The following is a 57,500-nucleotide window of genomic DNA, read 5'->3' on the forward strand; positions in this document are numbered from 1 at the left end:
GAGGGCGATTCGGTCGCCGGAGCCCGCACCGCTCCCGGGAGCCACGCGGTCGTCCCCTCGGCGCGGGTCGTCGTGCTCGTGCGCTCGGTCGCCTCGCGGGTCGTCGCCGACCCGGCGCAGGGTGTTCGGCGCCTGGGCGAGGTGTTGGGTTTCGTGGAGCGGACGGAGGTGCCGCGGGGGGTGCTCGTGACGGTGTGACGGGTTCGTGGGGAGTGGCGCGGCGGGTAGGGGTGGGCTCGTGGCGACTGGCGGGTGTGGGCCGGTTCGCGGGCTCCCCAGGTGCCGCTCGCGGCGATGTCGTACCCCCTCGCTAGATTGGGTGCATGGACACCATGGCACCTTCGAAAGGCCGGTCACAGCCGGTTTCTTCGGGGTGGGGCGTGCCGTGGCCCAGCGATGAAGACCTGTCCGCCGACGCCGCCACGGCGTGGGCGATCGACGTGGGTTTGGTCGACCCCCACCCGTTCGGTGACGGTGTGACCGACGCCGCCGACGAGGATGGCGCGTGGCTCCTCACCCCCACTCCCGCGCACCTTCTCGGCGAGCTCGAGTACCACGTGCGCGAACGCCACCGGGCCACGGCCGCGGAGTACCGCCTCCTGAGACTGCTGCTCCACGAGGCGGTGGCCGATCCCGAGCCGTGGGTGGGTCCCGACCCGACCCTCGACATCGCGTGGACCGACCCTAGGCGGCGCACCGTGGCGGCGGTGCGCCGCGACCGGCGTGACATGGCCGAACGGGCGGTGATCGCCGAGATCGCGACGCGCCTGCGGCTGTCGGAGCAGACGGTGCGCACGCGAGCCGCCCATGCCGAGACGTTGCGGAGCCGTTGCCCCGAGGTCTGGAACGCCTTCGTCGACGGCACGATCTCGGAGCGTCACGCCGTCGAGTCGGCGCGGCTGGCGACGTCTCTTCCCGACGAGCCCGAGTCATCGCCGGCCGACGAGCCCGAGTCACTGCCGACCGGACCGACCGGGGCCGATGGCCCGGCGTCTGGTTCTGACGGGTCGACCCTGCTCCCCGACGCGCTTCTGGACGACACGGCAATGCTCGCCGACGAACCGGCACTGGCTTCGGGCGAGCAGGCTCCGGCCTCTGGCGACCCGGCTCCGGCCTCCAGCGAGCATGAATCCTGGCGGGCGTTCGACGAGGGTGCCCTCGACCGCGCTCTCCGGCTTCCGCCCGCGCGGTTCTCCGTCTCGGCGCGCGCTCTCCGCGAGCGCGTGCACCGCGAGTCCCTTCAGGCGCGGCACCGTCGGGCGGCTCGCGACCGCGGCGTCTGGCTCGCGGCCGAACTCGACGGCATGGCCACACTGACCGCTCTGCTCCCCGCGGATCGTGCGCACGATGCCCTCGCGCACGTCGATCGCGCGGCCCGTCACCTGCGGGTGGCCCCCGATGAGGAACGAACGCTCGCGCAGCTGCGCGCCGATGCTTTCGCGGATTTGCTCACGCGGTCCACGGGCGGGGCCGGGTCCCGCGCGGGGACCGGTTCGATCCATCGCGCCGAGGAACGCCCGGCGAGTGCGGGTGATCGTACCGGCGACGATGCCTTCTTCGCCGCGCCGACCGTCGCTGCACCAACCGTCGCCGAATTGACTGCGCCGACCACCGTACCGACGGCGCCGACCGCCGTACCGATCGCCCCCGCGCCCACTGCCATCGCGCCGATCGCCGCAGTGCCGACCACGGCAATACCGTCTGCCGCCGCGCCGACTGCCGCCCCGCCGCCCGACGCCTCACCGCCGACGCCCTCCGCGCCCCCGGATCGTCGCGCGTCGATCGTCATCACGGTCCCCGCACTCACGCTTCTCGGGGCGGGCGACGAGCCCGCCCGTCTTGACGGGTACGGCCCGATCGACCTCGACACGGCTCGGCGTCTCGCCGGCGAGGCCACCTCGTGGGTGCGGATCCTCACGCATCCGGTGACGGGCGTGCCCCTCGCCCTCGATCGTTCGACCTACCGTGTGCCGACCGCGTTGCGTCGATGGTTGGGCGTGACCTCGCCGACCTGCGTCTTCCCGGGATGCGGACGACCCGCACGCGAGTGCGACCTGGATCACCTGGCCGCGTGGAGCGCCGGCGGTGTCACCGATGACGACAACCTCGCACCCGAGTGCCGACATCATCACCGCATCCGTCACGAGACCCGGTGGAATCCCTCGCGCGACCCCGACACCGGCGACCTGCGCTGGACGTCGCCGCTCGGCGCCCAGATCGCCGAGGATCCGCCGCCGTTCTAGCCGAGTCGAAGCGGGCACGCCGCCGCCGAGGTCGACGAGGCAACGCCGGGGCAGGATCGAAGCCGCCGGCCCTCCCGTCGTGGTTGGCCTGTGACATGATTCTCCGCGTGAGCGGCGTGGACGATCTGCCCACCTGGGCCGATCTCCCGTGGTTCTCGGAAGACTGGGAGGGCTCCGCCTTGCCGGTGGGGGCGGAGGATCTCGACGAGCTGGAGCAACTCGTCGGATGCGCGTTGCCACGGGCATTCCGCGCGTTCTATCTGCGGCACAACGGCGGGTGGCCCCTCGCTGAGTCCGGTATGTTGCACGGCTTCACGGCGGTCAAGCACGGAGCGCTTCCGATCGAACGGCTGTGGGCGGACCTTCGCCAAGGCGGCGGCGACGCGTTCGACGAGTGGATGCCGTTCGCACACGATCCCGGGGGCAACCTGTTCTTGCTTCACGTCGGCCGCGAATCCACGGGAGCCGTGCGGGTCTACCTCGGCGGCGAAGACCGGTGGATGCCAGCTGCGGACTCTTTCGAACAGCTGCTGCGTGTGGTGCCTCGGGACGGCTGACGAACACCCGAGAACGCCCTTGCCCACGCGCCCGGGCCGTTCACGACCCGGTGTCTCGGCCCCGCAGTCTCGCTCCTGAGTCTCGGCCCCGCAGTCTCGGCCCCGGAATCTCGGCCCCCGCGTCTCCGCAGCGACGGCTCACCCCGCCCGCCGAGCCCGCAGCGTGGAAGCACCCCTCCGCAGCGACGGCTCACCCCGCCCGCCGAGCCCGCCGCGCCGGCCCACCCGGCCCGCAGCGCCGCCTCACCCCTCCGCCGCGACCCCCACCTTCGCCTTCGCCCACGACCGTCCGCGCGTGTCCTTCAAGATGTCGTACTCGACGTCGACGTGCGGCTCGATCGCGCTGTATTTGTCGTTCGGGGCGCCGATGACGAGCTGGAATCCGAGGCCGCGCCACGCGCCGATCGCGCGCTTGGTGAAGTGCGCGTCGGCCTTGATCAGCGCCTCGTCGAGGAACACCGGGGCGTAGCGGGGGCGCTCGGCTCCGGCATCCCCGAGCTGGTACCGCAGCGCCGCTCCGACGATGAACGCGATGAGCTCCTGCGACTCCCCGCCGGATTTCTCACCGATGTGGTCGTAGAGGGCGACGTGCTCGCCGGTGTCGGCGCGGAAGCGCTCGGCGCTCACCCGCACGTGGTTGCGCACGTCGACGAGGTCGGCGAAGTCGGGCGCTGTCGAGCGGATGCGGTTGATGAGGCGCGCCATGCGGGTGTACACCGCTTCGCGTTCCTCGTCGGACGAGGCCGCGTCGATGGCCGCACGCACGTCGCGCAGCTCGCGACGGAAACGGCGACGCACCTCGGACTGCCCCTCGCGCGGCACGATCTGCAGGCGGTGCTCGTCGTCGTAGAACGGCAGGTCCTGCATGATGTCGTTGATCGGCGCGATCCGCTCCCGGATCTCACGCAGCGCCCGCGTCAGCGCCGAGTCGAGGCTCGTCAGGTCGTTGCCCGACAGGCGCAGCAGACTGTCGCGCCACTCCGCTTCGAGCTCGTGCAGGCCGCTCGCTTCGAGGTCGGCGAGGATCCGCTCGAAGTCGCCGAGCGACTCGTCGGGGTCGGCGAGCAGGTTCGGACTCGGCCACCGGTCGGTGAACGCGATGAGCGTGCGCCGCAGGCTCTCGCGCTGGTCGCCCCACGTCTCCTGCGCCGACCGCTGCTCCTCGAGCAACCGTCGGGAGGCGGATTCGAGGGCGGCGTCGAAGCTCGCGAGAAGCTGCGACGGCGTCGCGTCCGACGCTCCCGGAGCCACGAACAGAGCGTCGAGGTAGTCGATCTCGTCGGGCGAGAGGGCGGTCTCGGAATCCTCCGCGCGTTCGATGAGCATCTGCGCCGCGTCGACGTCGTCGGTGATCTCGGCCCAGCGCGCGGCCATCGCCTGCTGTTCGGTCTTGGCCCCCCCGATCTCCTCGCGCAGGCGGCCGGCCCGGGCACGGGTGCCCGAGATCTGCTCCTGCAGCTCGGCGATACGGGGATTGCCGGCGGTGATCTCGGCGATCGTCTCGTTCCAGCGGTCCAGATCGCGCTGAACGGATGCCACGTCCACCTGGTCCCATGACAGGTCGGCGATCTTCTCGAGGGCGCTGCGCCGCTCGTCGAACGCGTCGAGGGCAGCGGCCGCCTCGTCGACCGTGGTTTTGGCGGCCGTGAGGGCGCGGCGCGCGGCGACGATCTGCTCGCCGAGCTCGGTCAACCGCACGCGCGACGAGAACCCGAGCACGCTCTGACGGATCGACCCCCCGTGCGCGCCGCGTGCACCCTGGCTCGTCTGCCCCGAGATGGTGAGCGCCAGGCGGTGCCGCGACAACTCCGACGCGGCATCCACGCAGACGAACGCGAACTGCTGCTCGAGCCGGTCCTGCAGCCACCCGGTGAAGGGCGAGGTGCGGAATTCCAGACGCCCGGGAAGGGTCGCCGGATCCAGCCCGCCGCGTTCGGGGAGCCCGGTCGACACGCCCTCGAACCGCAGGCGCTCCGACAGCCGGACGCCGTCGATCGCCGCGCGGAACGATGTCAGGTGCGCGGCATCCACGAGAAGGGTCGTCGCGAACCCCCCGAGCGCGAGGGTGAAGGCCCCGCGCCACGGCTCGTACTCGGTGCGCACGTCCACGAGCTCGGCGACGAAGGGCAGCTCGGCGGCGGTCAGACCGGCGGCCTCGGCCAGGGTCTCGCGTGCCTCGTGCAGACGGGGCGGGATGTTGTCGTCTCGCGTCTGCGTGCGGCGGTGCTCGGCCTCGAGGGCGGCGAGCTGCTGGCGCAGGTCGGTGTGGGTGCTGCTGGCGGCGACGAACGCGTCGCGGACGGCCGTCTTGGCATCCGCGTCACCGAGGGTGCGGCGCGCGTCGTCCACGAGGGCGGCGAACTGCTTCTCGGTCGACACCTCGGTCTGCAGCACCGCGAGCGCCGTCTCGAAGCGCTCCCGGTCGCGCTGCATGCCGGCCAGGCGCCGCTCGAGCGTGCGGAGCTCGCGCTGGGCGGCGTCGAGGCGGTCGCCGCCGGCCGCGCGCAGCACGTCGCCGAGGCCTTCGCGCTCGGCTTCGGCGGCGTCGGCGAGGGCCTGGCGTTCGCGCACGAGCGCGTCGGTGGCGTGCGTGCGGTCGCGCAGCTCCGCCTCGACCGCGCCGAGCAGATCGACTCGGCGCTGCGCCCGCCAGAGCGAGGCGCGCGAGTCGGGGTCGGTGAAGCGTCCGAGCGCGTCGATCAGCTGCAGACGTTCGGCGGCCTCGTCGATGCGCGTTTTCATCGCACGGATGGGCTGCAGCGCCCGCACCTGCTGGCGCGCCTCGAGCATGCGCGTGCGCGTCGACTCGAGCCCGTCGAAGTGCGACACGACGGCGTCGGCGACGGTGAGGGTCTCGGGCTCCTCGAGCACCATGCGCTTGTAGAGGTCGTCGACGGTGGTGATCTGCTGCCCGGCCTGGATGCGCGCGAGCAGGCTCATCGCCTTCGTGCCCGCCCCCGCCGCACCGATGCCGAGAACGCCGTGCAGTCGGGCCGAGAACTCGCGGTCGGTGGCGAGGGTGTCGAGTCCCGTCGCCCGCACCGCCGCGTCGGACAGGTGCTGCTGCGCCGCCCGCTCCAGATCGCGCAGGTCGAACGCGCCGTGCACAGTGGCGCGCACCTTGACGGCGTCGTCGAGCGTGCGGGCGGCGGCGGGGATGTACCAGGCGCGTACCGCGGTGAAGCGGGCGCCGTCGTGGTCGGCCCACGTCATCGCGATCGCGGTCCACGTGTCGACGCCGTCGCCGCGCAGCACCCGGATCTTCGTGCCCTCATCGGTGCGCGACTCATCGAGCTTGCCGCGGCCGTACGAGAGGATGTTGCGCTGCTCCTGCCCGCGCGGGCGCCCCACCACCGCACCGTTGGAGGCGCCGTTGAACGGGGTGGTGTGCGGCATCATGAGCGCGACGTAGGCGTCCATCAGCGTCGACTTGCCCGAGCCCGAACCACCGCAGAGCAGCGTCGCGGTGGGGGCGAAGCGCACGCGATGCGTTCCGTCGTAGCCGCCCCAGTTGACGAGCTGCAGGTCTTCGGCCACCCACTGCTGTCCGCGCGAGGCGGCAGGAATGAGGCCGAACAGGGTCTCGAGCATGGTCATCGGGGGTCTCCCTCGAACGGTCCGGATGCCGCGACCTCGCGGTCACCGGCAGCCTCGGCATCCTGTGTGTGCTCGTCGAGGGCGGATGCCATGACGCCGCCCTCGCGTGGGCTCCCGGCATCCTGTGTCTGCTCGTCGAGAGCGGGTGCCACGCCGCCGCCCTCGCGTGAGCTGTCGGCATCCCGCGTCTGCTCCTCCAACCAGAGCTGCAGCTCGCGGAGCGTCTCGGCGCTGAGCACGACCTCGATGAGCGGCCCGATGCGGTACCGCCCCTCGGACTCCTCCTCGATGATGCCCTCGCGGTCCAGTCGCGCGATCGCGGTGCGCACGGCCCGCTGCTGACTGGCGCGCGTGCCGTCGCTCTCGGCGAAGTACGTCAGCACGGTCTGCTCGACCTCTTCGACGTCGACGCGCGCCGACGCGGTGCCGGCGGTGGTCTCGCGCTGGAACACCGTGCGCAGATATACGAGCACGAGCGTCTCGGCCCGTGAGTACGCCTCGTCCTTCAGCAGGATGGGCACGTCGATCTCGTCGCTGCGCACCTGCTCCTTGTACGCGACGCCCCGCGCGTGGTCGACGACGAGCCGCACGAACAGATCGTTCAGACGCGACTCGATCATCTGCTGGTGCTCGAGGAGCAGCTTCCACTCGGCGGGGGAGTTCTCGGCGCTCAGGAACCGGCGCTGCAGGATGCGCACGAGCACGCGCCGCACCTCGGAGTCCAGGATGCCGCGATCGCCCGGGAACAGCGCGTCGGGGTCGTTCTCCATCGCGACCGGGGCGATGAAGGCGGAGGACTCCGTGCCGCCGGGGGAGACCTCGGCATCCGGCGACGACGGCGTCGTCGAGGAAGCGGGGGCCTCGGCGCCCTCGCCCGAGGGCACGAACGTGTCCGCGTCAGTCATCGGCATCCTTTTCTCGCAGGCTGTTCGCTCTGACCGCTCCGAAGGCGAAGCGTCGCGTGGTGCCGTCGGGGCGTACGGCCTCGACGATCGAGACGTCGTCGGTCTCGGTGAGCCCCCCGCGATGCACGATCTCGAGCAGGCCGACCAGATCGACCGGGCGGCGGGTGTCGGCGGAGCCGCCCGAGAAGGCGGTCGCCAGATCGAAGCCGTCGCCGAGCGTGGCGACGTACGCCTCGAGCTCGGCGTAGTGCGGGCCGCCCCAGGCGCGGGTGTCGGCGTCGACGAACTCGGCCTCGACGTCTGCGGATGCCAACGGCGCCGGCGCCCCGGCCGGACGTACGTCGCTGAGCGACTGGCGCAGGTGCCCGATGTCGGCGAGCGGGAGCGTGCGCACGGGCTCGACGCGACCGGGGGTCTTGGTCTGGCTCCAGCGGTGCAGCCCCGCCATCACGCCGCGCAGCAGGTCGTCGACCTGGCGATCGCGGATGGGATCGTGCGTGCGCACCTGCGCGGTGATGACGTGCGAGGCCCGCCGCTGGGCGGTGAGCACCTCTTGCACGCCCGCTTCGACGCGTCGGGCGATGGCGTCGAGCTCGGCCCGCTGCTCGGGGGTCATCAGCCGCGAGAAGGGCTGGGTGAGCACGGCGTGCAGCTGGTCGGTGAGGTCGTCGATGTTCTCGGGATCGCCGATCAGACGCAGCGCGCCCTGGAAGGCTCGACCCTCGGGGGTGGCCTGCATCACCTGGCGCCCGCGCTCGAGATACTCGCGCAGCACCTCGCCGGTGGGGCGCACGTCGCGGCGGAGCTCGGCGACGACGTCGCGCTGCATCGCGGCGATCGACTCCGCCACGCGCGAGAAGTCCGCGGGCAACTCGCGAGCGAGGTGGATGACGTTCTCGGCCTCTTCGAGCAGGTGGTCGTCGTCGAGGGGCTCGACGATGCCCTCCTCCAGCGCGGCGATCTCGGCGTCGAGGGCCGCCCGCTCCTCGAGCAGTGCCTCGCGGCGTCGGGCGGGGTCGCTCTCGGCGTCGCGGGCGAGGCGCTCGACCGCGTCGAGAAGCGTGCGCACGCGCGAGCGGGAGACACGGGCGCGGCCGCCGCCGGCGCGACCGGCGATCTCGAGGGCGCCCACGGCGTGCGCCGAGAGGCGGTACACCTCGACGTCGTCCTCGATCTGCAGGCCGAGCCAGCCCACGCGCACCCAGCCGCGACAGATCTCGCGCGCCGACCCCGCGGGGATGCGGCGGTCGTCGTCGGTGTCGTAGCCCGCCGCGCGCAGCTCGTCGATGGCCTCGGCCACCTCGACGTGCGCGTCGGCGACGGTGACCGCCGCGCGGTCGGGGGTGAAGACCACCGAGAGCACGGCCACGACGAAGGGGGCGAAGCGCCCGTGCAGCAGGTCGAGCGTGGGGTTCTTGAACGCCGTCACCGAGCGCAGGTACGCGGCTTCGGTTCGGGTGCTGCTCACTGGCTCGAGTCTACCGGCGCCCCGCCCGCGCCGCCGGATCGGCGACATCGCGCGGCACGACGGGTGACGTTCCGGGTGAGCCCTGCCGTCTCCGGGCGCCCGCTGCGCGTCGGGAGCGCCAGCCGGATGCCGCGTCCTCGGGGCCGCTCACCCGCTCCGGCCCGCGCGGCCGCTCGCGGGACCCGCCCCTCACCCCGGGCATCGTCGCGAGAACGCCGTGTGCCACGGCGCCGGTCGCCCCGCGGCCGACGACGGGAAGGATGACCGGTGCGTCACAACCTCGACGGCCCCCGGGCTCCGATCGACCTGTCCGGTGCCGCCCCGAGTCGGCGCGCCGTGGTGGTGGCGGGCACGTGGGCGGTTCCCGCCCTCGCGCTCGTGGTCACGAGCCCGGCCTTCGCGGTGTCGGGGGTGACGTTGTCGTTCTCGTCCGGCTCCTACGCGGGAGTGCCCTGCGAAGACATCACCGACGCCGTCGTCCGCGCGGCCACGGGGGGCGTCCCCCAGGCGGGGGTGAGCGTGGTGCTCCAGCTCTCCGACGGCTACACCTTCGATGCGGCCGCCGTCACCGCCACCGTCGTCACCGACGCCGACGGCACGGCCCCGTGCGGGACCATCCACGTTCCGGGCAGCGGCGCGACCGGCACCCTGGCCGCCTCGGCGAATGGCGCGACGAGCGCCTCGGCCACCCTCACCGCGTTCAGCGGACGGCTGCTGACGACGCCGGGGACGCTGTCGGCGGTCTCACTCGTCCCCGCGGGGGCGGTGCCCCTCGCTCACGACCTCTTCCTGCACGACGCTGCGCTCTACCGCGCCGGTGTCGGCGTCGTGCACACCGGGGTGGCAGCCGCGGGCGCCCTCGCCGAGGCGCCCGCGAAGAACGGGGCCTTCCTGCTGCCCCTGCGCCTGGAGGGCGGTTCCGCGGCCGTCTACGACACGCAGGCCGGCACGGTCGTCCCTGCCATCGGCGTCCCCTTCGGGGCGACGCCGGTAGCGGCCGACCTGTTCCTGGCGGGCAGCACCGTCTACCGCGCCGGCGTCGCGATCGCCACCGATGTCGCCGCCTACGGCCAACTGCTCGAGCACGAGCAAGGCGCGGGCGGCACCGGACAGTTCGAGCTGCCCTACCGCGCCCTGGACGGGACGCCGCGACTGCTGCGCGTCCCCGCCGACCAGACGCGTACCGCCTTCGAGTTCGACGGCCCCTCGGGGCCACCGCGGGGCGCGACGCCGGTCGCCGGCGACCTCTTCATCGCCGACGGCGTGCTGTATCGCGTCAGCTGGAACGGCGACTGCCCCTACGGCGCCGGTGCCGTGGCCGCGGGGATCGCGTCGTGGGGGACCCTCACCCCGAACCCGTCGTACATCGGCGAGCGAGTGCTGCCCGTCGTCACCGCGGCGGGCGCGCCGGCTGTGTTCATGGTGTCGGGCAACACCGTGCGCGAAGCCACGGCCGTCCCGAACGGTGCGACCCCGATCGGTGCCGACCTGTTCCTGCTCGGCGAGAGCATCCACCGCGACGGCGACGGCGTGGTCGCCACCGGCGTGGCCGCGGTCGGGTACCCCGTGCCCGCGGCGTCGGGGTCGTCCCAGATCGTCATCCCCCTCGCATCCGTGGCGCCCTCATGCTGAGCCGTCCGCACGAAGGAGAACCCGTGACCCCCACTCCTCGCCCGCCCGGGCGTCGCCCGTCCGGTGCTCGTCGCTGGTGGGCGGTCGGCATCGTCGGGGCCCTGCTGACCACCGCCGGCGTGGTCGGTGTGTGGCCCTCCGCCCCCGCGACGCCGGAGGCCGCGGCCTCCCCGCCGCCGGCGCCCGCGGTCGCGGCGGCGACCCCGTCGTGGTCGGAGGCGATCGGCATCCCCGCGGACGCCACCGAAGAGGAGCGGCTGCGGATCGAGCTGTCGTACGACCTCGTCGCCGTGCCGACCGCGCGCTACGACCAGCTGCGCGCCCTGCCGGACGTCTCGGAGGTGAGCCCCGTCACGCGCGGCGACACGGTCTACGTCGCCGTGCCCGCCGCCGAGGTGCCGACGATCCTCGCGGTGATCCCCGAGGCCCGCTTCCTGCCCAACGAGATCGTCACGGCATCCGCGGATCAGACCCCCACCCCCTCGTGGGGTCTGGATGCCGTCGACAACACCGCCGCCCTCACCGACGACCACTACCTGTACGACTCCACGGGAGCCGGCGTCACGGCGTTCATCGTCGACAGCGGCGTGCAGTCCTCGCATCCCGACTTCGGGGGACGCGTCGACGCCGCCAACGGTCACAGCGAGGTCGACGACGGTCGGGGCACCGAGGACTGCAACGGTCACGGAACCCACGTGGCGGGCACGGTCGGCAGCACCACGTACGGCGTCGCCAAAGACGTGCGGATCGTGCCCGTGCGGGTGCTCGGCTGTGGTCGGGAGGGCTCGGGCCTCGCCCTGCTGTACGCGATGTTCTGGATCTACGACAACCACGACGGTGCGAACGCGGTCATCAACATGAGCCTCGGTCTGCCGCGCAACGCCTTCGTCGACGACGTCATCGACGACGGGATCGAGCTCGGTTTCGTGATCGTCGTCGCCGCCGGCAACGAGACGCAGGACGCGTGCAACGTCTCGCCCGCCGGCGCTCCCGATCTGCTGACCGTCGGAGCGATCGACTCGAGCCGCACCCTCGCGTGGTACAGCAACTACGGTCCGTGCGTCGACATCCTCGCCCCCGGCTCGGGAATCACCTCGACCTACCTCGACTCCTCGACCGCGGTGTTCGACGGGACGTCGATGGCCACGCCGCACGTCGCCGGCCTCGCGGCCCGTCTGCGTCAGCTGCACCCCGCCTGGGGCCCGGCCGAGGTGCAGGCCGCGCTGACGACGGCGGCGGCGACCGGCCACGTGGCCGATCTCCCGGCCGGGACGCCGAACCTGCTGGCCGCCCTCCCCGCTGTTCCCCGCATCACCGCGCTGACGGCCACCGCCGACCCCGCGGGTGTCGCGTTGGCCTGGACCACCAACGACATCGGCACGCCCACCGCCTTCTCGGTGACGGTGACCGACACCTCGACCGGTCGCGCCTATCCCGTGGTCGTCGCGGGTCTTCACGGATCGACCGTCTTCACCGAGGTGGCATCCGGTCGCACCTACAGCGTGAGCGTCACGGGCACGGTGCGGATGCCGGCGGAAGCGGCGTCGACGACCGAGACGGTCACCACCGAGTACACCGCGCCGTAGCGCCCCCTCACCACCGGGCGCGGGCGGGTGCCTCGGCATCCTGCCCCGCGAGGCGGCGAAGGCGCGCCAGCTCCGGAACAGGGTCGGTGTGGTCGTCGACGCGCAGATCGAGCACGGTGTCTGTGCGGGAGGCCACCAGCAGCGCGGCGCTCTGGCGGCCGCGCGCATCGCCCCCGGCCCCGTCGCCCGCGGCGAGCGTCTCCAGCAGCCGGTCCGCCAGATCGATTCCGGCCGTCGCCGTCCAGGTCTCGGCCATCGCCTCGAGCACCTCGCCGCCGACGAGCAGGTTGCCGACGAAGACGGCATCCGGCCCCACCCGGTGGCCCGCCCAGGCGGTGATGTCGGCGCCGGAGCGCGCCGCACCGTCGCCGGCCCAGCCGAGCACGGCGACCTGCCGCAGGCGCGACCCGTCGTCCCAGTCGGGGACGCGCGCGACAGCCGCGGCCGCGTCGGATCCCGCCCGCATCTCGTCGAGCAGCAGCGCACGCAAGGAGCGGTTGGTCCACGCCTGACTCGCCACGACGCCCACCGCCGGGGCGACCGCGAGCACCGAGGCGCCGACGGCGAGCGATCTGCTCGCGGTGGCGGCGCCGATCCGCCCGCGCAGAGGGTCGCGGCCGAGGACGGTGAAGGTCATGGATGCTCCCGAGGGGTCGGCGAGGGGCGCCCGGGGGGATGACGGCGCTTTGTGAAGATCGTGTTTCGGTGCCGGCCGGGGCTTGTGTCCGTCCCCATGCTTGCACATACTGATCGAAACATCATCTAAATGATGATTCGCTCACCCGATTGGCATCCACATGAACACGCGCATCACACTCGGCATCGCCGGCGCGCTCGCCGCGACCCTCGCCCTCGCCGGCTGCTCGGCCGGTCAGGGCGTGGACCTCGGCGACTCCGGCACCGCCTCCGGCCAGACCCTCGTCGCCGCGATCGGCGGTGAGCCCGACCAGCTCGACCCGCAGAAGACGACGTCGTACTTCGCGTTCGAGGTGCTCGAGAACGTCTACGACACCCTCGTCGCGCCCGACGCGGCGCTCGAGATGCAGCCCGCGCTCGCCGAGAGCTGGGAGACCAGCGACGACCAGCTCACGTGGACCTTCCACCTGCGAGACGGCGTCACGTTCCACGACGGTTCCGCCTTCACCAGCGAAGACGTCGTCTACTCCTACCGCCGCATCATCGACGAAGAGCTCTCGAACGCGTGGAAGTTCGCCACCGTCGCCGACGTCGCCGCCCCCGACGACGCCACCGTCGTCATCACCGTCACCCAGCCCACCCCGAACCTGCTGTCGAACCTCGGCGGCTTCAAGGGGATGGCGATCGTCGAGAAGGCCAACGTCGAATCGGGCGACATCACCACCGCGCCCGTCGGCACCGGCCCCTTCTCGCTCAGCGACTACACCGCCGGCGATCACATCACCCTCACCGCCAACCCCGACTACTGGGGTGGCGCACCGTCGCTGGGCGGCGTGGAGTACCGCTTCATCTCGGAACCGGCGACCGCCCTCGCCTCGCTCAAGGCCGGCGACATCGACTGGACCGACGTGGTGCCCGCCCAGCAGGTCGAGCAGCTCGGGAGCGACAGTGCGGTGACCCTCGGCCTCACCCCCTCCAGCGACTACTGGTACCTCGCGCTCAACGAGGCCAAGCAACCGTGGAGCGACGTGCGCGTCCGCCAGGCGATCGCGTACGCCATCGATCGGGATGCCATCGTGCAGGCCGTCAGCTACGGCACCGCCGAGAAGAACCAGCTCGCCATCCCGACGCAGAGCGTCTGGTACACCGAGTACGACCAGTACTCCACCGACGTCGACAGGGCGAAGCAGCTGCTCGCCGAGGCCGGGTACACCGGCGGGACGCTCGACCTGCTCGCCACGAGCGACTACCCCGAAACCGTGACCGCGGCCCAGATCATCGCCGCCAACCTCGAACCCCTCGGCATCCAGGTGCAGATCCGTCAGCCCGACTTCTCCACCTGGCTCGACGAGCAGAACTCCGGCAACTTCGACATGTTGATGATGGGGTGGCTCGGCAACATCGACCCCGACGACTTCTACTACTCGCAGCACCACACCGACGGTGCGAGCAACGCGCAGAAGTTCTCGGACCCCGACGTCGACCGCCTGCTCGACGCCGGTCGGGTCGAGACCGACGCCGACGCCCGCAAGAAGCTGTACGCGGACGCTGCGACGATCATCGCCGACAAGGCCAGCTACATCTACCTCTACAACCCCTCGGTGACCCAGGTGTGGTCGCCGGCCGTGACGGGGTACGAGACCCGGGCCGACCGCGCGATCCGCTTCGCCGGCACCAGCCTCGACAAGTGATCCCTGCCGTGGGGGCGCCGGGTCGGCGCCCCCACGGCTCGAACAGAGGAGGGACCCATGAGGATCGCCCCCGCACAGGTGCTCCGATTCATCGGCACGCGCGTGCTGTCGTCGGCCGTGGTGCTGCTCGGTGTGCTGATCGTCGTGTTCGCCCTGGTACACCTCGTCCCCGGTGACCCGGTGCGGCTGGCCCTCGGCACCCGGTACACCCCCGAGGCGTACGAGGCGCTGCGTACGGCGTCCGGTCTCGACCGCCCCCTGCCCGAGCAGTTCGTCTCGTACGTCCTGCACGCCGTCACCGGCGACTTCGGCGTCAGCTTCCGAAACGGTCAGCCGATCACCACGACCCTCCTCCAGCGACTGCCCGCCACGGTGTCCCTCGCCGTCGTCGGGCTCGTCGTCGCCCTGCTCATCTCGCTCCCCGCCGGGGTGTACTCCGCCCTCCGCGAGGGACGCGTGAGCGACGTCATCGTGCGGGTGAGCAGCCAGTTCGGCGTCTCGATCCCCGACTTCTGGCTCGGGATGCTGCTGATCTCCCTCTTCTCCGTGACCCTCGGATGGCTCCCCGCCAGCGGGTACGTCGCCCTGACCGACGACCCGGCGGGGTGGCTGCGACAGGTCGCGCTGCCCGGACTCACCGTGGGTCTCGTCGCGGGCGCCATCATGACGCGCTACATCCGCGCGGCGGTCATCGACGTGGCGTCGGCCGGATACGTGCGCACCGCGGTGTCGAAGGGGCTGCCGCGGCGCATCGTCGTGTCGCGGCACATCGTGCGCGGAGCACTGGTGCCGGTGCTGACGATCGCCGGCATCCAGCTCGCCACCATCCTCGGCGGCGTGATCGTCGTCGAGGTGGTCTTCGCCTGGCCGGGCCTCGGCCGCCTGGTCTACGACGCCGTCGCGGCGCGCGACTACCCCCTCATCCAGGGGGCCGTGCTGCTGGTGGCCGTCATGTTCATCGTCGTCAACCTGATCGTCGACGTGCTCTACGCCGTCGTCGACCCGAGGATCCGAGCCGCATGAGCGCCACCGACCCCGCCCTCGTCCCCGCCGCGCCCGCGACTCCCGCCCGCGTGGCGTCGTGGCGCCTGCTCGCCGCGAACCCCCTCACCGTGGCCGCCGCCGTCGTGCTCGCGATCATCGTGGTCGCCGCGCTCCTCGCCCCCTGGATCGCCCCCTACGGCGTGAACGAGATCGACGTCTCCCGAGCGCTCACCGCGCCGAGCCCGGCCCACTGGTTCGGCACCGACGAGCTCGGCCGCGACGTGTTCTCGCGCGTGCTGCGGGCGGCATCCACCTCGCTCACGATCGCCGTGATCGCCGTCGCCCTCGCCCTGGTGCTGGGCCTGCTGCTGGGCGTGGTCGCCGGTTACGCGGGCGGCGCGGTCGATGCGACCCTCATGCGCGTGGTCGACGTGATGTTCGCCTTCCCCGTCCTGCTGCTGGCGCTCGCCATCATCGCGATCTTCGAGCCGGGCATGCTCACCACGACCATCGCCATCGGCGTCGTCTACACGCCGATCTTCGCCCGCGTCGCCCGGGCCAGCACGCTGTCGCTACGGACCTCGCCGTTCGTGCAGGTCTCGCGCAGCATGGGCACGCCCGCCCCGATGATCCTCGTGCGCCACGTGCTGCCGAACATCGGCGGTCCCGTGGTGGTGCAGACCTCGCTCTCGCTCGCGTTCGCGATCCTCTCCGAGGCGGCGCTGTCTTTCCTCGGCCTCGGGATCCAGCCGCCCGCGCCGTCGTGGGGCGGGATGCTGTTCACCGCGCAGGGCTTCCTCGCCCAGGCGTGGTGGATGAGCGTGTTCCCGGGAGCGGCGATCTTCGTCACCGCCCTCGCGTTCAACCTGCTGGGCGATGGTCTGCGCGACGGACTCGACCCCCGCCAGCGCACCATCATCGAAGCGCGCCAGGGTCAGCGCCGGAGAGAGCGCGTCGCCGCCGCCCTCTCGCGCAGGTCGACTCCGACGCACCGTGACGGAAAGAGCACACGATGAACGTTCTCGAAGTGCGCGATCTGCGCGTCGCGATCGGCGAGACCGCGATCGTGCGGGGCCTGGACTTCTCGGTGGAGCGGGGTCAGACCCTCGGCATCGTGGGGGAGTCGGGTTCCGGCAAGTCGCTCACGGTGCTCGCCGCCACCGGGCTCATCGACGCCCCGGGGCGACGGGTGAGCGGCTCCAGCGTGCTGCGGACGAGCCCGGATGCCGCGGGCCTCGAACTCGTCGGAGCGTCGGAGGCCGCGCTCCGCTCGGTGCACGGCGGTTCGGTGGGCTTCGTCTTCCAGGACCCCTCCACCTCTCTCAACCCGTTCCTCACCGTGGGGCGGCAGATCGCGGAGTCCCTCGAGGTGCACCGGGGACTCTCCCGCCGGGCAGCGCACACCCGAGCCGTCGAGTTGCTCGAGGCCGTCGGCATCCCGGACCCCCAGGAGCGCGTCGAGGCCTACCCGCACCAGTTCTCGGGCGGGCAGAAGCAGCGCGTGATGATCGCGATCGCCCTGGCGTGCGATCCGGCCCTGCTCGTGGCCGATGAGCCGACGACCGCCCTCGACGTGACGACCCAGGCGCAGATCCTCGACCTCGTGCGCGAGCTGCAGCGCGACCGCGGGACCGCGGTGGTGTGGATCAGCCACGACCTCGGCGTCATCGGGCAGGTCGCCGACGACGTGCTCGTGCTCCGCGGCGGCGAGGCCGTCGAGCAGCGCGCGCTCGCCGAGGTGTACGCCGACCCGCACCACGCCTACACGAAGGAGCTGCTCGCGGCGCGTCCCCGGGTCGTGGCCGGAGCCGGTCCCGCGCCCGCGCCCGCGGCGGCCCCGCTGCTGCGCGTAGCGGGGTTGGACGTGCGCTTCGCCGTGCAGACGCCCGCGGGGCGCCGCACGGTGCACGCCGTCGACGACGTCTCGTTCACGGTGCGCCGCGGAACGACCCTGGCCCTGGTGGGGGAGTCGGGGTCGGGCAAGTCGACCATCGCGAACGCCCTCACGGGTCTGATCGCCCCGCACGCGGGCACCGCGACCCTCGCCGATGCGCAGGGACCGGAGGTGCGCGACGTGCTGCGCGCGCGGCGGCGCGAGCGTCGACGCGTGGCGATGGTCTTTCAGGACCCCTTCGCCTCGATCGACCCCCGCCGCACCGTCGCGGATGCGATCGCCGAACCGCTCCGCGTGCACCGGCTGGGCGGGGCGACGACCACCGCGCGCTCGGCCCGCGTCGCGGAGCTGCTCACGCTCGTCGACCTCGATCCGGCCTTCGCACGCCGCTACCCGCACGAGCTGTCGGGCGGCCAGCGTCAGCGGGTCTCGATCGCCCGCGCCCTGGCCCTCGAGCCCGAACTGATGATCCTCGACGAGGCCACGGCCTCGCTCGACGTCTCGGTGCAGGCGCGGGTCCTGCAGTTGCTCCGGCGCCTGCAGCTCGAGCAGGGGCTGACGTACCTGTTCATCGCCCACGACCTCGCGATCGTGCAGCAGATGAGCCATGACGTCGTCGTGCTGCGCGGCGGCAGGGTGGTCGAGGCAGCGCCCGCGGCCGAGTTGTTCGCCCATCCCCGCGAGGACTACACGCGCGCCCTGCTGGCTGCGGTGCCGCCCGACGGTCCGCGCGTACGGGCATGACGGCGATACGCTGACACGGTCATGACTCGAGCCACGGATGCCGACGAGCAGCGCGCCGTCGAGACCCTCGGGGCCGCGGTGCGCGATGCCCGCAAGCGCCTCGGCCTCAGCGTGCACGCCCTGTCCGAGAAGGCCGGGGTGAGCTTCGGGCTGGTCAGCCAGCTCGAGCGCGGCCTCGGCAACCCCTCGCTGCAGTCCCTGCAGCGTCTGGCCGGGGCGCTCGGCATCCCGGTCGGTCAGCTGCTGGACGAACCCGCCGTGCCGCTGGCCGTGGTGACCCGCGCCAAGCGTCACGTCATGCCCACCGCCGCCGACGCCCCGGCCCACCAGCGCGCCGTCCGCGAGCTGCTCACGCCGCGGGGCGAATCGATGCTGCAGCTCATCCGCTCGACCCTGCCGGCGGGGTTCACGAACGAGGCCAGCCCGTTCCGCCACATCGGCACCGAGACGGTGACGGTCGAGGCGGGCGTCCTCGTCGTCTGCCAGGCCGACCGGCGCGTCGAGCTGCACGCCGGCGACACCGTGACCTACGGCTGCTCGGCCCCGCACTGGTGGGCGAACGGCCACGACGGCGAGACCGTCGTGCTCGGGGCGGTCACCCCGTTCGAGCGCTGACGCCGTCGGCGAAGCGTGCCGGACTCCGGATGAACCGGCCGTTCGAGCCGCTTTCCCGCTCATGGCCCGCGTGTGGCCGCGATGACTCAGGAGTGCGGCACGCTCCCCGGTCGGCGGCGGCACCGTCACGGCCGCGGCATCCCGGAACGAAGGGAGGCCGCGGCCGTGATGGCGGGACTCAGATCTCGGAGCGCGGACCCGAGACGGTCTTGTTCACGCCGGTCACCGGCTGGTTCTCGTCGAACGAGGCGATGGGCCGCCGGAAGCCGCGGGTCAGGATCACGAGGTAGACCACCCCGAGCGTCGTCCAGATGAGACCGCCGATCAGCGCGTGCCCGTCGAGGTTGACCCACAGCAGAGCGGTGAGCAGTAGGCCGATGGTGGGCATGAGGATGTAGCGCACGATGTCGCCGGGGGTCTTGCGCAGTCCCCGGCGGATCGCGAACCAGGCGATGACCGAGATGTTGACGAACGAGAACGCCACGAGTGCGCCGTAGTTGATGTACGCGGCGATCTGCTCGAGGGTGAACTGGATCGCGAGCAGGCTCACGACGCCGACGATCACGATCGAGAACGTGGGGGTGTGCGTCTTCGGGTTGATGAAACCGAAGATGCGGCGCGGCAGCACGTTGTTGCGTCCCATCACCATGAGCATGCGCGACACCGAGGCGTGCGAGGCGAGCCACGACGCGAGGGTCGCGGCGAAGCCCGCCGCCGTCAGCACGGCCTGCAGCACCGGGCCGCCGACCTGCACTCCGATCTCGGGAAGCGTGCTGTCCTCGGTGGCCTCGGGAGGGAACGCGGTCGAGTCGGGGAAGCGCAGCTGCGTCACGTACGAGGCGACGAGGAAGATCAGGCCTCCGACGACGAGGGTGAGCAGGATCGCCCGCGGCATGATCTTGGGGGTCTTCGCCTCTTCGGAGTACATCGACACCGCGTCGAAGCCGATGAACGAGAAGCACACGACGGTGGCTCCGGCCAGCACGGCGCCGAACTGCACCTCGCTGTGGGCGAAGGGGGCGAGCGACACGGCGGTTCCCGCGCCCGCACCGCCCACGAGCTGCACGACGACCACCACGACGAAGACGGTCATGACGAGGATCGAGAACACCAGCAGGATCATGTTGACGTTCGAGGTGCCCCGCATGGTCAGGTAGATCACGAGGGTCACGCCCGCGGTGAAGACGACGACCCAGATCCAGCCGGGGATGTCGGGGAAGAGCGCCTCCATGTAGCTGCGCAGGATGAGGGCATTCACCATCGGCAGCAGCATGTAGTCGATCAGCGCGGTCCAGCCGACGACGAAGCCGACGCCCGGGTGGATGGCCTCGCGGGCGTACGTGTACGCGGAGCCCGCGCTCGGGATGACGCGGACCATCTTGCCGTAGCTGATGGCGGTGAACACGAGCACGACGAGGGCGACCGCGTAGGCGGCGGGCACGACGTTGTTGGTCTTCTCGGCGACGAGGCCGAAGGTGTCGAAGACGACGGTGGGGGTCATGTACCCCAGGCCCAGGCCGACGATCGACCAGAGTCCCAGGGTGCGGGCCAGTTTCGCGCCCGAGTTCGTGTGCGCGGCCGTGGCGGCGCGGGTGTTGTCGTTCGTGGCTCCTCCAAGAGGGTGCGGCCGCGCGCGCTCGGCGCGAAGCGGGGATGGTGTCGGGTACAGCATCAGGAGCACCGCTCAGGGGTGGGAGCGGGAGAGGGATGCCGGCATCGGTCGGGCCGGCATCCCGGGGGTCAGAGGCGGGTCCAGGCCTCGGTGAGGACGGAACGCAGGATCTGCTCGATCTCGTCGAACTCGGCGGGACCGATGGTGAGGGGCGGCGCGAGTTGGATCACGGGGTCGCCCCGGTCGTCGGCGCGGCAGTACAGGCCGGCGTCGAAGAGGGCCTTCGACAGGAAGCCGCGCAGCAGGCGCTCGGACTCGTCGTCGTCGAAGGTCTCTTTGGTCGCCTTGTCCTTGACGAGCTCGATGCCGAAGAAGTACCCGTCGCCGCGCACGTCGCCGACGATCGGCAGGTCGTTCAGCCGCTCGAGGGTCGAGCGGAAGATCGGGGAGTTCGTGCGCACGTTCTCAAGCAGACCCTCCTCTTCGAACACGTCGAGGTTCTCGAGTGCGACCGCCGCCGAGACGGGGTGTCCGCCGAAGGTGTAGCCGTGCGGGAAGGTCGCGTCGCCGTGGGCGAACGGCTCGTAGATGCGGTCGCTGATGATCGTGCCGCCGAGGGGGGAGTATCCGCTCGTGACCGCCTTGGCGAACGTGATCATGTCGGGTTGGTAGTCGTAGGCGGTCGCGCCGAAGTAGTGGCCGAGTCGGCCGAAGGCGCAGATCACCTCGTCGGAGACGAGGAGCACGTCGTACTTGTCGCAGATCTCCCGCACGCGCTGGAAGTACCCGGCCGGGGCGGGGAAGCAGCCGCCCGCATTCTGGACCGGCTCGAGGAACACCGCGGCCACCGTCTCGGGACCCTCGAACTGGATCATCTGCTCGATGCGGTCGGCGGCCCACAGGCCGAACTCCTCGGGCGTCCCGCCCCCGAAGCCCGACTCCTCGGCGCGGTAGTAGTTCGTGTTCGGCACCCGGAAGCCGCCGGGGGTGACGGGTTCGAACATGTGCTTCATGACCGGCAGGCCGGTGATCGCCAGGGCGCCCTGTGTCGTGCCGTGATAGGCGATCGCGCGCGAGATGACCTTGTGCTTGGTGGGCTTGCCCTGCGTCTTCCAGTACTGCTTGGCGAGCTTGAAGGCGGTTTCGACCGCCTCACCGCCGCCGGTGGAGAAGAAGACGTGGTTCAGGTCGCCGGGGGCGAGGTGCGCGAGGCGTTCGGCGAGCTGGATCGCGGCGGGGTGCGCGTAGGACCACAGGGGGAAGAACGCCAGTTCCTCGGCCTGCTTCGCCGCGGCCTGGGCGATGCGCCGACGGCCGTGACCGGCGTTGACGACGAAGAGACCGGCGAGGCCGTCGATGTACTTCTTGCCGGTGGCGTCGAAGATGTGGTGGCCTTCGCCCTTGACGATGATGGGAACACCCGGGCCGTCGGTCATCGTCGACTGGCGGGAGAAGTGCATCCACAGGTGGTCGCGGGCCTTGGCCTGGAGGTCGGTGTGCAGATCGGTGTCGAGAAGGGTCATCGCGTTCCCCAGTTGTAGAGCTGTCGGTGGAGCTTCAGATAGACGAACGTCTCGGTCGAGACGATGTCGGGCAGCGACCGGATGCGGTCGTTGAGCAGGTCGATCAGGTCGTCGTCGCTCTCGCAGACGACCTCGACGAGCAGGTCGAACGACCCGGCCGTGGAGACCACGTAGGTCACGCCGGGCAGCTCGGTCATCGCGGCCGCGGCGACCCGGGTGTCGCCCGAGACGCGCACGCCGATCATGGCCTGGCGTGCGAAGCCGAGCTGCAGCGGGTCGGTGACCGCCACGATCTGCAGGATGCCGGCATCCTGGAGCTTCTGCACGCGCTGGCGGGTGGCGGTCTCACTGAGACCGACGGCTTTGCCGATCTCGGAGTAGGAGCGCCGCCCGTCCTCCTGCAGCTGCTCGACGATCGCCTTCGACACTCGGTCGAGGACGGCGGTGCGATCAGTGAGGGGAGCCATGATCGGCGACGGTATCAGCGCTGAGCAACCTTTATCAATGATGTTTTCGGCATTTACCAGGGCGTAACAGCGCGGAAACCGCCGAATGCGGAGCGCGCAACCCCGCGGCGGGCGTCTTCGGGAGGGGCCCGCGTATCCCGGGCGCGTCGGGCCCCGTTACGATGACCGCGGGGGTGCGCATGTCCGGGTGGCGGGAACGATGGCGATCGACGCGTCGAGCGGTCGTGCGCGGGGCCGCGGTCGCCGCGGCGGCGACGCTGCTGGCATCCGGTGCCGTGGCTGCTCCGGCGGCGTCTGCGGCGCCCTCGCTGCCGGGCTGGCTGTCGACCCGCGGCTCGACGATCGTCACGGCGTCGGGGTCTCCCTTCACCATCAAGGCGGTCGCCTGGTTCGGCATGGAGACCTCGAACTGCGCCCCGCACGGTCTGTGGTCGATCTCGCTCGACGCGGGACTCGACGCCATCGCCGGCATGGGGTTCAACGCCATCCGCCTCCCGTTCTCGAACGAGTGCCTCGCGGCGAAGACCTCCAACTCGATCAACGGTTCGGTCAACGCCGACCTCGTCGCCCTCTCGCCGCTGAGGCTGATGGACACCGTCATCGCCCGCGCGAAGGCCCGCGGCATCTCGGTGATCCTCGACCGGCACCGGCCCGACTCGGGCGCGCAGAGCGAGCTGTGGTACACCGCGCAGTACAGCGAGAAGCGCTGGATCGACGACTGGAAGATGCTCGCCGCCCGATACAAGAACGAGCCGGCGGTCATCGGCGTCGACCTGCACAACGAGCCCCACGGCCCCGCCTGCTGGAACTGCGGCGACCCCGCGCGCGACTGGCGCGCGGCGGCCACCCGCGCGGGCAACGCCGTGCTGTCGGTCAACCCGAAGCTGCTGATCGTGGTCGAGGGCGTCGAGCGTCAGAACGACGGGAGCAACACGTGGTGGGGCGGCGGCTTGAAAGACGTGCGGTCGGCGCCCGTCACCCTCTCGGTGAAGAACCGCGTCGTCTACTCCCCGCACGAGTACCCCGCGACCGTCCACGCCCAGGAGTGGTTCTCGGCGCCGAACTATCCGGCGAACCTCGAGGGGATCTGGGATGCCAACTGGGGCTACCTGGTGCGCCAGAACATCGCCCCCGTGCTGCTCGGCGAGTTCGGCACCAAGCTCGAGACCGACAGCGACCGGGCCTGGCTGAAGACGCTCGTCGCCTATCTCGCCAAGACGAAGACGAGCTACGCCTACTGGTCGTTCAACCCCAACAGCGGTGACACCGGCGGCCTCGTCGCCGACGACTGGAAGACCCTGCAGAAGGCGAAGCTCGCGGCCCTCGCGCCCATCCTCACGCCGGCGGCGACGCCCAAGCCCACGACGAGCCCGAAGCCGTCCTCGTCGCCGAAGCCCTCGGTGAGCGTCAAGCCGACGACGGTTCCGCTGCCGTCGACCAGCCCCAAGCCCACGTCGAGCCCGAAGCCGTCATCGAGCCCGAAGCCCACGTCGAGCCCGAAGCCCACGTCGAGCCCGAAGCCCACGTCGAGTCCGAAGCCCACGTCGAGCCCGTCGTCGTCGCCGAAGCCCTCCTCGTCGGCGGCGCTCCGCGCGGAGTGGATTCCGCAGAGCGCGTGGGGCGAGGGCTACGTCGCCGAGCTGGCGCTGACCGCCACCGGGTCGGTGAAAGCCTGGACCGTGACCTTCGACGCCCCCGGAACTACGGCCATCACCAGCGCCTGGGGCATGACGTGCAGCGTCACGGGCTCGAGAGTCACGTGTGCCGGCGACGGGTACGGCGCCGTGCTCAGCCCCGGCCAGACCGTGCGCGTGGGGCTGCAAGCGGCGGCCACGCGCGCGCCGACGTCTCCGAAACTCACCGTCGCGGCATCCTGAGCAGACCCCGCTCGTCGTCGGGCGGGCGGTTGCTGCCGGAGCGTCAGGCGTCGCGCGAGAGGAACTCCAGGCCCGCCTCGCGGAACGTCCGCGCGCCGGGGGCGTTCACGTGGTGGCGCCCGGGGATGTCGGCGAACTCGCCGCGGGGGAGGAGCCCCGCCAGGTGCTGCGACTGGTCGTGGATGGGATCCTCGGTGCCCGTCGCGATGAGCACGGGTTGCTGCGGCGGCGACGCCGGGTCGGGGTCGGTCTCGCCCAGGCGCATCCCCTCGGCGATCGCGACCAGGGCCCGCAGGTCGTTTCCGGGTACGCGCTCGGCGAGCGAGACGTAGCGCTGGGTGGTGGCGTCCTCGACCGGGGTGCCGTGGTCGAGGAACGCCCGCGCCTGGTCCACCTGCAGCCGCGCGAGGGGGCGCCCGTCGGGGATGCCGCCGAGCACGGCGCGCTCGACGTGCTCGGGGGCGTCGACGGCGAGCTGCCATCCCACGCGTCCGCCGAGGGAGTACCCGAGGTAGCGCACCTGGTCGAGCAGGTAGGTGTCGAGCACGGCGACGAGGTCGCCCACGAGCGTCGGCATCGTGTACGCCGAGGCCTCGTGCGGCTTGTCGCTCGCCCCGTGGCCGCGCTGGTCGACGGCCACGACGCGGAAGCCCGCCCGCAGCAGGTCGCGCACCCATCCGGTGTTCACCCAGTTGTCGCGCGTGCTCGATCCGAACCCGTGCACGCACAGCACCGGATCGGCGTCGGGGTCGCCCCACGTGTACGTCGCCAGGCGCACGTTGTCGCCGACGATGACGAACTGCGGCGTGGGTATCTCGGTGAGCGCGGGTACGGCATCCATTCCTCCGATCCTGGCAGATGCGCGGGGTGCGTCCGGGTAGTGGTCATAGTGGTCTCATGGGATACACGCGCGCCGAGCTCGAGTCGTACCGGGATGCCACGCGGCCCGACCTCGTCGAGACCGGTGTGCGATTGCTCTTCGTCGGCATCAACCCGGGGCTGTGGACGGCGGCGACCGGCACTCCCTTCGCCCGCCCCGGCAATCGCTTCTGGCCCGCGCTCGTGCAGGCGGGGATCCTCCCGCGGCTGCCCGCCCATGCGGCGCCCCTCGGCGACGAGGATCGCCGCATGATCTTCGACGCGGGGATCGGGGTCACCAACCTCGTCGCGCGGGCGACGGCGCGGGCCGACGAGCTCTCGCGCGACGAGCTGCGCGCCGGTGCGGCGGCGCTCGTCGAGCGCGTCGACGCGCTGCGGCCCCGCGCGGTCGCGGTGGTGGGGCTCACCGCCTACCGCCAGGGCTTCGCGCGTCCGAGAGCCGCCGCGGGGCGGCAGGACGAGGCGATCGCCGGTGTTCCCACGTGGGTGCTCCCCAACCCCAGCGGTCTGAACGCCCACGACACCGTCGCGACTCTCGCCCGCGCCTATGCGGGCCCCGCGCGGGCGGCGGGAGTGCTCGCGTGACCGCCGGTCGTCGTCGCGTGGCCGCACTGGGGGCGCTGATCGTCGTCGTGGGGGCCGGTCTCGTCGTCGCCCGCGGGCTGCCCGACTCGGAGGCCACCGACGTCGCGGGCGACGCGCTGTACGCCGTCGCCGCGTACACCGGTCTCGTGATGCTCTTCCCGCGCGCGTCCCGCGCGCTGCTCGCGCTCGGCGCCGCGCTGTGGTGCGTGGGCGTCGAACTGCTGCAGCTCACGGGGATCCCGCTGGTGCTGGCCGAGGGGTTCCCCCCGCTCGCGCTCGTGCTCGGCGCCGGCTTCGACGCCCGTGACCTCGTCGTGTACGCGTCGGCGGTGGCGGTCGCCCTCGGCGTCGACGCCGTCGTGTCGGCACGGTTCCTCCCCAGGCGACGGGCGCGCACCGACGTCGGAGCCTCCGAGTAGGGTGACCGCGACGACAGGAGGACCCATGTTCGTACGGTTCGAGGGCGAGGTCTTCCGGTGGGAGGCCCGCAGCGACAGCGACTGGTACTTCGTGGCGGTCCCGGTCGAGCTCAGCACCGAGATCCGCGAGGTGCAGACGTATCGTCGCGGGTTCGGCGGCGTGCGCGTCGAGGCGACCATCGGCGGGTCGACCTGGCGCACGTCGATCTTCCCGCAGACCGGTGGCGTGTACGTGCTGCCGCTGAAGCGCGCGGTGCGCGACGCCGAGGGCATCGCCCCCGATGCGGTGGTGCTGGTCGACCTCGTCGTTCTCGACGCCTGAGGTTGCGGATGCCGTGGGCTCTCGCCCCCGCTCTGGCGGTGTTCGCGGTGCTCGGCCTCGTGCTGGTGGTCATCGACGTGCGAACGCACCGCCTCCCCGATGGGCTCGTGCTGCCGGGCGGGGCGATGATCCTGGTGCTGCTGGTCGGCTCGGCGCTGACCATCGGTGAACCCGAACGCGTGGGTGGCGTCGTCGGGGGAGCGGCGCTGGCGTTCGTCGGCTGCCTCGCGGTGCATCTCGCCCGCCCGGCGGCGTTCGGCGGGGGCGACGTCAAGCTCGCCGCGGTCTGCGGCGCGGTCCTCGGATGGTGCGGCGTCGAGGCCGTGGTGTCGGGTCTGGCGGCCGGTTTCGTCGCCGGCGGGGTCGCGGCGGCGGGAACGGTCGCGGCGGGGGAACGCGGCGCCGCGCTCGCCTTCGGCCCCTTCCTTCTCGCCGGAACGTGGTGGCGGGTGCTCTCCGGCCCGGGGTGAGAACAGCGGCCGGCGCCCCCGGAACGTCACGCCTCGGGTGTGAGAGCGTCGAGAGGCGCGCGGCCCGTTCGGCTGTCGCGCGCAGTCCGATCGGTCAACCCCGCTGGCCGGTCGTCTCGGCGTGGATACGCTGACCCCATGCCCGCCCTCATTCGTCGTGTCACCGCGTGGGCCCTGTCGCTCCGTGTCGTGCGCGCCTTCCTCGTCTACTCGGGGGCGCGTGGCCCCATGCTCGCCGACAGCGTGACCTACCGCACCCTGTTCAGCCTGTTCGCCGCGGTGCTGCTGGGCTTCTCGTTCGCCGCGCTCTGGCTCGCGGGGAACCCCGCCGGGTTGAGCGCCCTCACGAGCTCGGTGAACAGCGTGGTCCCCGGTCTCGTCGGCCCCGAGGGGCTGCTCGACGTGAGCAGCATCGATGCCCCGGCGGGCTTCACGCTGGGCGGCATCCTCGGAACCCTCGGTCTTCTGGGCGCCGCGATCGGCGCCATCGGCTCGCTGCGCTCCGCGCTCCGTCAGATCGCCGGGGTGACCACCGACGACACGCTGATCGTGTGGGTGCTGCTGCGCAACCTCGGCGTGGCCCTCGGCATCGGCGTCGCGCTCGTCGCCGCCGCGCTCGTGACGTTCGTCGCCACGGCCGGACTGACCTTCGTGCGCGAGCTCATCGGCGTGTCCGCCGACTCGTGGGTGACCGCGTTCTTCACGTGGCTCGTGTCGACCATCATCGTGCTGGCGCTCGACTCGGCCGCCATCGCGGTGGCGTTCGCGGCCTTGTCCGGGGTGCGCACCCGCCGCAGCACTCTCCTGCGCGGGGCCCTCCTCGGCGGCTTCGGCCTGGTGGTGCTCCAGCAGCTGTCGGGACTGTTCATCGGCGGCGCGAGCAACAACCCGCTGCTGGCGACGTTCGCCTCGCTGATCGCCCTTCTGCTCTGGCTCAACCTGTCGAGCCAGGTGATCCTGATCGCCGGGGCGTACATCACCGTGGCGACGGAAGAAGACCATGACCGCGTCCGCGCCAAGTTCGGCGCGTCGACGATGATCCAGTTCCGCGTCCGCCGCGCCGAGAAGGCCGTCCAGGCGGCGACCGGAGAATTGACGGCCGCGCGCGAGGCCGAAACGAAGGAACGCGAGACGCTCGCCACCGCCGATCCCACCGCCGCCGCGCGCGAGAGCGAGGACGAGTCGAACGCCGGGGCGAAGGCCGGCTCCCGGACCGATGTCTGACCCGCGATCGGCCGTGCTGGCCACCGGTGAACGCGTCGCCGCCTACACGGCCGACGCGGTGCGGGCCGCCGAAGCCCCGCGGCTGGCCGAGGGGCACCCGCTCATGCGTTGGGCGGCGTCGGCCCTCGCCGAGATCGCCGCGGCCGAGTCGGCGCGGGCACCCGGCCCCGTGCTCGTGCTCGTCGGCGCCGGCGACAACGGCGGCGATGCGCTCTACGCCGCGGCCGAGCTCGCCCGGGGGCCCGAGCGCGTCGACGTCGTGCTGGTGCGCGACCGCGTGCACCGCGCCGCCCTCGACGCGGCCGTCGCCGCGGGCGCGCGCGTGCTGCCGGCGTCGGAGGTCTGCGCGCGGGTCGGCGACTACGCGCTGGTGCTCGACGGCATCCTGGGGATCGGGCGCCTGACCGACCGGCGGTTGCGCGGGGGTTCCCGGGCGATCGTCGAGTGCATCCTCGCGCTCACCTCGCGTCGACCGCGGGTGATCGCCGTCGATGTACCGAGCGGGCTCGACCCCGACGAGGGCACCGCGGATGCCGCCGTCCTCCCCGCCGACCTCACTGTGACCTTCGGCGCGCTCAAGGCGGGACTCGTCCGCGGGCGCGGACCCGAGCTGGCCGGACGCGTGCACCTCGTCGATCTCGGCCTCGACCCGTTCCTGCGCCGCGCGCACCCGGCCGTCACCGCGGCGCTCGACGTCGTGTGGGTCACGCCGCCGCAGCACGCCTGAGCGGTCGCGGCGTCGCGGTCTCGCTCCGGAGCGACAGTCGCGTACCCGGGCACGCCGAGCCCCTCGCGATTCGCACGAGGGCTCCGCAGCGACGCCGCGGGGGAGCGCTCGCGACGCGCACGGCCCCGAAAGGCGCGTGCGGCGTCAGCGCGCGTAGCGCTCGACGAACGTCCGCAGTAGGAGCGAGGGTGCCTCGACGGGCGCGCGTCGCACCGCGGCGAGCGTGAGGTCGAGCTCGTCGGCGGCGAAGTAGCCGAAGGCCGCGTAGGCGTGGATCCGAGTGACGATCCCGTCGAGGTCGAGCTCCGGGTGGAACTGCGTCGCGTAGACGTTCTGCCCCAGCCGGAACATCTGCACCGGGCACGTAGGAGACGAGGCCAGCAGCACGGCACCCGAGGGGAGCTCGCTGATCGCTTCTTTGTGGCCGACGAAGGCGGGGAAGGTTTCGGGAAGCCCCGCGGCGAGCGGGTCGTGGCGTCCCTCGGCGGTGAGGGTCACGTCGACGACGCTGATCGGCTCGGCGTACGTGCCGTCGATGGGTGCCCCCAGGTGCGTCCCCAGGGTGCCCACGCCGTAACAGGCGCCGAGGAACGGGGTGTCGCGCGCGACGACCGCCTCGACGAGCGCGGCGATCTCGGCCTCGACACGCTGCTGCACCGCGGACTTGCGCTCGATCGGGTCCGAGGCGTTGAACGGACTTCCCCCGACCAGGATGCCGGAGATCTCGTCGAGGTCGAGATCGGGCATCGACTCGCGTTCCAGGCGCACACGCCGCAGGCGCTCGGGAGGCAGACCCGTGAACCGGAGGAAGAGTGCGTACTCCTCGTCTGCCGGGCCGTCCTGCGCGCGCGTGGCGAGAAGGACGAACGGGCGATCACCGGGCAGGTCCGTCGATGTCACCCGAGCGATTCTAAGCCCGCCCTGTCAAGGCGCGGGGCGCGGTCGGCCCCGCGGTCTACGCTGGCGGTATGGCTATTGCACGACTGACCGGAGGCCCGCTCGACGGGCAGGTGCTCCCCCTCGAGAACGAGACCGACGACACGCTGATCATGCCCTACAGCGAGGGACAGCTCGTCTACCGTCGCGACGGCGGTCTCGAGAACACCGGAGACGCCGACGGCCCCACGCAGGCGGTCTTCGTCTTCTCGGAGGAGACCGAGGACATCAACCCGAACGCCGACGGACGCGACGATTGAGCGCAGACTCGCACGCCGCCTCCAGCGTCGAGATCGAGTCGAAGTACGACGTCGACGACACCACACCCCTGCCCGACTGGTCGGCGCTGCCGGGTGTGGTGTCGGTCGGCGCGGCCGAACCGCGTGACCTCGACGCACGCTACGTCGACACGCCCGCGGCCGACCTGGCCCGCGCCGGCATCGCCGTGCGTCGACGCACCGGCGGCCCCGACGCGGGGTGGCACGTGAAGGGCCCGCTCGACGGCGCGGGTCGCACCGAGACCCACTGGCCGTTGGACGACGACACGTCCACCGCCCCGGGTGCAGACCCGGTGGTGCCTCCGGCGGTCCAGGATGCCGTCGCCGCTCACGCGGCGCCGCCGTTCATCCCGCTCGCGCGGCTGCGGAACGACCGCACCGCGTACGCCCTGCTCGACGCCGACGGTGAGCAGGTCGCCGAGTTCGTCGACGACCACGTGCGCGCGCGCGACGAGCGCCGCGGCGCGGAATCGGCGTGGCGCGAGTGGGAGGTCGAGCTGGGCCCCGCCGGTCCCGCCGACGAGCAGGGGCGCGCGGCATTCTTCGCCGCCGTCGACGCGGCGGTGTTCGCCGCGGGCGGTCGCCCCGCGGCATCCGGATCGAAGCTCGCTCGGGCGCTCGGCCACTGACGCGCCTCGACTCCACACGCCTCCCACCGACGACGAAGGCCCGCCCGGAACACCGGGCGGGCCTTCGTTCTCTGACGGGTCAGAGGTTGATCATGTGCCCCGCGAGGCCGTGGAAGGCCTCTTGCAGGCCCTCCGACAGCGTCGGGTGGGTGTGCACGTTGCGGGCTGCTTCGAGAGCGGTGAGGTCCCACTTCTGCGCCAGCGTGAGCTCGGGCAGAAGCTCCGAGACATCGGGGCCGATGAGGTGGCCGCCGATGAGCTCGAGGGTCTCGGCGTCGGCGACGAGCTTGACGAAACCGACGGGCTCGCCGAGGCCGTTCGCCTTGCCGTTGGCCGAGAACGGGAACTTCGACACCTTGATGTCGTGGCCCGCGTCGCGTGCCTGCTGCTCGGTCAGGCCGAACGAGGCGACCTGCGGGTTGCAGAACGTCGCGCGCGGCATGTTGCGGTAGTCGCCGAGGGTCTGCGTCTCGGCATTGCCGATGGTCTCGGCCGCGACGACGCCCTGGGCCTCGGCCACGTGCGCGAGCTGCAGCTTCGCGGTGACGTCGCCGATGGAGTAGATGTGCGGCACGTTGGTGCGCATGTGGTCGTCGATCTCGATGGCGCCGCGCTCGGTGAGCTTCACGCCCGTGTTCTCGAGACCGAAGCCGTCGACCTTCGGCGCGAAGCCGATCGACATGAGCACGCGGCCGGCGTCGATCGACCCCTGCGAGCCGTCCTTCGCCGTGTAGGCGACGGTGACCTTGTCGCCGTGGTCGGTGACCGAGTCGACCTTGGTCGAGGTGAGGATGTCGACGCCGTAGCCCTTGTACTGCTTCTGGATCTCTTTCGAGACCTCGGCGTCTTCGTTGGGCAGGGCGCGATCGAGGAACTCGATGATGGTGACCTTCACGCCGTAGTTCGTCATGACGTAGGCGAACTCCATGCCGATGGCACCGGCGCCGACGATGACGATCGACTCGGGGAGCTCGCGGGTGAGGATCTGCTCCTCATAGGTCACGACGTTCTCGCTCAGCGTGACGCCCGGGAGCAGACGCACGGTGGAGCCCGTGGCGATGATGACGTTGTCGAAGGTGACCTGCTCCTTCGAGCCGTCGGTCTTGGTCACGTCGAGCGTGTGGTCGTCGGCGAAGTACCCGCGACCCTCGTACTCGGTGACCTTGTTCTTCTTCATCAGGTAGTGGATGCCCTTGACGTGACCGGCGGCCACCGACCGCGAACGGTCGAACGCCTTGCCGAAGTCGAAGTGCACGTCACCCGAGATGCCGAACATGTCGGCCTTCGCGTGGAAGGTGTGAGCGAGGTCGGCGTTGCGCAGAAGGGCCTTGGAGGGGATGCACCCGACGTTGAGGCACACACCGCCCCAGTACTTCTCTTCGACGATCGCGACCGAGAGTCCGAGCTGTGCGCCGCGGACGGCGGCCACATACCCGCCGGGACCCGCACCGAGAATGACCAGATCGTAATGAGGCATGCGCAAATCCTATCGCGCGGGGGTGCCGGTCGACCCGCCACCGGACGCACGACGACGGCCGCGCGACACGACGACGACGATGATCACCGCGGCGACCAGCACGAGCGCGACCACCAGCAGGATCCACGGCAGGGGAGAGGCCTCCGACGCGGTGTCCGCCGGGACGGCGGTGGCATCCGGAGTCGACGTGGGAGCGGCGCTCTCGGCCGTGGTCTGGCTCGCCGAGGGCGCGGGTGAGGAGGTGGGCGTGGCCGTCGCGGTCGGGGTGGGGGCGGCCGCGGGCACGGTGAACGAGAACGACCCGTCGATGGGGTGACCGTCGCTCGACACCACGCGCCAGAGCACCGAGACGGCGCCCGATGCGGGTCCGGCCAGCGGCTGCACGACGGTGCTGCCGTCGACGACCGGCGCGCCGGAGGTCAGCGACGCACCCGACGCGTCGGTGACCTGCACGACGGTGGCTCCGGGGTCGGTCAGCACATCGGCGCTGTAGGTGAAGGTGATCTCGGCGGGCAACGTCTCGAGCACGGCATCGGCCGACGGGTCGGTCGAGACCAGCTCGTCGTGCGCTGCGGCGGGGAGCGCCGGCACGAGCAGAGCCGCGGCGGCCAGCAGGGCGGTCGCGAGGAGGGCGGGGAGGGTGCGCCGACGCGGCGCCACGGGGGAAGTCACTCTCCGACCCTAACGAGGCCTCCCGACACGGGCCTGGGAGCGTCCGTGACGCGCCCGCGTCGGGTGAGAGAAGGAGTGCGCGCGGGTGACCCGGAGCGGGGCGGTGTCCGTCCCGTGGGCCCGCCGCACCCGGGGCGCGGCATGACGACGATGACGCCGCGCGGGCGCGGACTCGACAGGGCCGTCTCCGGGTCGGTAGGTTCGAGTGTCCCCGCCTGGCCTTCCGCGACCCGAAACGCGTTGCCCGGCGTCGACGAACGAAGACACATCACGCATCATCACGGCCCGCGCGAGGCCGGTTCCCCCTCCCCAGGCGAACCGGTCGGGTTATGGTGAACGAGAAGGAGAAGCCGTGGACGAGACCCGCCGATTCGATCGCGACGACATTCGGCGCGCGGCTGACGCCGTCGCGTCCGAGCGCTCGCACGACACGACCGAGACCTTCGGCCACGACGCCGACCTGTCGTTCGTCCCCTTCGGCGCCGACCTCACCGAGGCCGAGCTCGAAGCCATCGACGCGCTTCCCGGAGGCGCTGCCCTTCTGATCGTGCGCTCCGGCCCGACCACCGGCGCTCGGTATCTGCTCGACACCGACGTCACCACGGTCGGACGCCACCCCGAGGCCGACCTCTTCTTCGACGACGTGACCGTCTCGCGTCGCCACGCCGAGATCATCCGCACGGGCACGGCGTTCGAGATCGTCGACCAGCGCTCGCTCAACGGGAGCTACGTCAACGGCGAACGCGTCGACCGCTCCGCCCTCGTCAACGGCGCCGAGGTGCGCATCGGCAAGTTCCGGCTGAACTTCTTCGGTTCGCCGGTCGACCTGCCCGCGGCAGAGCACTGATGGCGGCAGCCCCCTCCCGTGGTCGTCAGACGGCTGCGGGGCTGCTCAGCATCGGTCAGGTGCTCGCGCGTCTGACCCCCGATTTCCCGGCCCTCACCTCCAGCAAGCTGCGCTTCCTCGAGGTGCAGGGCATCGTCTCGCCCACGCGCACCGAGTCGGGCTACCGAAAGTTCTCACCGGCCGACCTCGAGCGTCTGCGCATGGCGCTCACGCTCCAGCGCGACCACTACCTGCCGCTCGTCGTCATCCGCGACTACCTGGCCGAGCTCGACGCGGGCCGTAACCCCGCCCCGCCGACGTCGATCCCGTCGATGACCGCCGCCCCGCGCCGCTACCGGCGCGACGAGCTGCTGAGCACCGCGGGTGCCGGCCCCCAGCTGCTGAACGACGCCGTGAGCACCGGCGTGATCACGGCGGCCGAGACCTACCCGGAGCAGACCGTCGCGCTTCTGCGCGCCCTGGTCGCCCTCGACCGTCACGGGATCGAGCCCCGCCACGTGCGGGCGCTGCGACAGAGCGCGGAGCGCGAGGTTGCACTCGTCGAGTCGGCGATGTCGGCCCTGCTGCGGCGTCCCGACGCGGCATCCCGAGCCCGTGCGAGCGAGCTCGCGCCCGAGCTCGCCACCCGTCTCGACGAGGTGCGGGGGATGTTCGTGCGCGAAGCGCTCGAGCGGATCCTGTCCTGATTGCGACACGCCGCAGCCCCCGACGCGGATGTCATTGCCGGGGGACCCTCGCTGATCTAGCGTGGAAGGAACGAACCGATGAGGAGGAACGCGAGCATGAACGCTGGCGACGCACTCGGTGAACCCCGGTTCGCTTCCGATCTCCTCTTCACCGACGGTCTGCCCGAGATGGACGACGACACCGGTTATCGCGGCGCCGTCGCCGCCCGTGCCGCCGGCATCACGTACCGTCAGCTCGACTACTGGGCCCGCACCGAACTCGTCGTTCCGACCGTCCGCGGGGCGAGCGGCTCGGGTTCGCAGCGTCTGTACGGCTTCCGCGACATCCTCGTGCTCAAGCTCGTCAAGCGCCTGCTCGACACCGGCATCTCGCTGCAGCAGATCCGCACCGCCGTCGATCAGCTCCGCGCGGCGGGGATCCGCGACCTCGCCGGCACCACGCTGATGAGCGACGGGGCCTCGGTCTACCTGTGCACCTCGAACGACGAGGTCATCGACCTGGTCAGCCGCGGTCAGGGCGTCTTCGGCATCGCGGTCGGCAAGGTGCTGCGCGAGGTCGAGTCGACGCTGGTCGACTTCGAGTCGGCCACGTCCGACTCCGTCGACGAGCTGGCGGCCCGTCGTGCCGCCCGCACCGCCTGACCGCACCCCGCACCTCTCCGCCCCCCCCGGATGCCACGGCATCCGGGATTCGCTTTGTCCCGCGCGCGAGGGGCCACGTTCTGTCGCTTCGCCCCGACCCGAGGCGACAATGCTCGGCGACTCACGCGGGGGCGACCACGGGGAGCGAGACGAGAGACGCCGCCCGGCTGCGGGGCAGCGGGACGGCGTCTCGTCGAGAAAGCGGCGTCGGTCAGGCCTGCGGGGCCTCGTTCTCGACGGGGATGCGGCCGGTGCGCACGATCCGGTCGAGCAGGGCGTCGAAGTCGGCGGCGAGTTCCTGCGCGCTGTCGCCGGGCCAGACGTGCAGCGGCTTGGCCGCACCCTGCGCCTGCTGCAGCGAGGTGCGCTCGGGCAGCTGCGGGTTGAGCACGAGGGGGCCGAACATGTCGCGGAGCTCCTTGATGCGGAACTGGTGCTCGATCGACTGCGGGCGCACGCGGTTCACCACGACGCCGAGGGGCTGCAGCCGCGGCGAGAGACCGCGGCGGATCTCCTCGATCGCGCGGAGCGCGCGGTCGGCGGCGGCCACCGAGAACAGGCCCGGCTCGGTCACCACGACGACGCGGTCGCTCGCCGCCCACGCGGTGCGCGTGAGGGCGTTCAGCGACGGGGCGCAGTCGATGAGCACGAGGTCGTAGTCGGCCTCGATCGTCGCGAGCGCCTCTTCGAGCTTCCACACATCGCGGACGCTCGGGTGCGGACCGTCGAAGTTGATGGCCGAGGGGCTGCCGATGAGCACATCGATCGTGCCGGGGTGGACCTTCGCCCAGCCGCTCGAGGTGATCGCCTGACGGACGACCTTCTCTTTCGGGTTCGCGAGGACATCGGCGATGTTGAGACGGCCGGCGACCTGGATGTCCATACCGGTCGACACATCGGACTGGGGGTCGAGGTCGACGACGAGAGTGCGAACGCCACGTGCGAAGGCAGCGGATGCCAGCCCGAGCGTCACGGTCGTCTTGCCGACCCCGCCTTTCAAAGAGCTGACGGAGAGTACGTGCACGAGAGTCCACGTTACCGTCCCCTAGGCTGTGAGCACATTCAGCTCCGCCAGCTTGACGTGAGGTGCGCATGTTCTCGAAGATTCTGGTCGCCAATCGGGGAGAGATCGCCATCCGCGCGTTCCGAGCCGCCTACGAGGTCGGCGCGCGCACGGTCGCGGTCTACCCCTACGAGGACCGTGCGTCGCTGCACCGCCTGAAGGCCGACGAGGCCTACCAGATCGGCGAGCGCGGCCACCCGGTGCGCGCGTACCTCGACGTCGACGAGATCATCCGCGTCGCACGCGAATGCGGGGCGGATGCCATCTACCCGGGCTACGGGTTCCTCTCCGAGAACCCCGAGCTCGCCGAGAAGGCCGCCGCCCACGGCATCACCTTCATCGGCCCGCCCGCCGAGGTGCTGTCGATGGCGGGCAACAAGGTCACCGCCAAAGAGCACGCGGTCGCCGCCGGCGTTCCGGTGCTGCGCTCCACCGCGGCCTCCGACGACATCGACGCCCTGGTCGCGCAGGCCGACGACATCGGCTTCCCGCTCTTCGCCAAGGCCGTGGCCGGCGGCGGCGGGCGCGGCATGCGTCGCGTCGAGGCACTCGGCGAACTCGCCCCGGCGCTGGCCGAGGCGATGCGCGAAGCGCAGAGCGCCTTCGGCGACGCGCGCATGTTCCTCGAACAGGCCGTGCAGCGTCCCCGCCATATCGAGGTGCAGATCCTCGCGGATGCCACGGGCGAGACCATCCACCTGTTCGAGCGCGACTGCTCGGTGCAGCGCCGGCACCAGAAGGTCATCGAGATCGCCCCCGCGCCCAACCTCGACGAGACGGTGCGACAGGACCTGCACCGCTACGGGGTCGCGTTCGCCCGGTCGATCGGCTACCAGAACGCCGGAACCGTCGAGTTCCTGCTCGAGACCGCGGGGCCGCGCACCGGCGAGGTCGTCTTCATCGAGATGAACCCCCGCATCCAGGTCGAGCACACCGTGACCGAGGAGGTCACCGACGTCGACCTCGTGCAGTCGCAGATGCGCATCGCCGCCGGCGAGACCCTCGCCGACCTGCACCTCACGCAGGACGAGGTGCACCTGCGCGGTGCCGCCCTGCAGTGCCGCATCACCACCGAGGACCCCACGCAGGGCTTCCGCCCCGACACCGGCAAGATCACCACGTACCGTTCGCCGGGCGGTGCCGGCATCCGCCTCGACGGCGGCACGACCGCCGCGGGCTCGCAGGTGAGCCCGCACTTCGACTCGATGCTGTCGAAGCTCAGCTGCCGCGGCCGCGACTTCCCGGCAGCCGTCGCCCGCGCCCGCCGCGCCCTGGCGGAGTTCCGCATCCGCGGAGTGTCGACGAACATCTCGTTCCTTCGGGCGGTGCTCGACGATCCCGCCTTCGTGGCGGGCGACCTCAGCACCTCGTTCATCGACGAGCGCCCCGAGCTGCTGGTGGGCCGCGAGTCGAAGGACCGCGGTACCAAGGTGCTGTCGTGGCTCGTCGACACCACGGTGAACCGACCGAACGGCGAGAACCCGCTGTCGATCGACCCGGGTGCCAAGCTCCCCGCGCTCGACCTCGTGGAGCCCGCGCCCGCGGGCTCGCGCCAGCGCCTGCAGGAGCTCGGGCCCGTCGGCTTCGCCCGAGCGCTGCGGGAGCAGACGGCTCTCGCGGTCACCGAGACGACGTTCCGCGACGCCCACCAGTCTCTGCTCGCCACCCGCGTGCGCACCCGCGACCTCGCCCGCGTCGCGCCGTACGTCGCGCGCATGACGCCCGGCCTGCTGTCGGTCGAGGCCTGGGGCGGCGCGACGTACGACGTCGCCCTGCGCTTCCTCGGCGAAGACCCGTGGGAGCGCCTCGACGCCCTCCGCGCCGCGCTCCCGAACGTCGCGATCCAGATGCTCCTGCGCGGGCGGAACACCGTCGGGTACACCCCGTACCCCACCGAGGTCACCCACGCATTCGTCGCCGAGGCAGCGGCATCCGGTGTCGACATCTTCCGCATCTTCGACGCCCTCAACGACGTCTCGCAGATGCGCCCGGCGATCGACGCGGTGCTCGCGACCGGAACCGCGGTGGCCGAGGTGGCCATCTGCTACACCGGCGACCTTCTCGACCCGGCCGAGACCCTGTACACGCTCGACTACTACCTGGGGCTCGCCGAACAGATCGTCGACGCGGGCGCGCACATCCTCGCCATCAAGGACATGGCGGGTCTGCTGCGCCCGGCCGCGGCGTCGCGCCTGGTCACGGCGCTGCGCGAGAGGTTCGACCTGCCCGTGCACGTGCACACCCACGACACCGCCGGGGGACAGCTCGCCACCCTGCTGGCCGCCTCGGCGGCGGGGGCGGATGCCGTGGACGCGGCCGCCGCTCCCATGGCGGGCACCACGAGCCAGCCGTCGTTGTCGGCCCTGGTCGCCGCCCTCGCGCACACCGAGCGCGACACCGGGCTGGATCTCGAGGCCGTGAGCGACCTGGAGCCGTACTGGGAGGCCGTGCGCCACCTGTACCGTCCGTTCGAGTCGGGCCTCTCGGGCCCCACCGGCCGCGTGTACCGTCACGAGATCCCGGGTGGCCAGCTGTCGAACCTGCGTCAGCAGGCCATCGCGCTGGGCCTGTCCGACGACTTCGAGCTCATCGAGGACATGTACGCCGCCGCCGATCGCATCCTGGGGCGCGTTCCCAAGGTCACCCCGTCGTCGAAGGTGGTGGGCGATCTCGCCCTGCACCTCGCCGCGGTCAAGGCGGACCCCGCCGACTTCGAGCAGAACCCCGACAAGTACGACGTCCCCGATTCGGTCGTGTCGTTCATGGCGGGCGAGCTCGGCGACCTGCCCGGTGGGTGGCCGGAGCCGTTCCGATCGAAGGTGCTCGCCGGTCGCGACGTGAAGATCGGCGTCACGCCCCTCTCCGATGACGACACGGCGGCGCTCGCGGGAGCCCCGGCCGAGCGCCGCGCGCGCCTCAACCATCTGCTGTTCCCCGGGCCCACGCGCATCTTCGAGGAGATGCGCGCGTCGTACGGCGATCTCAGCGTGCTCGACACGGCCGACTACCTGTACGGACTCCGCGCGGGCGGGGAGCACACCGTCGAGATCGAGCGCGGCGTGCAGCTGTTCGTGGGCCTCGAGGCCGTGGGCGACGCCGACGACAAGGGCATGCGCACCGTCATGACCACGCTCAACGGGCAGCTGCGCCCCGTGTTCGTGCGTGATCGCTCGGTCAACGTCGAGGCGCGTCAGGCCGAGAAGGCCGACACGTCCACGCCGGGGCAGGTCGCAGCTCCTTTCTCGGGCGTGGTCACCATCAAGGCCGCGGTCGGCGACCACGTCACCGCGGGTCAGGCCGTCGCATCGATCGAGGCGATGAAGATGGAGGCCGCGATCGCGGCGTCCGTCGACGGTGTCGTCGAACGTGTCGCCATCGTTACCACACAGCAGGTGGAAGCGGGAGACCTTTTGCTGGTAATCCGCCACGCGCAGTAACCTGGGAGGGGGCGCTTTCGCGCCCTCTTCCCGTTTGGAGACTGCAGTGACCCCCGACCGCACCGACGCGAACCCCGACGAGAACGCAGAACACGGCGTCCTCGACGAGAGCGGGAACCTCGACACCGCCAGCATCACGATCCTCGGAGGACACATCGCCCAGGTCAACGTCGACCTGCCGACCGTGTCCGACGACGACGACCTCGACGACGACGTCATCGAGGACGAGGTCGTGATCGACGACGCCGATCTGCGCCCCCTCGAGGCGCCCGAGTTCCGTGATTCCCCCCTTGAGCGTTCCACCGAGATCGTCCACGAGCCGCATGTCGAGCAGTTGCCGACCGGCGACATCATCCTCGAGCCGCACCATGACGAGGCCTCTGTCGGCGACGCCGAAGACGGCGATCACGACATCCACGACGCCGAGATCGTGCACGACGACGACCAGGCCGGTCATGCGTCGGCGGGCGATACGTGGGTCGACGTGGCCGTCGCTCACGCGACGGCGGACGACGAGGGGGATGCCGACGCCACCGACGCGCGGGAGGATTCCGCGCCGTCGCACGCTCAGGAGTCTCATGCCGCAGCGTCGGAGGTCGACGAGACCTCGGAGCCCGAGAGCACGGGCGGCCAGGACTCGGAGGACGACGTCGTCGAGAGCGACGTCGTCGAGACCGACCTCGGCGATACGCACCGCGGCGATGCGCACCGCGGCGATGCGCACGGCGGCGATGCGCCCGCCGTCGACCCGCAGGACGACGCTGCGGACCACGACGACGACGCTCACGCCCCGGACGCGCACGACGCGGAAGCTCACGCGTTCGACGGAGTGACGTCGTCGGCCGACGACGAGGAGAGCGGCGTGAACGAGAGCTCCGCCGCCCTCGACGACCTCCACGACGTCGAGATCGTCGACGACGCCGAACTGTTCGCCGCGGATGCCGCGGACGGAGACGTCGAGCAGACCGAGCTGACCGCCGATCCGGCGCTGGCCGCGCCCGCCGATCCCGAGGGCGATGCGCCGCGGGAGGCCGAGTCGACCGACGTCGCGCGCACCGAGATCGATGACGACGTCACCGAGTCCGCAGGTTCCGACACCGCGGCCGAGGCCGTCGGGCTGCGCGCCGACGACGAGAGCGCGCGTGAGGCCGCCGTCGTTTCCGACGTCGACGCCTCGACGTCGCTCACGCGTGCTCCGTGGGTTCCCGCCCCCGCGGCGGGCGGACCCCGTGCCGAGGCCGAGGCGCCCGGCGAAGACGACGCGCACACCGACACCGACGCGCACACCGACGCGGCCGTCGACACCGACGTGCCCGTCGAGGCAGACGACACCGCCGCAGAGGCTTCCGTCCGCACGTCCGCCGAGGAGGCCGATGTGCCCGACGCCGAGCAGCTCGACGCGCGCCCGGTCGTCCGCGAGTTCGAGACGTCCTCGACGTCGATCGTGATGGCGCCCCCCACCGACGACGTCGCTGTCGCCGCGGCATCCGCCGGTACCCCGTCCGCCAGCGGCGCCACCCCGACCGCGCCGCAGGCTCCGACCACCGCGTCGACCACCGCGCCGAGCACAGTGACCCCCGAGCCCGCGTCCCCCGCGGACGAGGTCGCACAGGCCGAGGTCGCGCCGCGGAAGGCCACCGCCCCCGCCACGGGGACGGTCCCGACCACCCGCGCAGAGCGCGCGGCGACCGGTGTGATCGGAACGGTGCCGCTCACGCGCCGCAGCGCCCAGCAGGCCGATGAGGCCGCGCGCGTCGGGCGCGCCCACGCGCTCGAACGCGTGAAGACGCCCGAGCCCGAGGTGTCGCTCACGAGCAAGCGTCTCGGCCAGGTGGGGGACACGCGTGAGAGCGCCGACCTGCTCACCGCCGACCGGCTGCTCGATCCGCGGCAGATCGCCCGCCCCGAGCCCGAGGGCCTGTGGCGTCAGCTGGTGTACTCGGTGTCGGGTCACCGCATCAACCTCGGCGACGGCCGTCGTGCGCGCCAGCGCAAAGAGCTCGACCGCCGCATCTCGGCCCCGCTCGTCGGCGGTGCGCGATTCGTGCCGGTGCTCTCGCGCAAGGGCGGCGTCGGCAAGACGACCGTGACGTCGCTGCTGGGTATGGCCTTGGCCGACGCCCGCGAGGACCGCATCATCGCGGTCGACGCGAACCCCGACCGCGGAACCCTTGCCGATCGTGTCGGGAGCGCCAACGGCCGCACCGTGCGCGACCTCGTCCGCGCGCACGACGAGATGTCGGGATACAACGACGTCTCGTCGATCGTGGCCCGGGATGCCACGCGCCTGGACGTGCTGGCATCCGATACCGACCCGCGGGTGTCGGAGGCCTTCAGCGACGACGACTACCGTCAGGTCGCCGACGTCGCCGCGCACTACTATTCGATCGTGCTGACCGACACCGGCACGGGCATCGTCCACTCGGTGATGGGGGCCACCCTCGAGCTCGCGGACACGCTCGTCATCGTCGCCGGCCTCTCGGTCGACGAGGCCCGCCTGGCCTCGGAGACGCTGACGTGGCTCGAGACGAACGGGTACACGACGCAGGTGCGCGATGCCGTCGTCGTGCTCAACAACTCGCGGCCAGGTGCACCGCTCGTGCGCGAGAGCGAGCTCGAGGCGCACTTCCGCTCGCGCGTGCGCACCGTCATCCGCATGCCGTACGACGCGCGCATCGCCGCGGGCAGCGCGATCACGTTCCGCGAGCTGCAGCCGGCCACCCGCCAGGCGGCCCGCGAGCTCGCGGCCGCCGTGGTCGAAGGGCTTCGCGCTCCGGTGGCCGCGGCATGACCGTCCGTGCGATCCGGCTGTTCGGCGACCCCGTGCTCCGCGCCGTCAGCGCGCCCATCGAGACGATCGACGACGGCATCCGCTCGCTCGTGCGGGATCTGCTCGACACGGTCGCGCTCCCCGGCCGGGCCGGAGTCGCGGCCCCCCAGATCGGGGTGAACCTGCGCGCCTTCAGCTACAACATCGACGGTGACATCGGCTACGTGCTGAACCCCGTGCTGGTCGAGACCCGTGGCGAGCCGCAGCCGGTGGGAGAGGGCTGCCTCTCGGTTCCGGGCCTCTGGCACGACGCGCAGCGATTCCCCTGGGCGCGGGTCGAGGGCATCGACCTCGACGGCGAACCGGTCGTGCTCGAGGGTGAGGGCTTGCTCGCCCAGGCGCTGCAGCACGAGACCGACCACCTCGACGGGATGCTGTACCTGTCGCGTCTTCCCGCCGACACGCGGCGCGAGGCCATGCGCCAGGTGCGCGAGAGCGACTGGTTCTGACCCGCACGCCGTCGCATCCGGTCGGGCGCATCGTCTGCGCTGCGCGCGGGGTGAGTCCGATCCGCGGCGGAGGGACTGAGGTCGCGCGCGTCGCGAAGGTCATGCGCCACCGACGGAGAACGGCCCGGCCCCCACGCGGGGGACCGGGCCGTTCGCGTCGCGCCCGTCAGGGCAGCGAGACGTTGGTGGTGTTGACCGGCACCGCGTAGATGTCCTCGATGTCGTCGGCGAAGTCGGCCACGATGACGTTGCGCTTGATGCTCATCTTCGGCGTGAGGTGGCCGCTGGCCTCGGTCCACTCCGTGGGCAGGATGGTGAACTTGCGGATCGACTCCGCGCGGGACACCCGCGCGTTGGCCCGGTCGATGGCGCCCTGCACCTCGGCGCGCACCTTCTCGTTCGCCGCGGCGGCGGTGAGCGTCATGTCGGAGGGCAGGCCGTTGTTGGCGAGCCACGTGGGGAGCATCTCGGAGTCCAGGGTCACGAGGGCCGAGATGAACGGCTTGTGGTCTCCGACGACGACGACCTGGCCGACGATCGGGTTCGCGCGGATGGGGTCTTCGAGAGCCGCGGGGGCGACGTTCTTGCCGCCGGCGGTGACGATGATCTCTTTCTTGCGACCGGTGATCGAAAGGAAGCCGTCGCTGTCGAAGGCGCCGATGTCACCCGTCTTGAACCACTCGCCGTCGAACGCCTCGGCGGTGGCCTCGGGGTTCTGCCAGTACTCGCGGAAGACGTTGATGCCCCGCACCTGGATCTCGCCGTCGTCGGCCAGACGCACGCCCACGCCGGGCAGCACCGGACCGACCGAGCCGATCTTCGACTTCGTGGCGAGGTTGACCGTCGCCGGCGCCGTGGTCTCGGTGAGGCCGTAGCCCTCGAGGATGACCACGCCGAGGCTGCGGAAGAAGTGACCGAGCCGGGGGCCGAGCGGAGCCGACCCCGACACCGCGTACACGATCCGCCCGCCCATGGCATCCCGCAGCTTCGAATACACGAGCTTGTCGAAGAGCGCGAACTTGATTCTGAGGCCGAGCGGGATGGACCGGCCGTCCTGCAGACGCTCGGAGTGCTCGATGGCCGCCGCGGCGGCCGCGCGGAAGATCTTGCCCTTGCCGCCGGCCTCGGCCTTCTGCTCGGCCGAGTTGTAGACCTTCTCGAACACGCGCGGCACGGCCAGCAGGAACGAGGGCCGGAACGAGCCGAGCGCGGGCAGCAGCTGCTTCGTGTCGGGCTGGTGGCCGGTCTTGACACCGGCGTGCACGTTCAGCAGCGAGATGAAGCGGGCGAAGACGTGCGCCGTCGTGATGAACAGCAGCGTCGAGGCGCCGGGCGTCTCGACGACCTCGTGCAGCGCCTTGGCGGAGTTGCGGGCGAGCTCGACGAAGTTGCTGTGCACCAGCACGCAGCCCTTCGGGCGTCCCGTCGACCCCGAGGTGTAGATGAGGGTCGCGACATCCGACGCCTTGGCCAGGTGGCGGCGGCGCTCGATCTCTTCGTCGGTGATGTGCCCGCCCCCGGCCACGAGCGTGTCGAGCGCGCCCGTGTGCATCTGCCACACGTCGCGGATGAGCGGCACGTCGCTGCGCACCTCGTCGAGGCGTTCGGCGTGCTCCGCCGACTCCAGGACGACGGCGATGGCGCCCGAATCCGAGAGGATCCACGAGATCTGCGCGGGGGAGCTCGTCTCGTACACCGGCACCATCACGGCGCCGGCGTAGAACAGCGCGAAATCGACGAGCGTCCAGTCGTAGGTCGTGCGCGCGATGAACGCCACCTTCTCGCCGGGCTGGATGCCCGCGGCGACGAATCCCTTCGCGAGCGCGATCACCTGCCGTTCGAACTCGGCGGCGGTGACGTCGCGCCATCCGTCGGCATCGGGCACCGCGAACAACGCGCGGTCGGGGGTCGCCCGCACACGGTCGGCCAGCAGGTCGGACGTGTTGGCGTCCGGGTCGGCGGCGACGAGGGGGGAGAGGTCGAACTGGATCACGGTAACTCCTTTGGCACCGGAAGAACGTCGAGCGGTTCGTCGAGTCTATCCGCACGTCTTTCCCTGCCCCGGGTGAAGTGCGTTCCTCGGACGGGTGTCCCGGGTGGCTAGACTGCTCCGGGCCGGCCGAGCGGTGGGCCCGGAAGGGAACGCGGTGCAGAACGTCGGCATCGACATCGGGGGCACGAAGATCGCGGGCGGCGTCGTCGACGCCGACGGGACGATCATCGAGAAGCTCCGCGTCGACACCCCCATCGACCCGTCGGCCCTCGTGGATGCCGTGGTCGACATGGCCGACCACCTGCGTCGTGCCCACGAGGTGCACGCCATCGGCGTCGCGGCGGCGGGCTTCATCAGCCGCGACCGCAGCACCGTGATCTACGCGCCCAACATCGACTGGCGCGACGAGCCGCTGCGCGCGCGCCTCGAGCAGCGCCTCGACGCCCCCGTCACCATCGAGAACGACGCCAACGCCGCCGGCTGGGGCGAGTACCGCTTCGGCGCGGGCCAGGGCGTGCGCGACATGGTCATGCTCACGATGGGCACGGGAGTGGGCGGCGCCGTCGTCACCGACGGCGAGCTCTTCCGCGGCGGACACGGCATCGGAGCCGAGCTCGGACACCTGCGCTTCGTGCGCGGCGGACACCCCTGCGGCTGCGGGCAGAACGGATGCCTCGAGCAGTACGCCTCGGGCCGCGCGCTGCAGCGCGAGGCGAACGCCATCGCCGACGAGGGCGGGATCGGCGCGGCTCTCGCGGCGGTCCGCGACGAGAAGGGGGCCATCCCCGGTCCCGCCGTCTCGCGACTCGTGCTGGCGGGCGACCCGGGTGCCGTCGAGGCGCTGCGTCGGGTGGCCACGGCCCTCGGCGAGGCCTGCGGGGGCTTCCAGGCGGTACTCGACCCCGAGGTGTTCGTCATCGGCGGGGGAGTCGCGCAGCTCGGTGCCGACCTGCTGGAACCGGTGAAACTCGCGTACGAGACGTCGCTGCCGGGATACGGTGAACGTCCGGTCGCGGAGTTCGCGATCGCACGCTTGGGCAACGACGCCGGTCTCATCGGGGTCGCCGACCTCGCCGGGAAGGAACGCTGACGATGTTCTACTGGCTCATGAAGTACGTGGTGATCGGACCGATCATCAAGGCGATCTTCCGCCCGTGGATGGTGGGCCGGCGAAACATCCCCGTCGAGGGCGCGGCGATCCTCGCCAGCAACCACCTGTCGTTCTCGGACTCGATCTTCCTGCCCCTGATGATCGACCGGCGCATGGCCTTCCTCGCCAAGAGCGACTACTTCACCGGGCGCGGTCTGAGGGGCTGGGCCACCCGCCTGTTCTTCACCGCCACGGGCCAGTTGCCCATCGACCGCTCCGGCGGCAAGGCGTCGGAGGCATCGCTCAACACCGGTCTGGGCGTGCTCGGCCGGGGCGAGCTGCTCGGCATCTACCCCGAGGGCACCCGCAGCCCCGACGGCACCCTGTACCGGGGCCGCACGGGCATCGCGCGCATGGCGCTCGAGGCGCGCGTCCCCGTGGTCCCGGTCGTCATGGTCGACACCGGCGCCGTCATGCCGATCGGTCAGCGCCTGCCGCGGGTGGGACGCGTCGGCATCGTCATCGGCGAGCCGCTCGACTTCTCGCGTTTCGAGGGTATGGAGGGCGATCGCTACGTGCTGCGGTCGGTCACCGACGAGATCATGGTGGCGCTGCAGCGCCTCGGCGAACAGCGGTACGAAGATGTGTATGCGTCGACCGTGAAGGACCGCCTGGCCACCGCGCAGGCGGCGAAGGCGCCCGCGGCGCGCCACTAGACTTCAGGGGTGAATCAGCAGCTCCACGACCTCGACCACTGGCGAACCCTGCCCATCAAGCAGCAGCCCCAGTGGTATGACGAGGCCGCGGTCGACGCGGCATCCGCAGAGCTGGCGACCCTCCCGCCGCTGGTCTTCGCCGGCGAGGTCGACAATCTGCGCGATCGCCTCGCGCGCGCCGCCGCCGGTCAAGCGTTCCTCCTGCAGGGCGGTGACTGCGCCGAGACCTTCGCCGGCGCGACCGCCGAGCAGATCCGCAACCGCATCAAGACGGTCCTGCAGATGGCCGTCGTGCTCACCTACGGCGCGTCGATGCCGGTGGTGAAGATGGGGCGCATGGCGGGCCAGTTCGCCAAGCCCCGTTCGAGCGACGTCGAGACGCGCGGTGACGTGACGCTGCCCGCCTACCGTGGCGACATCGTCAACGGGTACGACTTCACCGAGGAGTCCCGCAAGGCCGACCCGGCGCGGCTGCTCAAGGGCTACCACACGGCCGCCTCGACGCTGAACCTGATCCGCGCGTTCACGCAGGGCGGCTTCGCCGACCTGCGCGAGGTGCACAGCTGGAACAAGGGCTTCGCCAGCACCCCGGCCAACCAGGCCTACGAGAGCATGGCGACCGAGATCGACCGCGCGATCAAGTTCATGGAGGCCGCCGGCGCCAACTTCGACGAGCTCACGCGCGTCGAGTTCTACACCGGCCACGAGGGTCTGCTCATGGACTACGAGCGCCCCATGACGCGCATCGACTCGCGCACGGGCATGCCGTACAACACCTCGTCGCACTTCCAGTGGATCGGTGAGCGCACGCGCGAGCTCGACGGCGCGCACGTCGACTACTTCTCGAAGATCCGCAACCCCATCGGCGTCAAGCTCGGCCCCACCACGACGGCCGAGACGGCGCTCGCCCTCATCGACAAGCTCGACCCCGAGCGCGAGCCCGGCCGCCTGACGTTCATCACGCGCATGGGCGCGGGCAAGATCCGCGACGCCCTGCCGCCGCTGCTCGAGGCCGTCCGCGATTCGGGCGCCACGCCGCTCTGGGTGACCGACCCGATGCACGGCAACGGCATCACCACGCCCACCGGCTACAAGACGCGTCGCTTCGACGACGTCGTCGACGAGGTGCGCGGGTTCTTCGAGGCGCACCGCTCCGTCGGCACGCACCCGGGTGGCATCCACGTCGAGTTGACCGGCGACGACGTCACCGAGTGCCTGGGCGGCTCCGAGATGATCGACGAGGCCACCCTCGCGACCCGCTACGAGAGCCTGTGCGACCCGCGTCTGAACCACCGGCAGAGCCTCGAGCTGGCGTTCCTCGTCGCCGAGGAGCTCGAGAAGCGCTGAGCCGCGTCTCCGTCGCCTCGACGCCCCCGATCCGCTGTGGTCGGGGGCGTCGTGCGTGTGCGTGCGGCGTCGCAGCCCGCGCGCGCCGATCAGCGCACGGACCCGCGCGCTACAGCGTGGGGGTCAGGGTGATCGTCGAGCCCTGGGGCGCGGTGCCGCCGGCCTTCGGGTTCGTCGCGCGCACCTTGTAGATGTCCCAGTACTTGAACCCGAGCGGCAGTGTGCCGTCGTCGATGCCCGCGTTGACCTGGAATCCGAGGTTCTCGAGCGCGTTCACCGCGTCGCGGATCGTCATGCCCACGATGTTGCCGGGGATCTCCACCGGGCGCGGCCCGATCGAGACAGTCAGGGGAACGGTGTCGCCGGGGCGCCAGTTGCCGCCGCCGTCGCGGTCGCCGATGCCGATGATGTTCCCGGATGCCACGGAGTTGCTGTACTCCTCGGTCGTCGACGTCTCGAGTCCCACGGCGTTGAGCGCCCGCTCGGCCTGCGACTGCGAGCGGCCGGTGACGTCGGGGATCGGCCCGAGCGAGACGACCAGTGAGGCCGCGTCGCCTTCGTAGACCGTGCAGCCCGAGGTGCAGTCGATCGCGTTCGCGCCGGAGCGGGGGATGACCGACGCCGACAGCACGGTGCCGTCGCCGGCATCCGCGAACTCCCGCGTCGGGTCGCCGACGCCCACGACGGCCGCCTGCAGGATGCCGGTGACCTCGTCGGCGCTCTTCCCGGCCAGCTCGGGAATCTGATGGGTCGCGGGCCCGATCGATACGAAGACGGTGACGACCGTGTCTTTGTCGAGTCGTTCTCCCGCGGCCGGATCTGTTCCGACGGTCGTTCCCGCCGGGATCTCACGATCGGTGACCTCTTGCGCCTGTCCGCGCAGGTGCTCCTGGATGAGCAGGGCCTCGGCGTCGGCGTAGCTGCGCTGCGAGACGTCGGGCACGGCGACGAGCGATCCCGGGCCGGAACCGAAGTACCAGCCCGTGCCGGCGGCGCCCGTGGCCAGCAGCAGCACGAGCATGAGCATCCAGATGCCGCGGGCGGTGCGGCGGCGGGTCTTCGTGCGGAGCCGGGCCGCATTGTCGGGCTCGTCGGCGGGCGCCGACGGCAGGGACGCGGTCTGGGGCAGCACCTTGGTGAGCTCTCGAGACTCCGCCGCGGTCGCCGGGCTCGTCGTGCCGACCGAGACGGCGCGGGCCACCTGCGGGGCGAGGCCCAGTTCCTTCTCGACGGCGCGCAGGCGCTCGAGCATCACCGCGGCGTCGAGCGGCCGGTCGTCGGGCTCGCGCTCGGTCGACCACAGGACGAGCTCGTCGAGCTGCTCGGGGACGGAGGGGTTCTTCGCGCTCGGGCGGGGCACGGAGTCGGTGGCGTGCTGGTAGGCGATCTGCATCGGCTGCTCGCCCTTGTAGGGCTGCTCGCCGGTGAGCATCTCGTACAGCATGATGCCGAGCGAGTAGATGTCGCTGCGGGCGTCGGCGGTGCCGCGCGTGACCAGCTCGGGAGCCAAGTAGGCGATCGTCCCCATCAGCTGGGCGCCGCTGGCGGTGTTCGCCGTGGTGGCTCGGGCGAGACCGAAGTCGCCGATCTTGATGCGGCCGTCCTCGGCCAGCAGCACGTTCTCGGGCTTCACGTCGCGGTGCACGATGCCGGCGCGGTGCGCGGCGGCCAGCCCCGAGAGGATGGCATCCATGATCGTCAGGGTCTGATCGACGGTGAGGCGCTTGTGCTCGCGCAGAAGCTCGCGCAGCGTGATGCCGGGCAGGTACTCCATGACCAGGTAGGCCATCTCGCCGTCCTGGCCCTGGTCGAAGACGTTCACCACGTGCGGGTCGCTCAGGCGCGCCGCCGAGCGGGCCTCCTGGATGAACCGGCTCTGGAACACCGTGTCGTCGCTGAGGTGCCCGTGCATGACCTTCAGCGCGACGCGGCGCTCGAGGCGCAGATCGGTCGCGACGTACACGGTCGCCATGCCGCCGCGCGCAATGCGCGCGCGGACCCGGTACCGGCCGTCGACGAGACGGCCGATCAGCGGGTCGGCCTGCTGACTCGTGCTCACGGGTCGAGTCTACGGAGCGCCCCCTGGGAGCCCGGGCAACGGCTCACCGCCACCTCAGCCGAGAACGGCGAGCCAGGTGGTCGCGGGCTGCTCCCATTGCGCGTAGCGATCGGGGTAGGCCGAGATCTGCACGGCCTGAGCCGCGTCGGCGTACGACAGCTGCTCCCAGCCCCCGATGTCGAGCAGTCCGCGCGTGTCGGAGCCGTTGGGGTCGGCGGATCCGCCGTAGAAGGCCCGGGTCGATCGGTCGCGGTCGAGGATCTGCTCGGGCGAGCCCCACCCCGTGCTGGGCCGCTGCTGGAAGAGACCGCGCGAGTCGCGGTCGCCCCCGTCGAGGTTGCGCAGCCACGACTCCTGCATCGCGGTGCCGAGGGCGATCCGGATGCCGTGATCCGACACGCCGAGCTCCCGCCCGATCCGGATGATGAGGCGCGCGTTCTCGGACTGCTCGGCGTCGAGGCCGGGAGCGGTCGCCGGGGGGAGCGCCGCCGGGGCGGGAGCCGCCGGAGCGGAGCCGGAGGGGATCCGCAGCACCTCGCCGGGGTAGATGATCGACGAACGCGTGAGGTCGTTGGCCGCGAGGACGGCGTCGATCGAGACGCCGTGGGCGGCGGCGATCGCCGAGACGGTGTCTCCCGGTCGCACCTCGTAGGTGGGCGTCGGGGCGTCAGCGGGAGCCGCCGGTGGCGCGATCGCGGCGACGAGGGCGAGGACTTGGCCGGGGCGGATGACGGCGGAGGCGTCGAGCCCGTTGGCCGCGAGCACCGCCGCGGTGTCGAGGCCGTGGGCACGGGCGATGCCCCAGACGGTGTCGCCCGGCTGCACGGTGTAGGTGGCGGATGCCGCGAGCGCGGCCGTGGCGGGAACGTCGAGCGCGCGGGGCGCCGGCGGCAGCGCCGCGAGGGGCGGGGCGGGTGGTGCCGCGTGCGCGGCGTGCTCGCCCGTGAGGGCCAGGGCGATGGAACCGGCCACCGCGGCCGGCCAGATCGCGGCGACCCGCTTTGCCGTGGAGATCTTCGCGGTGGGCGGCGTCGACGCGGCCGGGGCCGGCGCGGCGAGAGAGGGGAGTCGTTGCATGGTGGGGGATGTCCGTTCTTCCGACTTCCTTCGACGCTCGCACGGGCTGTGAGAGATGTCAACGCGTGGGGCTGGTGTGACGCGTGTGACCCGACCCGGCGCGGCCGCGCCGGCACTCCTGCCCGTGCGGAGGGTGAGATAGTGGCATCGTGACCGACACTTCCCCCTATGAGACCGCCTGGCTGACCCTCCCCGATCTGGTGGAGATCCTGGACGAGCCCCTCGGCCGGGTGCGTCGCCTGCTCGATGAGAACTACCTGGTCGGCTCCCGTCGGCACGGTGCGCTGCGTGTTCCCGAGGTCTTCCTGGTCGACGGTCGTCCCCTCGCGTCGCTGCGCGGCACGATCATCGTGCTGCACGACGCCGGGTACGACGAGGACGAGACGATCGACTGGCTGCTGACGCCCGAGGACAGCATCGGCGTCGCCCCCATCGAGGCGCTGCGCGCCGGTCGCAAGAGCGAAGTGCGCCGCGTCGCGGCGTCGCTCGCCTGAGCCCATCGCCCGCTCGGGCGCCGGATGTCGCCGCGTCAGGCGGAGCGTTCGGTGGCCGCCCGCGCCAACGCACGCAGTTCGCCGACGGCCGAGGCGCCCAGGCGCGTGTCGGTCAGGGCGGCGTCGGCCCGACGGGCGTAGTCGGCGATGAGCTCCTCGGTGCGAGCCAACGCGCCGGTGTCGACGATCGTGCGCTGCAGGCCCGCGATCCGGTCGGCGTCGAGGGTGGCGTCGCCGAGCAACGCGTCGATCTCGCGGCGTTCGGCCTCGGGCAGCGATTCCCGGGCGTAGGCGACGAGCACGGTGCGCTTGCCCTCGCGCAGGTCGTCGCCGACGGGCTTGCCGGTGACGGCGCTGTCGCCGAACACGCCCAGCACGTCGTCGCGCAGCTGGAAGGCCATTCCCACGTCGTGCCCGAAATGCCCGAGGGCCTCGAGCTGCGCGTCGTCGGCCCCGGCGAGTTCGGCGCCGATGAGCAGCGGCTGCTGGATGCTGTAGCGCGCCGACTTGTAGGAGGCGATGCGCAGCGCCCGCTCGGCGTGGGTGTCGTCGGGGTAGACGACGTGGGCCGACTCCTCGGCGACGTCGAGGAATTGCCCGATCGTGACGTCGCGGCGCATCCGCGCGTAAGCCCGCCGGGTGGCACCGGCGGTCGCGGCTCCGTCGAGCCCTTCCTCGAGCAGGTCGTCGCTCCAGGCGACGAGGAGGTCGCCCAACAGGATGGCGCCCGAGCGTCCGAAGGTCTCGGGGTCGCCGGTCCACCCGGCTTCGCCGTGCGCGTTCTGCAGGGCGCGGTGCGCGGCCGGCTGACCCCGTCGCGTGTCGGAGTTGTCGACGAGGTCGTCGTGCACGAGGGCCGCGGCGTGGAACACCTCGAGCGACGACGCCACCGCGAGGGCGGCGTCGTCGAGGCCGTGCGCCTCGGGGTGGTCGAGCTCGTCGACCGCGCGCCAGCCGGTGAGGCAGAAGCGCGCGCGCAGGCGCTTTCCGCCGCGGAGGGCGGCGGCACCGGAGCGGGTGAGCGCTTCGGCCTCGGGGCCGAGCATGGCCGCGTACGATAGCTGATCAGAGAGGAACTTGTCGAGTCGCTGGGAAACAGCTTCGATCGGTTCCGGGGAGGCTGGCACGGGCCTAGCCTAGTGATCCACGCCGCGCGTAGAATCGTCCGCACCGAACAACAGAGGGGGATGCATGCCACTCTCCGAACAGGAGCAGCGTCTGCTGGATGAGATGGAGCGCCATCTCATGAGCAACGACACCGATGTCGTCACCGCCCCCAGTCGCGCCCTGAGCTATCGCAACATCGTCCTCGGCTCGATCCTCGTTCTCGCGGGGCTCGGAGCGCTGGTGGTCGGTGTGTCGATCGGCTTCAACACCGGGTTCCTCGGCATCGCCATCGGCGTCGTCGGATTCCTGCTCATGGTGGGCGGCGTCGTCTTCGCCGTCACGCCGATGCGCGGTTCGGCTCCCACGGCGCCCGTCGCCTCCGCCTCGGGTGCACGCGCCCCTCGCGCGGCGAGCACGTCGTTCATGGACCGCATGAACGATCGGTGGGACCGCCGCCGCGAAGGGCACTGACCCTCCCGCATCCTGAATCAGCACCGGCTCTTCCGAGCCGGTGCTTTTTCGTGCGCCCGGGGAGCGGGTTGCGACGGAATGGGGCGAGTGGGGGAGTGCCCCTTTTTCGCCGTGCCCCCTCCCTTTTGCTCCACCGGCCGTCTTCACACGGTGTTCGACCGTTCTCGAGCCGCGGAAAGACGCGGATCTCGTCGCGCCGTCGAGGGAGGGCCAGCAACAGTACACGGCGGCATTCCTTCGCGGAAGATCGCAGGATTCGATAGCTAAGTGGAGGGCAGTGGAGTAAAGTGGGGGAAACTTCGCTGGCCGGACGAAGGGGGTGGACGCTCGAATGCTGCTCGGAACGCACAGCCCCAAGCTCGACGACAAAGGGCGCGTCATCCTGCCCGCGAAGTTCCGTGACGATCTCGGAGCCGGAGTGGTGATCACCCGGGGGCAGGACCGCTGCCTCTACGTGTTCAGCACCGAGGAATTCGAGCGCGTGCACGAGCGGATCCGCGAGGCCCCGCTCAGCAACAAGCAGGCCCGCGACTTCCTGCGCATGTTCCTCTCGGGGGCCAGCGCCGAGAAGCCCGACAGCCAGAACCGCATCACCGTTCCCCCGGCGCTGCGCGCCTACGCCGGGCTCGGTCGCGAGCTGGTCGTCACGGGTGTCGGCGCCCACGCCGAGATCTGGGATGCCGAGGCCTGGAACGCCTACGCCGAGAGCAACGAAGACACGTACGCCGAGATGGAGCAGGAGGTGATCCCGGGACTGTTCTGACCCTCCGGCTGTGATGTCCAGCCGCACGCCCTGACGCACTTCCCCGGCGCCAGGTCCTGCGGATGGGCATCAGAGCCCGAGGATTCGGAGCCCGACATCATGGACATCCGCGACATCCACACCCCCGTCCTTCTCGAACGCTGCGCCGAGTTGCTGGCGCCCGCACTCCAGCGCCCCGGCTCCGTCTTCGTCGACGGCACGCTGGGCATGGGCGGGCACTCCGAGGCCTTCCTCGAGCGCTTCCCGACGACCCGCCTGATCGGCCTCGATCGCGACACCGACGCCCTGCGCATCGCGGGGGAGCGGCTGGCCCGTTTCGGCGACCGCGTCACCCTCGTGCACACCGTCTACGACGGCATCGCCGAGGCCGTGGCATCCGCGGGGGTGAAGAAGGTCGACGGCATCCTCTTCGATCTCGGAGTCTCGTCGCTGCAGCTCGACGAGGCCTCCCGCGGCTTCGCCTACGCGCAGGACGCCCCGCTCGACATGCGCATGGACCAGACCAGCGGCATCACCGCCGCGCACGTGGTGGCCACCTACGGCGAGGGCGATCTGCGTCGCATCTTCGAGCGGTACGGCGAAGAGAAGCTCGCCGGCCGCTACGCCCGGGCGATCATCGCCGCTCGCGCCGTCGCGCCCCTGGAGCGCTCGGGTCAGCTGGTCGACGTGCTGCAGGCCGCGACCCCCGCCGCCGTGCTGCGTGAGCGCCACCCCGCCAAGCGCGTCTTCCAGGCGCTGCGCATCGAGGTCAACGCCGAGCTTTCCGTCCTCGAACGCACGATCCCCGCGGCCCTCGGCACCCTCTCGGTCGGCGGGCGCATCGTCGTGCTGTCGTACCAGTCGCTCGAGGATCGCCTCGTCAAGCGGGTGTTCGCCGACGCCTCGACCTCGACCGCCCCCCGGGGGCTTCCCGTCGAGCTGCCCGAGCACGCGCCGAAGTTCCGCCTCCTCGTCCGCGGAGCCGAGCTCGCCGGAGACGACGAGCGGGCCGTCAACCCCCGAGCCACCCCCGTGCGTCTGCGCGCGGCCGAGCGAATCCAGGAGGACGCATGAGTGCCACCCAGACCGTCGATGCGGACTTCCTCCCGGATTTCCCGGCGCCGGTGCGCGAACCGCGCCGACTCCACGCCGTCGCCCCCGCGCGTCGCCGCGCTCCGCGCCGCCTGTTCGGCGTGATCGCCGTCACCGGCGCGCTGGCCATCGTGCTCGTGCAGATGGGTCTCGGCATCCTGACCACTCAGAGCTCGTTCGAGATCGCGTCGCTCACCCAGCAGCAGCGCGACCTGACGTACCAGAAGCAGATCCTCGCCGACGACAACGCCGGGCTCAGCTCGCCCCAGTACCTCGCGGCCAACGCCGCCGCCCTCGGCATGGTCATCGACGAGTCGCCGACCTACCTGCGCCTGAGCGACGGCGCCGTCATCGGTAGCGACAAGCCCGCCGACGCCGTCTCGTCGGTGGATGCCATGGGCCGAGGTTCGGTGCGCAACGCCCTGATCGCCGACAAGCCGCTCGTGACCAACCCGCAGGCGCCCGTCGCCCCCGCGGCCGCGGCGCCGACGGACCCGGCGGCGGCGGCGCCGACGGACCCGGCGGCCCCCACCGACGCCACGCCCCCCGCCGAATCGGCGACACCCCCGTCGATCAGCGACGGTCTGCCGACTCCCGCGACACGATGAGACCCATGACGACGACTACCCACCGGTCCCCTCGGCGTCGCACCGTCGTCGCTCTCGCGATCGTCCTCACCGTCCTGCTCGCCTTCGTGGTGCGCCTCGTCGACATCCAGGTCGTCAACGCGAAGGAGCACGTCGACGACTCGCTCGCCATGGGGCTCCAGAACTCCCGCGTCGAGTACGCCTCGCGCGGCTCGATCGTCGACGAGAACGGCGTGATCCTGGCGTCGAGCGTGAACCGCTACGACGTGCAGGTCGACCCCATGCTCGCGATCAAGGGCGTGACCACCCGCGACGACGACGAGAACGAGACCACGACGGGATGGCCCGAGATCGCCGCGAAGATCGCGGCCGTCACGGGGCAGGATGCCGCCGACGTCGAGGCGAGCGTCACCGACGCCGTCGCCGACAACCCCGACTCGCGCTACGCGATGATCACCAAGAACGTCTCGACCGAGCAGTACCGCGCGCTGGTCGCCCTCGGTCTGCCGTTCCTGAGCTTCCCGCCCCAGGCCGGCCGCGTGTACCCCGACGGCGCCGTCGGCGGAAACCTCATCGGCTTCGTCGGCAGCGACGGTCAGCCCCTCGCCGGGCTGGAGGCGGCCGACAACGACTGCCTCGCCTCCACCAACGGCAAGGTCGTCTTCCAGCAGAGCCGTGACGGCGTGGTGCTGCCGGGCACCGAGACCGTGGCCGAGCCCGCGGTCGACGGCGGCACGCTCAAGCTCACCGTCGATCGCGACCTGCAGTGGTACATGGGCCAGCTCATCGCCGAGCAGGTGCAGAACACGGGATCGCTGCGCGGCACGATCACCGTCGTCGAGGCCAAGACGGGCAAGATCCGCGCGCTGGCGGAGTACCCCACCGTCGACCCGAACAACCCCACCGCGACCCCGTCGGAAGACCGGGGGAGCCGGGCGTTCTCGAGCCCCTTCGAGCCGGGCTCCACGTTCAAGGCGCTCACCACCGCGATCGGTCTGGACAGCGGCTCGTACACGCCCGAGACCACCGTCACCGCGTCGTCGCGCGAGGTGCTCGGCGGCGACGCCCGCGTCTCCGACGCGTTCTCGCACGGCCCCAACGTCTACACGCCCGCGGGCGTGCTCATCGACTCCTCGAACGTCGGCATCTCGAAGTTCGGCGAGATGATCCCCAAAGAGACGCGCTACGACTACCTGCAGAAGTTCGGCATGGGCTCGCTCAGCGCGATCGACTTCCCGGGCGAATCCGGCGGCATCCTGCACCCGGCCCAGGACTGGGACACGCAGACGTTCTACAACACCACCTTCGGTCAGGGCCTGTCGGTCACCGTGCCGCAGCTCGTGGGCGCGTACCAGACCATCGCCAACGGCGGGCTCAAGATGCCGCTGTCGTTGGTCGAGGGGTGCACCGCCGCCGACGGCACCGTCACCGACGTCCCGTCGACCGAGGGCACGCAGGTGGTCTCCACCGACACCGCGCGCGCGGTGTCGCTCATGCTCGAGAACGTCGCCACCCAGGGCGAGCTGGCCTCGAAGATCGCCATCCCCGGCTACCGCATCGCGATCAAGACCGGAACCGGCGAGAAGGTCGACGAGAACACCGGGGCGTACAAGCCCGACGCGTACTTCACGACCATGATCGGCTTCGCGCCCGCCGACGACCCGCAGTACGTCGTCGCGGTCAACCTCGACGAACCGCGGACGGTAAAATCGTCGGCGGCCACCGCCCCCGCGTTCCAGAAGGCCCTCACGCAGGTTCTCAAGACCTACCGCGTGATCCCGTCCGGAACCACGACCCCCGAACTGCCCAAGTTCGGCTGAGACACCGCCGACGCCGGTCTCGTCTCGGTAACGAATGCGACACGGAAAGGGCGTCCGCACAGCAATGATCTCCACCAGCCTCTCCCACCTCGCCGACGTGCTCGGCGGGCGCCTCGTCGTCCGCGGCACCGACACCCCCGACACCACCGTCTCGGGCGACGTCGACACCGACTCGCGCCTGATCGAGCCCGGCGGCATCTTCGTCGCCAAGCCCGGCGAGGCCACCGACGGCCACCTGTTCGTCGCCGCCGCGGTCGAGCGCGGGGCGGCGCTGGCGATCGTGGAACGCGAGCTCGACGACG

51 protein-coding genes (2 of these 51 only partly in view) are annotated in these 57,500 nt (G+C 71.5%); 35 read left to right on the top strand and 16 right to left on the bottom strand.

Features of this window, described 5'->3' with window-relative positions:
- From ASG45_RS08255 to ASG45_RS08265, 3 genes are all read left to right on the top strand, one after another.
- On the top strand, nt 1–198 hold the 3' portion of the coding sequence (locus ASG45_RS08255; protein WP_156459409.1) for a hypothetical protein. It extends 153 nt beyond the left edge of the window; only the last 198 of its 351 coding nucleotides appear in the window; its start codon lies beyond the left edge, outside the window; the stop codon is at nt 196–198.
- Between the two features lie 182 nt (nt 199–380).
- A complete protein-coding gene (locus tag ASG45_RS08260) occupies nt 381–2,243 on the top strand; it encodes an HNH endonuclease signature motif containing protein (RefSeq protein WP_055835391.1) in 1,863 nt (620 codons plus the stop codon).
- A 107-nt stretch (nt 2,244–2,350) separates the two neighbouring features.
- Nucleotides 2,351–2,800, top strand: coding sequence for an SMI1/KNR4 family protein (locus ASG45_RS08265; protein WP_162239410.1), 450 nt, complete (start codon nt 2,351–2,353; stop codon nt 2,798–2,800).
- A 243-nt stretch (nt 2,801–3,043) separates the two neighbouring features.
- Here ASG45_RS08265 and ASG45_RS08270 read toward each other — a convergent pair whose 3' ends face one another.
- The 3 genes from ASG45_RS08270 to ASG45_RS08280 are packed head-to-tail and all read right to left on the bottom strand — an operon-like array spanning nt 3,044 to nt 8,770.
- Nucleotides 3,044–6,397 (bottom strand): ATP-binding protein, encoded by a 3,354-nt coding sequence (locus ASG45_RS08270; protein ID WP_055835397.1) that lies wholly within the window; start codon nt 6,395–6,397, stop codon nt 3,044–3,046.
- Nucleotides 6,394–7,302, bottom strand: coding sequence for a DUF4194 domain-containing protein (locus ASG45_RS08275; protein WP_442922819.1), 909 nt, complete (start codon nt 7,300–7,302; stop codon nt 6,394–6,396). Before ASG45_RS08275 ends, ASG45_RS08270 begins: the two co-directional genes overlap by 4 nt.
- Nucleotides 7,295–8,770, bottom strand: coding sequence for a DUF3375 domain-containing protein (locus ASG45_RS08280; protein WP_055835400.1), 1,476 nt, complete (start codon nt 8,768–8,770; stop codon nt 7,295–7,297). Before ASG45_RS08280 ends, ASG45_RS08275 begins: the two co-directional genes overlap by 8 nt.
- Before the next feature lie 267 nt (nt 8,771–9,037).
- Here ASG45_RS08280 and ASG45_RS08285 point away from each other — a divergent pair, with 267 nt between their 5' ends.
- The gene (locus ASG45_RS08285; protein ID WP_055835403.1) at nt 9,038–10,402 is read left to right on the top strand and encodes a hypothetical protein; all 1,365 of its coding nucleotides are present in this window, start codon (nt 9,038–9,040) and stop codon (nt 10,400–10,402) included.
- Between the two features lie 23 nt (nt 10,403–10,425).
- Nucleotides 10,426–11,988: a S8 family peptidase gene (locus ASG45_RS08290; protein WP_055835406.1), complete on the top strand. Its 1,563-nt coding sequence runs from the start codon at nt 10,426–10,428 to the stop codon at nt 11,986–11,988.
- A gap of 7 nt (nt 11,989–11,995) precedes the next feature.
- Here the strand turns inward: ASG45_RS08290 and ASG45_RS08295 are convergent, their stop codons facing one another.
- Nucleotides 11,996–12,625 (bottom strand): DUF1028 domain-containing protein, encoded by a 630-nt coding sequence (locus tag ASG45_RS08295; protein ID WP_055835408.1) that lies wholly within the window; start codon nt 12,623–12,625, stop codon nt 11,996–11,998.
- A gap of 160 nt (nt 12,626–12,785) precedes the next feature.
- Between ASG45_RS08295 and ASG45_RS08300 the strand changes: the two genes are divergently transcribed.
- Genes ASG45_RS08300 through ASG45_RS08320 form a run of 5 tightly spaced genes read left to right on the top strand, consistent with a single transcriptional unit; the run spans nt 12,786 to nt 18,552 of the window.
- Entirely contained in the window at nt 12,786–14,315 is a 1,530-nt protein-coding gene (locus ASG45_RS08300) for an ABC transporter substrate-binding protein (protein ID WP_055835411.1), read from the top strand.
- A 57-nt stretch (nt 14,316–14,372) separates the two neighbouring features.
- The gene (locus ASG45_RS08305; RefSeq protein ID WP_055835414.1) at nt 14,373–15,338 is read left to right on the top strand and encodes an ABC transporter permease; all 966 of its coding nucleotides are present in this window, start codon (nt 14,373–14,375) and stop codon (nt 15,336–15,338) included.
- Nucleotides 15,335–16,315, top strand: a complete 981-nt coding sequence (locus ASG45_RS08310; protein WP_082516516.1) for an ABC transporter permease — start codon at nt 15,335–15,337, stop codon at nt 16,313–16,315. The genes ASG45_RS08305 and ASG45_RS08310 overlap by 4 nt, the downstream gene beginning before the upstream one ends.
- Nucleotides 16,312–17,937 carry a dipeptide ABC transporter ATP-binding protein gene (locus ASG45_RS08315; RefSeq protein ID WP_055835418.1) on the top strand — a complete coding sequence of 542 codons (1,626 nt, stop codon included), beginning with the start codon at nt 16,312–16,314 and terminating at the stop codon, nt 17,935–17,937. The genes ASG45_RS08310 and ASG45_RS08315 overlap by 4 nt, the downstream gene beginning before the upstream one ends.
- A gap of 21 nt (nt 17,938–17,958) precedes the next feature.
- Nucleotides 17,959–18,552: a helix-turn-helix domain-containing protein gene (locus tag ASG45_RS08320; RefSeq protein ID WP_055835421.1), complete on the top strand. Its 594-nt coding sequence runs from the start codon at nt 17,959–17,961 to the stop codon at nt 18,550–18,552.
- 178 nt (nt 18,553–18,730) lie between these two features.
- Here the strand turns inward: ASG45_RS08320 and ASG45_RS08325 are convergent, their stop codons facing one another.
- From ASG45_RS08325 to ASG45_RS08335, 3 genes are all read right to left on the bottom strand, one after another.
- Complete coding sequence (locus ASG45_RS08325) at nt 18,731–20,224, bottom strand: APC family permease (protein WP_268773239.1); 1,494 nt, start codon at nt 20,222–20,224, stop codon at nt 18,731–18,733.
- Between the two features lie 68 nt (nt 20,225–20,292).
- Entirely contained in the window at nt 20,293–21,687 is a 1,395-nt protein-coding gene (locus ASG45_RS08330; RefSeq protein ID WP_055835424.1) for an aspartate aminotransferase family protein, read from the bottom strand.
- Nucleotides 21,684–22,154, bottom strand: coding sequence for an Lrp/AsnC family transcriptional regulator (locus tag ASG45_RS08335; protein WP_055835427.1), 471 nt, complete (start codon nt 22,152–22,154; stop codon nt 21,684–21,686). Before ASG45_RS08335 ends, ASG45_RS08330 begins: the two co-directional genes overlap by 4 nt.
- Before the next feature lie 179 nt (nt 22,155–22,333).
- Between ASG45_RS08335 and ASG45_RS08340 the strand changes: the two genes are divergently transcribed.
- Nucleotides 22,334–24,031, top strand: a complete 1,698-nt coding sequence (locus ASG45_RS08340; protein ID WP_082516540.1) for a cellulase family glycosylhydrolase — start codon at nt 22,334–22,336, stop codon at nt 24,029–24,031.
- A gap of 43 nt (nt 24,032–24,074) precedes the next feature.
- On the opposite strand, the gene ASG45_RS08345 is transcribed toward ASG45_RS08340, so the two are convergent.
- The gene (locus tag ASG45_RS08345; protein WP_055835433.1) at nt 24,075–24,872 is read right to left on the bottom strand and encodes an alpha/beta fold hydrolase; all 798 of its coding nucleotides are present in this window, start codon (nt 24,870–24,872) and stop codon (nt 24,075–24,077) included.
- Between the two features lie 56 nt (nt 24,873–24,928).
- On the opposite strand from ASG45_RS08345, the gene ASG45_RS08350 reads away from it, so the two are divergent.
- The 6 genes from ASG45_RS08350 to ASG45_RS08375 all read left to right on the top strand — a co-directional run bounded on the left by ASG45_RS08350 (nt 24,929) and on the right by ASG45_RS08375 (nt 28,657).
- The gene (locus ASG45_RS08350) at nt 24,929–25,495 is read left to right on the top strand and encodes a mismatch-specific DNA-glycosylase (RefSeq protein WP_055835436.1); all 567 of its coding nucleotides are present in this window, start codon (nt 24,929–24,931) and stop codon (nt 25,493–25,495) included.
- A complete protein-coding gene (locus ASG45_RS08355) occupies nt 25,492–25,914 on the top strand; it encodes a ribosomal maturation YjgA family protein (RefSeq protein WP_055835439.1) in 423 nt (140 codons plus the stop codon). Before ASG45_RS08350 ends, ASG45_RS08355 begins: the two co-directional genes overlap by 4 nt.
- 25 nt (nt 25,915–25,939) lie before the next feature.
- Nucleotides 25,940–26,236: a DUF1905 domain-containing protein gene (locus ASG45_RS08360; RefSeq protein WP_055835442.1), complete on the top strand. Its 297-nt coding sequence runs from the start codon at nt 25,940–25,942 to the stop codon at nt 26,234–26,236.
- 8 nt (nt 26,237–26,244) lie between these two features.
- Entirely contained in the window at nt 26,245–26,706 is a 462-nt protein-coding gene (locus tag ASG45_RS08365; RefSeq protein ID WP_055835445.1) for a prepilin peptidase, read from the top strand.
- 138 nt (nt 26,707–26,844) lie between these two features.
- Nucleotides 26,845–27,930, top strand: coding sequence for a YihY/virulence factor BrkB family protein (locus ASG45_RS08370; RefSeq protein ID WP_055835449.1), 1,086 nt, complete (start codon nt 26,845–26,847; stop codon nt 27,928–27,930).
- Nucleotides 27,923–28,657: an NAD(P)H-hydrate epimerase gene (locus ASG45_RS08375; RefSeq protein ID WP_055835454.1), complete on the top strand. Its 735-nt coding sequence runs from the start codon at nt 27,923–27,925 to the stop codon at nt 28,655–28,657. The genes ASG45_RS08370 and ASG45_RS08375 overlap by 8 nt, the downstream gene beginning before the upstream one ends.
- A 144-nt stretch (nt 28,658–28,801) precedes the next feature.
- Here the strand turns inward: ASG45_RS08375 and ASG45_RS08380 are convergent, their stop codons facing one another.
- On the bottom strand, nt 28,802–29,557 hold the full coding sequence (locus ASG45_RS08380; RefSeq protein ID WP_082516517.1) for a glutamine amidotransferase: 756 nt from the start codon (nt 29,555–29,557) through the stop codon (nt 28,802–28,804).
- Between the two features lie 68 nt (nt 29,558–29,625).
- On the opposite strand from ASG45_RS08380, the gene ASG45_RS08385 reads away from it, so the two are divergent.
- Entirely contained in the window at nt 29,626–29,853 is a 228-nt protein-coding gene (locus ASG45_RS08385; RefSeq protein ID WP_055835457.1) for a hypothetical protein, read from the top strand.
- Nucleotides 29,850–30,500, top strand: coding sequence for a CYTH domain-containing protein (locus tag ASG45_RS08390; protein WP_055835461.1), 651 nt, complete (start codon nt 29,850–29,852; stop codon nt 30,498–30,500). Before ASG45_RS08385 ends, ASG45_RS08390 begins: the two co-directional genes overlap by 4 nt.
- Nucleotides 30,501–30,579: 79 nt before the next feature.
- On the opposite strand, the gene lpdA is transcribed toward ASG45_RS08390, so the two are convergent.
- Nucleotides 30,580–31,977: a dihydrolipoyl dehydrogenase gene (gene lpdA, locus ASG45_RS08395; RefSeq protein WP_055835463.1), complete on the bottom strand. Its 1,398-nt coding sequence runs from the start codon at nt 31,975–31,977 to the stop codon at nt 30,580–30,582.
- Between the two features lie 9 nt (nt 31,978–31,986).
- Nucleotides 31,987–32,649, bottom strand: a complete 663-nt coding sequence (locus tag ASG45_RS08400; RefSeq protein WP_082516518.1) for a copper resistance CopC family protein — start codon at nt 32,647–32,649, stop codon at nt 31,987–31,989.
- Between the two features lie 352 nt (nt 32,650–33,001).
- Between ASG45_RS08400 and ASG45_RS08405 the strand changes: the two genes are divergently transcribed.
- The 3 genes from ASG45_RS08405 to ASG45_RS08415 all read left to right on the top strand — a co-directional run bounded on the left by ASG45_RS08405 (nt 33,002) and on the right by ASG45_RS08415 (nt 34,824).
- Nucleotides 33,002–33,496, top strand: a complete 495-nt coding sequence (locus ASG45_RS08405; protein ID WP_055835469.1) for an FHA domain-containing protein — start codon at nt 33,002–33,004, stop codon at nt 33,494–33,496.
- Nucleotides 33,496–34,182, top strand: a complete 687-nt coding sequence (gene ftsR, locus ASG45_RS08410; RefSeq protein ID WP_055835472.1) for a transcriptional regulator FtsR — start codon at nt 33,496–33,498, stop codon at nt 34,180–34,182. The genes ASG45_RS08405 and ftsR overlap by 1 nt, the downstream gene beginning before the upstream one ends.
- Before the next feature lie 96 nt (nt 34,183–34,278).
- The gene (locus ASG45_RS08415; RefSeq protein ID WP_055835475.1) at nt 34,279–34,824 is read left to right on the top strand and encodes a MerR family transcriptional regulator; all 546 of its coding nucleotides are present in this window, start codon (nt 34,279–34,281) and stop codon (nt 34,822–34,824) included.
- A gap of 211 nt (nt 34,825–35,035) precedes the next feature.
- Here ASG45_RS08415 and ASG45_RS08420 read toward each other — a convergent pair whose 3' ends face one another.
- Nucleotides 35,036–35,848, bottom strand: coding sequence for a ParA family protein (locus tag ASG45_RS08420; RefSeq protein WP_055835478.1), 813 nt, complete (start codon nt 35,846–35,848; stop codon nt 35,036–35,038).
- Nucleotides 35,849–35,916: 68 nt separating this feature from the next.
- Here ASG45_RS08420 and ASG45_RS08425 point away from each other — a divergent pair, with 68 nt between their 5' ends.
- The 3 genes from ASG45_RS08425 to def are packed head-to-tail and all read left to right on the top strand — an operon-like array spanning nt 35,917 to nt 42,603.
- Entirely contained in the window at nt 35,917–39,324 is a 3,408-nt protein-coding gene (locus ASG45_RS08425; RefSeq protein WP_055836004.1) for a pyruvate carboxylase, read from the top strand.
- A 46-nt stretch (nt 39,325–39,370) separates the two neighbouring features.
- On the top strand, nt 39,371–42,115 hold the full coding sequence (locus tag ASG45_RS16610; protein WP_235561586.1) for a nucleotide-binding protein: 2,745 nt from the start codon (nt 39,371–39,373) through the stop codon (nt 42,113–42,115).
- Nucleotides 42,112–42,603 carry a peptide deformylase gene (gene def / locus ASG45_RS08435; protein ID WP_055835481.1) on the top strand — a complete coding sequence of 164 codons (492 nt, stop codon included), beginning with the start codon at nt 42,112–42,114 and terminating at the stop codon, nt 42,601–42,603. Before ASG45_RS16610 ends, def begins: the two co-directional genes overlap by 4 nt.
- Before the next feature lie 166 nt (nt 42,604–42,769).
- On the opposite strand, the gene ASG45_RS08440 is transcribed toward def, so the two are convergent.
- The gene (locus ASG45_RS08440) at nt 42,770–44,596 is read right to left on the bottom strand and encodes an AMP-dependent synthetase/ligase (RefSeq protein ID WP_055835483.1); all 1,827 of its coding nucleotides are present in this window, start codon (nt 44,594–44,596) and stop codon (nt 42,770–42,772) included.
- Between the two features lie 154 nt (nt 44,597–44,750).
- Between ASG45_RS08440 and ASG45_RS08445 the strand changes: the two genes are divergently transcribed.
- Genes ASG45_RS08445 through ASG45_RS08455 form a run of 3 tightly spaced genes read left to right on the top strand, consistent with a single transcriptional unit; the run spans nt 44,751 to nt 47,749 of the window.
- Nucleotides 44,751–45,686: an ROK family glucokinase gene (locus tag ASG45_RS08445; RefSeq protein WP_055835486.1), complete on the top strand. Its 936-nt coding sequence runs from the start codon at nt 44,751–44,753 to the stop codon at nt 45,684–45,686.
- Between the two features lie 2 nt (nt 45,687–45,688).
- Complete coding sequence (locus tag ASG45_RS08450; RefSeq protein WP_055835489.1) at nt 45,689–46,402, top strand: lysophospholipid acyltransferase family protein; 714 nt, start codon at nt 45,689–45,691, stop codon at nt 46,400–46,402.
- A 9-nt stretch (nt 46,403–46,411) separates the two neighbouring features.
- Entirely contained in the window at nt 46,412–47,749 is a 1,338-nt protein-coding gene (locus ASG45_RS08455) for a class II 3-deoxy-7-phosphoheptulonate synthase (protein WP_055835493.1), read from the top strand.
- A 109-nt stretch (nt 47,750–47,858) separates the two neighbouring features.
- Here ASG45_RS08455 and pknB read toward each other — a convergent pair whose 3' ends face one another.
- Nucleotides 47,859–49,808 carry a Stk1 family PASTA domain-containing Ser/Thr kinase gene (gene pknB / locus ASG45_RS08460; protein WP_055835496.1) on the bottom strand — a complete coding sequence of 650 codons (1,950 nt, stop codon included), beginning with the start codon at nt 49,806–49,808 and terminating at the stop codon, nt 47,859–47,861.
- Nucleotides 49,809–49,862: 54 nt separating this feature from the next.
- Nucleotides 49,863–50,885, bottom strand: coding sequence for a lytic transglycosylase (locus tag ASG45_RS08465; RefSeq protein WP_055835499.1), 1,023 nt, complete (start codon nt 50,883–50,885; stop codon nt 49,863–49,865).
- Nucleotides 50,886–51,034: 149 nt separating this feature from the next.
- Between ASG45_RS08465 and ASG45_RS08470 the strand changes: the two genes are divergently transcribed.
- Nucleotides 51,035–51,379, top strand: a complete 345-nt coding sequence (locus tag ASG45_RS08470) for an Rv2175c family DNA-binding protein (protein ID WP_055835502.1) — start codon at nt 51,035–51,037, stop codon at nt 51,377–51,379.
- A gap of 35 nt (nt 51,380–51,414) precedes the next feature.
- Here ASG45_RS08470 and ASG45_RS08475 read toward each other — a convergent pair whose 3' ends face one another.
- Nucleotides 51,415–52,506, bottom strand: a complete 1,092-nt coding sequence (locus tag ASG45_RS08475; RefSeq protein WP_055835505.1) for a polyprenyl synthetase family protein — start codon at nt 52,504–52,506, stop codon at nt 51,415–51,417.
- Between the two features lie 64 nt (nt 52,507–52,570).
- Between ASG45_RS08475 and ASG45_RS08480 the strand changes: the two genes are divergently transcribed.
- From ASG45_RS08480 to ASG45_RS08505, 6 genes are all read left to right on the top strand, one after another.
- Nucleotides 52,571–52,957, top strand: coding sequence for a DUF3040 domain-containing protein (locus tag ASG45_RS08480; protein WP_055835507.1), 387 nt, complete (start codon nt 52,571–52,573; stop codon nt 52,955–52,957).
- 331 nt (nt 52,958–53,288) lie between these two features.
- Entirely contained in the window at nt 53,289–53,720 is a 432-nt protein-coding gene (mraZ, locus tag ASG45_RS08485; RefSeq protein ID WP_055835511.1) for a division/cell wall cluster transcriptional repressor MraZ, read from the top strand.
- A 99-nt stretch (nt 53,721–53,819) separates the two neighbouring features.
- Entirely contained in the window at nt 53,820–54,773 is a 954-nt protein-coding gene (rsmH, locus tag ASG45_RS08490) for a 16S rRNA (cytosine(1402)-N(4))-methyltransferase RsmH (protein ID WP_055835514.1), read from the top strand.
- Complete coding sequence (locus ASG45_RS08495; protein WP_055835517.1) at nt 54,770–55,399, top strand: hypothetical protein; 630 nt, start codon at nt 54,770–54,772, stop codon at nt 55,397–55,399. The genes rsmH and ASG45_RS08495 overlap by 4 nt, the downstream gene beginning before the upstream one ends.
- A gap of 5 nt (nt 55,400–55,404) precedes the next feature.
- Entirely contained in the window at nt 55,405–57,198 is a 1,794-nt protein-coding gene (locus tag ASG45_RS08500; protein WP_055835520.1) for a peptidoglycan D,D-transpeptidase FtsI family protein, read from the top strand.
- Between the two features lie 64 nt (nt 57,199–57,262).
- Nucleotides 57,263–57,500 carry the 5' portion of a UDP-N-acetylmuramoyl-tripeptide--D-alanyl-D-alanine ligase gene (locus ASG45_RS08505; protein WP_055835523.1) on the top strand. Its footprint extends 1,175 nt past the window's final position, so only the first 238 of its 1,413 coding nucleotides appear in the window; the start codon lies at nt 57,263–57,265; its stop codon lies beyond the right edge, outside the window.

The sequence above is a fragment of the Microbacterium sp. Leaf436 genome (assembly GCF_001424715.1).
Classification (GTDB): domain Bacteria; phylum Actinomycetota; class Actinomycetes; order Actinomycetales; family Microbacteriaceae; genus Microbacterium.

Excerpts from the sequence above, each read along its gene's own strand:
- ASG45_RS08330 (WP_055835424.1), bottom strand. The coding sequence starts at position 21,687 with ATGACCCTTCTCGACACCGATCTGCACACCGACCTCCAGGCCAAGGCC.
- mraZ (WP_055835511.1), top strand. The coding sequence starts at position 53,289 with ATGCTGCTCGGAACGCACAGCCCCAAGCTCGACGACAAAGGGCGCGTC.
- ASG45_RS08345 (WP_055835433.1), bottom strand. The coding sequence starts at position 24,872 with ATGGATGCCGTACCCGCGCTCACCGAGATACCCACGCCGCAGTTCGTC.
- rsmH (WP_055835514.1), top strand. The coding sequence starts at position 53,820 with ATGGACATCCGCGACATCCACACCCCCGTCCTTCTCGAACGCTGCGCC.
- ftsR (WP_055835472.1), top strand. The coding sequence starts at position 33,496 with ATGGCGGCAGCCCCCTCCCGTGGTCGTCAGACGGCTGCGGGGCTGCTC.
- ASG45_RS08480 (WP_055835507.1), top strand. The coding sequence starts at position 52,571 with ATGCCACTCTCCGAACAGGAGCAGCGTCTGCTGGATGAGATGGAGCGC.
- ASG45_RS08375 (WP_055835454.1), top strand. The coding sequence starts at position 27,923 with ATGTCTGACCCGCGATCGGCCGTGCTGGCCACCGGTGAACGCGTCGCC.
- ASG45_RS08425 (WP_055836004.1), top strand. The coding sequence starts at position 35,917 with ATGTTCTCGAAGATTCTGGTCGCCAATCGGGGAGAGATCGCCATCCGC.
- ASG45_RS08295 (WP_055835408.1), bottom strand. The coding sequence starts at position 12,625 with ATGACCTTCACCGTCCTCGGCCGCGACCCTCTGCGCGGGCGGATCGGC.
- ASG45_RS08350 (WP_055835436.1), top strand. The coding sequence starts at position 24,929 with ATGGGATACACGCGCGCCGAGCTCGAGTCGTACCGGGATGCCACGCGG.
- ASG45_RS08465 (WP_055835499.1), bottom strand. The coding sequence starts at position 50,885 with ATGCAACGACTCCCCTCTCTCGCCGCGCCGGCCCCGGCCGCGTCGACG.
- def (WP_055835481.1), top strand. The coding sequence starts at position 42,112 with ATGACCGTCCGTGCGATCCGGCTGTTCGGCGACCCCGTGCTCCGCGCC.
- ASG45_RS08320 (WP_055835421.1), top strand. The coding sequence starts at position 17,959 with ATGACTCGAGCCACGGATGCCGACGAGCAGCGCGCCGTCGAGACCCTC.
- ASG45_RS08370 (WP_055835449.1), top strand. The coding sequence starts at position 26,845 with ATGCCCGCCCTCATTCGTCGTGTCACCGCGTGGGCCCTGTCGCTCCGT.
- ASG45_RS08305 (WP_055835414.1), top strand. The coding sequence starts at position 14,373 with ATGAGGATCGCCCCCGCACAGGTGCTCCGATTCATCGGCACGCGCGTG.
- ASG45_RS08270 (WP_055835397.1), bottom strand. The coding sequence starts at position 6,397 with ATGACCATGCTCGAGACCCTGTTCGGCCTCATTCCTGCCGCCTCGCGC.
- ASG45_RS08495 (WP_055835517.1), top strand. The coding sequence starts at position 54,770 with ATGAGTGCCACCCAGACCGTCGATGCGGACTTCCTCCCGGATTTCCCG.
- ASG45_RS08340 (WP_082516540.1), top strand. The coding sequence starts at position 22,334 with ATGTCCGGGTGGCGGGAACGATGGCGATCGACGCGTCGAGCGGTCGTG.
- ASG45_RS08360 (WP_055835442.1), top strand. The coding sequence starts at position 25,940 with ATGTTCGTACGGTTCGAGGGCGAGGTCTTCCGGTGGGAGGCCCGCAGC.
- ASG45_RS08500 (WP_055835520.1), top strand. The coding sequence starts at position 55,405 with ATGACGACGACTACCCACCGGTCCCCTCGGCGTCGCACCGTCGTCGCT.
- ASG45_RS08275 (WP_442922819.1), bottom strand. The coding sequence starts at position 7,302 with ATGACTGACGCGGACACGTTCGTGCCCTCGGGCGAGGGCGCCGAGGCC.
- ASG45_RS08385 (WP_055835457.1), top strand. The coding sequence starts at position 29,626 with ATGGCTATTGCACGACTGACCGGAGGCCCGCTCGACGGGCAGGTGCTC.
- ASG45_RS08450 (WP_055835489.1), top strand. The coding sequence starts at position 45,689 with ATGTTCTACTGGCTCATGAAGTACGTGGTGATCGGACCGATCATCAAG.
- ASG45_RS08315 (WP_055835418.1), top strand. The coding sequence starts at position 16,312 with ATGAACGTTCTCGAAGTGCGCGATCTGCGCGTCGCGATCGGCGAGACC.
- ASG45_RS08335 (WP_055835427.1), bottom strand. The coding sequence starts at position 22,154 with ATGGCTCCCCTCACTGATCGCACCGCCGTCCTCGACCGAGTGTCGAAG.
- ASG45_RS08365 (WP_055835445.1), top strand. The coding sequence starts at position 26,245 with ATGCCGTGGGCTCTCGCCCCCGCTCTGGCGGTGTTCGCGGTGCTCGGC.
- ASG45_RS08310 (WP_082516516.1), top strand. The coding sequence starts at position 15,335 with ATGAGCGCCACCGACCCCGCCCTCGTCCCCGCCGCGCCCGCGACTCCC.
- ASG45_RS08325 (WP_268773239.1), bottom strand. The coding sequence starts at position 20,224 with ATGCTGTACCCGACACCATCCCCGCTTCGCGCCGAGCGCGCGCGGCCG.
- lpdA (WP_055835463.1), bottom strand. The coding sequence starts at position 31,977 with ATGCCTCATTACGATCTGGTCATTCTCGGTGCGGGTCCCGGCGGGTAT.
- ASG45_RS08300 (WP_055835411.1), top strand. The coding sequence starts at position 12,786 with ATGAACACGCGCATCACACTCGGCATCGCCGGCGCGCTCGCCGCGACC.
- ASG45_RS08415 (WP_055835475.1), top strand. The coding sequence starts at position 34,279 with ATGAACGCTGGCGACGCACTCGGTGAACCCCGGTTCGCTTCCGATCTC.